Source organism: Pseudomonas sp. S1(2024) (genome assembly GCF_046557535.1).
Genome location: NZ_JBKGFP010000071.1, coordinates 56,982 through 112,909, shown reverse-complemented (window position 1 = coordinate 112,909; position 55,928 = coordinate 56,982). Strand labels below are relative to the sequence as shown.

The window sequence follows — 55,928 nt, the reverse complement described above, 5'->3', positions numbered from 1 at the left end:
CCGAGCGGGCCAGTTCGGCGTTGGTGATGCGGGCATTTTCCTGCAGGCTGTTGAGAATGCCGATATCGGTACGATCGAGTTTGCGCATGAGACAAAATCACCGGTTTTTTGTGTTTATGCGGAATGTTTATCTGCCCTGCTCGGCAAAGGCAACCAACTTGAGAGAAAAATTCTCCTGCCGGACCACTAAGATGTAGGGGACGCTGACCTACCAGTCACAAGCCGGTACTCAGCGGCGGCCGCTTCAGAGCTCACAAAAACAAATACCCGAGCGAGCGTAAAAAGCATGAACGAGTACGCCCCCCTGCGTTTGCATGTGCCCGAGCCTACCGGCCGGCCAGGCTGCCAGACCGATTTCTCCTACCTGCGCCTGAACGATGCAGGTCAAGCCCGTAAACCCCCAGTCGATGTCGACGCTGCCGACACCGCGGATTTGTCCTACAGCCTGATCCGCGTGCTCGACGAGCAAGGCGACGCGCAAGGCCCGTGGGCCGAAGACATCGACCCGCAAGTTCTCCGCCAGGGCATGCGCGCCATGCTCAAGACGCGGATTTTCGATAGCCGCATGGTGGTCGCCCAGCGCCAGAAGAAGATGTCCTTCTACATGCAGAGCCTGGGTGAAGAAGCCATCGGCAGCGGCCAGGCCTTGGCGCTGAACCGCACCGACATGTGCTTCCCCACCTACCGCCAGCAAAGCATCCTGATGGCCCGCGACGTGTCGCTGGTCGAGATGATCTGCCAGTTGCTGTCCAACGAGCGCGACCCGCTCAAGGGCCGCCAACTGCCGATCATGTATTCGGTGCGCGAGGCCGGTTTCTTCACCATCAGCGGCAACCTGGCGACCCAGTTCGTGCAGGCGGTCGGCTGGGCCATGGCCTCGGCGATCAAGGGCGATACCAAGATCGCCTCGGCGTGGATCGGTGACGGCGCAACCGCCGAGTCGGACTTCCACACCGCCCTCACCTTCGCCCACGTGTACCGCGCCCCGGTGATCCTCAACGTGGTCAACAACCAGTGGGCGATCTCCACCTTCCAGGCCATCGCCGGTGGCGAGTCGACCACCTTCGCCGGCCGTGGCGTGGGTTGCGGCATTGCCTCGCTGCGGGTTGACGGCAACGACTTCGTCGCCGTGTACGCAGCCTCGCGCTGGGCCGCAGAACGCGCTCGTCGCGGCCTGGGCCCATGCCTGATCGAGTGGGTCACCTACCGTGCCGGCCCGCACTCGACCTCGGACGACCCGTCCAAGTACCGCCCGGCCGATGACTGGAGCCACTTCCCGCTCGGCGACCCGATCGCCCGCCTGAAGCAGCACCTGATCAAGATCGGCCACTGGTCCGAGGAAGAACACCAGGCCACCACTGCCGAGCTGGAAGCCGCGGTGATAGCCGCGCAGAAGGAAGCCGAGCAGTACGGCACGCTGGCCAACGGTCACATCCCGAGTGCTGCCTCGATGTTCGAGGACGTGTACAAGGAAATGCCCGACCACCTGCGCCGTCAACGCCAGGAACTGGGGGTTTGAGATGAACGACCACAACAACAGCATCAACCCGGAAACCGCCATGGCCACCACTACCATGACCATGATCCAGGCCCTGCGCTCGGCCATGGATGTCATGCTCGAGCGCGACGACAATGTGGTGATCTACGGCCAGGACGTCGGTTACTTCGGCGGCGTGTTCCGCTGCACCGAAGGCCTGCAGAACAAGTACGGCAAGTCCCGCGTGTTCGACGCGCCGATCTCCGAGAGCGGCATCGTCGGCACCGCCGTGGGCATGGGTGCCTATGGTTTGCGCCCGGTAGTGGAAATCCAGTTCGCCGACTACTTCTACCCGGCCTCCGACCAGATCGTTTCCGAGATGGCGCGCCTGCGTTACCGCTCGGCCGGCGAGTTCATCGCCCCGTTGACCCTGCGCATGCCCTGCGGTGGCGGGATCTATGGTGGCCAGACCCACAGCCAGAGCCCGGAAGCGATGTTCACCCAGGTGTGCGGCCTGCGCACTGTCATGCCGTCCAACCCGTATGACGCCAAGGGCCTGCTGATCGCCTCGATCGAATGCGATGACCCGGTGATCTTCCTGGAGCCCAAGCGCCTGTACAACGGCCCGTTCGACGGCCACCACGACCGCCCTGTCACCCCCTGGTCGAAGCACCCGCAAAGCGCCGTACCCGATGGCTACTACAGCGTGCCGCTGGACAAGGCAGCCATTACCCGCCCCGGCAATGACGTGACCGTGCTGACCTACGGCACCACGGTGTACGTGGCCCAGGTGGCCGCCGAAGAAACCGGCGTCGACGCCGAGGTGATCGACCTGCGCAGCCTCTGGCCGCTAGACCTGGAGACCATCGTCGAGTCGGTGAAAAAGACCGGCCGCTGCGTGGTGGTACACGAAGCTACCCGCACCTGCGGCTTCGGCGCCGAACTGGTGTCGCTGGTACAGGAACACTGCTTCCACCACCTGGAGGCGCCGATCGAGCGCGTCACCGGTTGGGACACCCCCTACCCCCACGCACAGGAATGGGCTTACTTCCCAGGGCCTTCGCGGGTAGGTGCGGCATTGAAAAAGGTCATGGAGGTCTGAATGGGCACGCACGTCATCAAGATGCCGGACATTGGCGAAGGCATCGCGCAGGTCGAGTTGGTCGAGTGGTTCGTCAAGGTCGGCGACATGATCGCCGAAGACCAGGTGGTGGCCGACGTCATGACCGACAAGGCCACCGTGGAAATCCCTTCGCCGGTCAGCGGCAAGGTGCTGGCACTGGGTGGGCAGCCCGGTGAAGTGATGGCGGTCGGCAGCGAGCTGATCCGCATCGAAGTGGAAGGCAGCGGCAACCATGTGGATGTGCCCACCAAGGATGCGCCCAAGCGCGAACAGGTCGAGGCCCCCGCTGCCCTGGTAGCCGCCAAGCCAGAGCCGCAGAAGGAAGCAAGACCGGCCGCGTGCCAGGCGCCCGTCAACCACGAGGCAGCCCCGATCGTGCCGCGCCAGCCAGGCGAAAAGCCGCTGGCCTCCCCGGCGGTGCGCAAGCGCGCCCTGGATGCCGGTATCGAACTGCGTTACGTGCATGGCAGCGGCCCGGCCGGGCGTATCCTGCACGAAGACCTCGACGCCTTCATGAGCAAACCGCACAGCGCTGGCGGACAAGCGCCGAGCGGTTATGCCAAGCGCACCGACAGCGAGCAGGTGCCGGTGATCGGCCTGCGCCGCAAGATCGCCCAGCGCATGCAGGACGCCAAGCGCCGCGTCGCGCACTTCAGCTATGTGGAAGAAATCGACGTCACCGCCCTGGAAGCCTTGCGCCAGCAGCTCAACAGCAAGCACGGCGACAGCCGCGGCAAGCTGACCCTGCTGCCGTTCCTGGTGCGCGCCCTGGTCGTGGCACTGCGCGACTTCCCGCAGATCAACGCCACCTATGACGACGAAGCCCAGGTCATCACCCGCCATGGCGCGGTGCATGTGGGCATCGCCACCCAGGGTGACAACGGCCTGATGGTACCGGTACTGCGCCATGCCGAAGCTGGCAGCCTGTGGAGCAATGCCGGCGAGATCTCGCGCCTGGCCAACGCTGCTCGCAACAACAAGGCAAGCCGCGATGAGCTGTCCGGTTCGACCATCACCCTGACCAGCCTGGGCGCACTGGGAGGCATCGTCAGCACGCCGGTGGTCAACACCCCGGAAGTGGCGATCGTCGGCGTCAACCGCATGGTCGAGCGGCCTGTGGTGATCGACGGCCAGATCGTCGTGCGCAAGATGATGAACCTGTCCAGCTCGTTCGACCACCGCGTGGTCGATGGCATGGACGCCGCGCTGTTCATCCAGGCCGTGCGCGGCCTGCTCGAACAACCCGCCTGCCTGTTTCTGGAGTGAGCATGCAACAGACTATCCAGACTACCCTGTTGATCATCGGCGGCGGCCCTGGCGGCTACGTGGCTGCCATCCGCGCCGGGCAACTGGGCATCCCCACCGTGCTGGTGGAAGGCCAGGCACTGGGCGGTACCTGCCTGAACATCGGCTGCATCCCGTCCAAGGCGCTGATCCACGTGGCCGAGCAGTTCCACCAGACCTCGCGCTTTGCCGGGCCGTCGGAGCTGGGCATCAGCGTCGCCTCGCCGCGCCTGGACATCGGCCAGAGCGTGGCCTGGAAGGACGGCATCGTCGACCGCCTGACCACCGGCGTCGCCGCGCTGCTGAAAAAGCACGGGGTCAAGGTGATCCATGGCTGGGCGAAGGTGCTCGACGGCAAGCAGGTCGAGGTCGATGGCCAGCGTATCCAGTGCGAGCACCTGTTGCTGGCCACTGGCTCCAGCAGCGTCGAACTGCCAATGCTACCGCTGGGTGGGCCGATCATTTCCTCGACCGAAGCCCTGGCGCCGAAAACCCTGCCGCAGCACTTGGTAGTGGTGGGCGGCGGCTACATCGGCCTCGAGCTGGGCATCGCCTACCGCAAGCTGGGCGCCCGGGTCAGCGTGGTGGAGGCGCGCGAGCGCATCCTGCCAACCTACGACAGCGAGCTGACCGCCCCGGTGGCCGAATCGCTGAAGAAGCTGGGCATCACCCTGCACCTGGGCCATAGCGTCGAAGGTTACGAAGGCGGCTGCCTGCTGGCCCGTGATGGCCAGGGCGGCCAACTGCGCCTGGAAGCCGACCAGGTGCTGGTGGCCGTGGGCCGCCGGCCACGCACGCAAGGTTTCAACCTGGAGTGCCTGGACCTGAAGATGAACGGCGCCGCCGTCGCCATCGACGAGCGCTGCCAGACCAGCATGCGCAACGTCTGGGCCATCGGCGACGTGGCCGGCGAACCGATGCTGGCGCACCGGGCCATGGCCCAGGGCGAGATGGTCGCCGAGATCATCGCCGGCAAGGCACGCCGTTTCGAACCCAGCGCGATTGCCGCGGTGTGTTTCACCGACCCGGAAGTGGTGGTGGTCGGCAAGACCCCGGAGCAAGCAAGCCAGCAAGGGCTGGACTGCATCGTCGCGCAGTTCCCGTTTGCTGCCAATGGCCGGGCCATGAGCCTGGAATCGAAAAGCGGTTTCGTGCGGGTGGTGGCGCGCCGTGACAACCACCTGATCCTGGGTTGGCAGGCGGTTGGCGTGGCGGTTTCCGAGTTGTCGACGGCGTTTGCCCAGTCGCTGGAAATGGGCGCGTGCCTGGAGGATGTGGCCGGCACCATCCATGCCCACCCGACACTGGGTGAGGCGGTACAGGAAGCGGCGCTGCGCGCGCTGGGCCACGCCCTGCATATCTGACACTGAAGCGGCCGAGGCCGATTTGGCCCGCAGCGCCCCTGGCGTTACGGGTCTTTTTTCATTCAGGCCTTACGGCGGTCCAACACAAAACCTGAAACCACCGCGGTCTCTGTGGGAGCAGGCATGCCCGCGAAGCCCCCAACACGATGTATGGCACCGGCTCCGCCGGTGTTCGCGGGCGCGCCCGCTCCCACAATGATCGCGATCTATTGGGCTATCGCGTTCTTGCCGTTCCCCTTGGCCCGGTACAGCGCCTTGTCGGCACGCGCCAGCAGTGCATGCTGGTCCTCCCCTTCCTCCCATTGCACCACACCGTAGCTCATGGTCAGCCGGCAATCGCCCACCGGCTCTATCTGCGCCATCGCCTGGCGCAAGCGTGCAGCCACCTCCAGCGCCTCGCCCAGCGAGGCCTGCGGCAATACGATGACGAACTCGTCCCCACCCCAGCGCGCCAGCAGGTCCTGCTCCCGCAGGCAGGCACGCAGGACGTCGACCACCCGCAACAGCGCCGCATCGCCATGGGCATGGCCATAGCGGTCATTGATCGGTTTGAAGTCATCCAGGTCCATGGCTATCAGCGACAACGGCTGGCGAAAGCGCTGGGCACGCTCGCACTCCAGTTGTAACGCCTTCTCCAGCCGATAGCGATTGGCAATGCGGGTCAACGCATCACGCTCGGCCAGCTCGCGGTTTTCGTCCAGCTGCCGCTGCAACTGCTGGTTCACCCAGGACAGCTCGCGAGTGCGTTCGGCCACCTGGCTTTCCAGCGACTGGTTCCTCTGCTGCAGTTGCGCCACCAGGCGCTTGTTGGCGTCAATGTTGCGGTGGGCACCAAGCATGCGCGCCACCGAGCCGTCCTCGTTATGGGCGATGATGTAACCGCTGTCTTCTATCCACAGATAGCTGCCATCCTGGCAACGGCAGCGGTATTCGACCAGATAGTGCTCGTTACGCTGGCTGATGTACGCCTCGAAATGTGCCATCACCCGTGGGTAGTCCTCCGGGTGGATCACGCTTTCCCAGGTGAGCACCGAGTTGGCCATGGAGTGGCTGGGGTAGCCGAGCATGGCGTACCAGCCCGGGTTGCGATAGACGTAGCCGGTATTGGCATTCCAGTCCCAGATACCATCGCTGATCAGATCGAACAACGTATGCAACTGTTGCTCACTGAAGCCGGCAGGTACCGGCCGGGTTTCCTGACTCATTGACGCTCTCCCTGATGCCTGGCGCACCCGAACAGAATAGCCTCGACGCCCTGTTTTTGCGGCGCTGAGGACAGGCATGGCTTGAGGACGCTCAAGCCAGATGCAACAGCGCCTCCTCCACGGCAGCAACCACCTGGTTGCCCTTGGCACCCGGCAGCCGCCATGCGGCGATGGTCATGCCCAATGGCACCGCACGGTCGATGGGGGCGACCAGTTCGCCGCTGTCGAGGTAGCGTTGCACCAGGCTTCTGCGCCCTATCAGCACCCCCGCGGCCAGCAAGGCTTGCTGCAGGGCGATCGAGTACAGGGAAAAACCCGGCCCACGGGCAACGAACTTGTGCCCGGGCATCACCGCCCCCGTCCACACCGCCCAGTCGTTCCAGCCCACGTCAGCGATGCAACGGGCGTCGGCAAGGTCCTCGGGCTTGGTGATGCTGGTGGCCAGGGCCGGCACGCACACGGGCAGGATTTCTTCCGTGGCTATCCTGCGTTGCCAGCGCTCGGGCTTTTCGGTGTAGAACAGGCACAGGTCGAACGGGCTGCGCTTCAGGTTGGGCGGCTCATCCACCGCAGTCACCGAGATCTCGATGGGTGCCAGCAAGCGGGTCAGTTCCGGCAGGCGTGGCCCGATCCACAACTGCGCCAGAGCAGGCGATGTGACGATATGCACCCGCTGCGGTGCCGCCAGGCGGCGCAGTGCGCGCGCAGCGGCTTCCACGGCGTCGAATGCCTCGGTGAACTGGCCTTTCACGCTTTCGCCCAAGGGCGTCAGCCGTACGCCTTTGGCATGGCGCTCGAACAAGGCCGCGCCGTATTCGTTCTCCAGGGTCTTGACCAGGGCGGCGATGGCCCCCGGTGTCACCTTCAGTTCGAGTGCAGCACGGGCGAAACCGCCCAGGCGGGCTGACGCTTCGAAGGCACGCAAGGCATTGAGCTGCAGCGAGTGCCGGGTAGAAGTATCGAGGTACACGGTTTCAGGCCTATTTTTTTTAGGCCTACTATTCCAGAAATCTGGCGTTGTGGCCAACTGTCGCGCGCATTAACGTGGACGTGCCGCCCTTGTACCGCCTGCACACTTTCAAGGATTTCAAATGCCGTATCCAAGCGCGCTCCAAGCGTTCAGGCAAGGCGCCCGCAGCGCCCTGCCATTGACCTCCGGCATAGTGCCCTTCGGCCTGATCACCGGGGTCACGGCGATCGGCATGGGCCTGTCGCCAACCGATGCCATCGGCATGACCTTGCTGTTCTACTCCGGTTCGGCGCAGATGGTGGTGATGCAGTTGATGCAAAGCGCCGCCCTGCCGGTGACCATGGTAGTCACCGCGCTGGTGATCAACCTGCGCTTCCTGATGTACAGCGCCAGCCTGGCCCCGCACCTGGGCCAGTTGCCCCGCCGCTGCAAGTGGCCGATGGCGTACATGCTGTCGGACCAGTCCTTCGCCCTGTGCATGCTGAAGATGGGCACGGGCGGGCTGGGACAGTATGCCTACCCCTACTATGCCGGTACGGCAATCACCATGTTCTTCGGCTGGAACCTCTCGGTGCTGGCGGGCATGTATCTGGGAGCGAGCATTCCTGAAGACTGGTCGCTCGGCTTTGCCATCCCCCTCTCGTTCCTGGCCCTGTTGATACCTGGCATTCGCAATGCAGCCACGCTTGGCGCAGCGCTGACCGGCGGTGTGCTCGCCGTACTGGCCGTCGACCTGCCCTACAACCTCGGCCTGCTAGCTGGCGCGCTGGGCGGCATCGTCGCTGGGCTAGCCATCGAGAACTGGCAAAAACAGCAAACTGCGGCAGAAGCCACTACCGAGCAGGAAGCATCATGAGCGAAACGACCCAGTGGATGACCTTCATTCTGATCGGCCTGGGCACCTTCGCCATCCGCCTGTCGTTCATCGAGTTGCACACGGCATTGCGCATCCCCCCACTGTTTCGCCGCGCCCTGGCGTATGTGCCAGCCAGCGTGTTGGCCGCATTGGTACTGCCGGCCGTGGTATTCCCGGACCGGCAGGCAGGGTTCGACTGGATGAACCCGCAGATACCAGCGGCGATACTGGCCGCGCTGGTGGCGTGGCGTACGCGCAGCACGATGCTGACGCTGATTGTGGGCATGGGAGTGCTGTGGGCCTTGAAGCATCTGGGGATGTAGGAATACGCAGCTTCAAGGCTTCCCGATTTCGCGTCACCAACACCGGGTGAACGCGGTAAGGGAACGAAAGGAAATGGCGTCCCAGGCAGGAATTGAACCTTTATCTGGGGGAGGACTATCCTCAAGACTGCAAAAAACTCGATAACATATTGATTTTAATAGAACATTAGCGAAGCACTCATGACCCTGTCCGAGGAACCGGTCTCCCGAACAATTACACCCTTGCAACGCCCGTTTTCCAGCCTGTCGTCAAGAACCCACAATGCACCCGGCAGATCGAGGTAGGCTGCGGTTAATTACCTAAACTGATAATTACCATCGGAAGCAGGGTGAGAAAAATTCCGCACCAACTGTCAAATCATTTCGTTTCGACCTACATATTGCAGTCTACTTCCTGCGAGGAGTAGAAGGCTTAATTTCCTTCTGCTTCCACTCCAAATAGCCCTTGATAACATCCATACCAATAATTCTTCGCTGCAGAACGTTATCAAGAAACACGCCACTGGAATCAAACTTAAGAAATGATCCAAACTCTTCAATTAATGCATCAATAGCAAAATAAGCGCTAGTAACTTCATCCCTGCCTGAGTGTAAAGCAATCTTTCCACCAGTCAATTCCAACTCGATCAACTGACTATTTGCCTCGCTCAACTCCGCAGCCAACCTAGCGCATTCATTAGACAGCCTTGAGCATTGCAACCTCAGCTTGGCATCAGACCTAACATTTCTTCTTGACTTATTTATCACGCACTGAGGATTTTCCAATATAAATGTATCAACGATAGCCGAATAAAATTCTGACTTGTAAAGCCCACTCACGCTGACATGAGCGGCCTTGTCCGCTACGGCAACAAGACCATCAGGCACGCTTCCCTGAAGCGCCAATTTTTCGGCATCTTCAATACCCGCAGCAACATAGATGAGAAGACGTTTTTTTGAAAGAAACGTTAATTTTCTTTCTGCAATTTCTTCTAACACCCTCACCAAAATCGCGGCTCGAGCTTCAATCCTCTGAATGTCAGATTTTCGCTTCGGTATCGCACCTTTATGAATCAATCCCATCCTCCTTAATGCCTCTAGCATCAGCCACATGCTTGAACCACTCGACATCAGAAACTTCAAGAAGCCTCAACAACTTGCCGTAATCAAAGTCGGCTTTATTTATTTCCTCTCTCAACAAAGCAGCGAGCCGTGTTTCAGGATTAACTACTACAGGCTCTAAAAGCGCCTGGTAAATTTCGCCTTTCTGGGCAAGAATAAACCTAATCGCACGATTAACTTTGTCTCTGAAGCCGACCGACATAGTAGTAGGGAATTCAACTACCTCATCCAACCTCCGTAAGAAATCCTCCGCTGAGCCTCGTTCAACAACATGACGGGTTACTACTTTGGTCACCAGATCTTTGTCACCAACAACATGAGAATAACCTACAGCACTTTCGCGATGCTTAAAAACTAGAGAATCTAATGTTCTCTCTAAAAAATACCAAGCAACAAGCTCCTCACCAAGCGAATTTAACTCGCGCTCCAGCATTGCCAGCTCTTCGGACGAGAAAGTATCCCTGCTCTCGGCCAATCTACTTTGAATTCGTTCAAAGTCTTCAGCCAATTGATGCCTCGTCGCGGACACAGCAAAAATTGAATTGAGCGACCAAACTGCCAATGGGCACCACGGACAAATTTTCCGCCCTTTAAAACGCACCATTACATGCGCAGGGCAGACATAGCCTCTCACACAAACATGAGTAGAACTCTGCACCAAATTTGCCGACTTCTCATTGGCGATAATCTCAAATGCGCCTGGCTCTTTATTATTAGAATCATCCACATCAGAAAAATTCAGCAAACCAAATTCATTAATAACTCTACTCACATCGCCGGTACCGCGACTCAAAAGCAATGCTTCAAACTGTCCCTCAACATCAGCTCGCTTGATTAACGGATGCTTCAACGGCTCCTTAGTATTGATTACACCTGCAAAACGGCGCCGGAAGTCGTCAGCGCCAGTGTCATAATGCATGACAGTTTTTGCAGTTTGACCTGTAGTTTTCGCCACTTCCTCTGGCGTTAGTCGACTCAAAAGATGAGTGATATGCATAGCCCTCCCGCTGTGGCCGGTCAATTTCGACCGTACTCGAACAGGGCAGAAAGATAACTCTCCATATTGAGGATCAGCATATGTTGCAACCTTCACTGCATCACTCTTCACCCTAACTGCCTGCCATTGCTCCCACGTGTAATAGTCAGTTTTTCGAGATTTTGTTTCACGTGGACTACCCATGAATGCTGCACATTCTACTGTGCCATCACCATTCCTGCGCATCCAACTCTGAAAATCCAACATCGAGTGAGTAATTACCTGGGCATACATCTCATCTTTGACTGGATATCCAGAATGAGCATCATTACAAAATAGACAGTTAATCTCACCCCACTTTGAATTGACATTCCCCTCATAAAAACAGCTCTTCCCAAATCCAGGGGCTTTAGTTTCAGAAAAAATATCCGCACGCCATTTCGCCTGGCGATCTAATTGCGATATTACGGCATAGCGACAATGAACAGTGAAAGGTTCGGTTCTAATTTTATCCGTATTTATAAACAAATAGGACAACCCTACTTGCGGATCAATATCTCGATCCACATGAATGGCATATGTGTCGCAACTTAGCCACTGTAAGTTCTGCCCTCTCAGGCCACCCCTAACCAAACAATACGGGAAAATTGTAGTAGCCGGATTATAACGATATTCATTGCCTATCTTAAGAAGCACAAGGGCTCTTCGACTCACAGACAGAATAGGATGCAGGCCGTCACTCAGATATACGACTGGCACATATCCGATTTCATTAAAGTCCAAAACAGCCAACTCATTGTCACTGTACCTATACCTCATACCCTTGACATAGCCATCCAGGAATGGCTCCGCAGTCGCTATTGCCTCCAAATACTTAACATAAACATCCTCGTGCTCAGATGTAAATGTGTGTTTATTTGTCCGATAAGCCTTTTGGGTGGGAGGTAGCCACCATATAGGCTGAGACAATTTTTCACAACCTGCTGCATCAGGGCGGAAATCAATCAGATGCTGAAAAAATCGCCTCAGGCTGTTACCAACAGCATAATAAAACTCATAACCCATAACTTCAGAAAACTCCCAATATGATAAAGGGCGCATTCCATCCGATTTTAATTTCGGCTTATAAAAAATACGACCCACGAACATATTTGGGAATTTAGGATACAGAAATTCCGCACCTGGATTCTTATGAAACCACGCAGGCAGATACACAAACAGATACAAATTGAATCTTCCAAAGCATGTTAAGAGAATTTGGGAATTCTCATAAGATTGCTCCTCCGCGTATTCCGCCTGGAGCCGTAGCCAAGTATTCGCTGCAACCTCTATATCTACTCCCACCTTGGCCCATGCAACCTCAAGGTTTAATCTTTTGATACCCATCCCGTAAAAACTAGCAGCAGCGAGCTTTAAATCATCCATCATGAAAGAAACCAACTTAATTGGATCTGAATAATTACAGAACGAAGACTCAAGTAATTCTTGCTGCCCTCGACTGACCATTCTGTCAATCGCATCTTTGGTTAAATTCATAGTCGCTTCCCTCACTTGAATCGGATCAACTGAAAGCCTTACTCCAAATCTCTTTTTCAACACATCAACTATCTGATCCAAAGGCAAAGGAGAGTTCTTCTCTGACTCGTCCAAGCTAAACTCTTTCCACTTTCGAATATCCTCCAAGCCAACATCTTCAGGTTTGTACCAAGATGACGCTAGGGCAAGCTTCACCCCCATCTGAATAACAGTCCTTTCTTTTCGCTCTTGAGGATCGTATTGACGGGGCGCCTTACTCCTTGTAATTCTTATAATGTCTAACTCCCGAAACACTTTCGCGATGGATGTGTAACATGCATATCGATCCGAAACCTCATCTATCCAAGATGCCTGCGGGCGAGTGAAGCGATATGGCAGTATCAAACACTGCATCCTATGTAAATCAATTAAAAGAAATTTTATTATGTGATTCAGTTGCGTCCGTGTAGACCTGCCAACATCCGGTGTGTGACCTATACGCACCAGAACTACAATTTCTGCTTCACTTAGCAAACCCTCTCGATCCTCCAGCGCAGCCTCCAGAAGCTCAGATATATATGTAAAAATTTCATCTCGAGATGGCCGATACGAACTGAAGCGTTTAAGAAATCGTGGCTTAACACCGGAAACTTCATCTAACGCATGGATGAGCCGGACAACAGACTCCCGGAAGCACTCCATTAACTGAAGCGCTGAAACAAGGAAAATAATACCTTCGGTAATATTAATCATTCACTACTCCAGACTTTTATTGCCTGACCGCTCCCTGGCTATTTTCAGCCTCAACGCAGCAATCCTTTTTTCATGAAATCCGATAATCATTTCATCCACACCTTTATTGCCATCAGTTTTGAAAGCAGTAAAAGCGACCGAAAGCTTCTCGTTGAGTAACTGGAGACTCACAATTGCGTACCTAGCGACACTTGCAACATCGGCATGTCCTGTCAAGGCCATGACCTCGTAATCTGACAAGCCAATCCCCTCGGTATGTTCGACGAAATTCTTCATATAAAAACAATAACTGTGCCTCAGGCTATGCAGCTTTAACCTGTAGCGATCAGTCTTAAACCCCAGCACACCTTCAGCTGCACGAGTGAAAGGTTCTGCAATTACGCTCCCATAATCACAGAGGAACAATGGATATCCAAATTGTGACTGAAACACGAAATCATTATCTACATGTGCCCGATATTCGTACGTCAAGTATTTTTCAAGATTTTCAAAAAACATCTCCCCGTATGGCTCCAATAGCAACGTATATTTTGTCATCCGCCCTTTCCATGACAACATGTCAATTTGACTAGCGCTCAGGCCGGCATATGAATCTTGCATGCTGCTTCGATCTGAAGGATTGACCGCATAGACCTCACGCCTTTCGAAGTCAATATCCGCCCACAATAGTTGCAAAGCTTCAGATGCTCGCAAAGAGGTTGCTGCTATAAGAGACCACAGAGCAGCATCTCGATAAGAAGGAGCAGACCTTATTAACTCGCCAATTTTATCGAGTGGAAAGAATTTATCTTCTTCGTAGGGATCATGATTTTTCTTGGCTTTCGGCAAGTGGCCAAAAACATTCTTTTGGAGTTTCTTGAACGCTTTACCTTCCTACCATACATACCCTCTAAAACAAGAATCTCTTGCTCCGACCTAGGTTGCCCGACATTCTTCAAGCTGCCGATTAGTTGAATCTCGTCACTAACGTCAGTATCTGGTGGCCAGGCTGCGGAATCTGCGCAATGCTCATAGCACGACTCAATCAGTTGCTCTATCGCGGCATGATGAATCCCGGATGTTTTGTTACTTACCATTGGAGAGGGTCTTCGTCTAGCAATCGCCTGCACCAATGGCGACATAGATCTCAAACCTTGAGTTATATAGGAGTGATACAATCGAGCAAGCATGATGTAGCTTGACCTATCTACGGCTCCGCAAACCTCCAACCCCACAACTAGATAATCTAAAAAAGAAGCACCCTTGTAGGAGTAGGATTTCATCGTGTTGAAGCTGAACCCCAACCCAATCATCCATATAATGAAAATTTCAAAAGCCCGTGATTTCACCCATACACCCGGCGATGCTTCTGATAGACACTTAAAGGCATTACGCCCTAGACAGACATCCTTTCTCACCACATATTTTAAATTTGGCATGCTGGCACCTCCTTGATGGAATACTTTTGGCATTTATCAAAGAAACCATTGCTACCATTGATAGCCACGCGGCTTCAGGCGCACTATATGGCGCAATCAATATTGCGAGCGACGTAGATTCAAAATAGAGGTGACATATATACAGCTGTTCTTCATCTACCGCGACCATGTCAATTGCCGAGTCAGAAAATTATCAGACCCGACCAAACAGTATTGCCTATAGAGTTAAATGCCTGATTATTCAATGCAGAACTCCAAAAGCCTATTAAAGCCGCTGAGGTCGTGCCCCCCTACCGACCAAAATTGCATCAAGGGGACAGTCGAACAAACTCAACTTTATGAACCGTCAGGATCTTGCCGACCCTTTGAGGAGGGCACACAACCATTTGCCAGGTCGTGCCCGTGAGCTTCGATCCTCATATTCATACCATCCTCTTACTCACCCTGAACCGTAATCCAACAGCGCTCTAAGCACTAGCTGAGAGTAGCTCACACGGCAAGCATAGCAAGTAGGGAAGTTCCCACCCTAGATATGAATAATAATCTACCATATGTCAATTTAGAGAAAATTAAATCACCAACTACAAACAAAAAACGATATCAGACAAGCACTTACAAAAAACAATAAATCCCAAGATATTCTTATTTGTATAAAGCCATGAAACATTCGCACCCCAAAAAAATTTTCATTTGTATATCTCGGTGCTACTCATATATTTGAATTTGGAAGACCCATCTATCCACTTCTATATTGCTACAGTCGGGTTTCTAGAGGCATCGCCTTCCCATAGCTCGATCATCATCATCTGTATTGCAGCCCGAAGATCTCAAGCACAAAGCCCACCAAGGTGCGGCCCGGCAACGGTTCAGCTCCGATCCGCAGCTGGCTGCTCGAAGCTGCCCCGGTCAACCCCTACCGTATGGTCTGGCGCTTTACAGAGCCTTCGGCCAGGTATATCCGAATCCATCACAAGACTGCTGATCAGTAGGTGGTCGTTACCGCCTGCCCTTTCCTGTACGAAGCAGATCTTCGATGGGGGGGAAAGATGCCTAAAGCATAAGCGTCTATCGACGCAACGCACCAGCCCCACCGATTACGTGCATTGTCGAACCAAGCATCGTTTTGGTTGCGCAAGGGGCAAAGGAAATGGTTATCGGCGGTGACGTATTCCCATACGACACGACTCGTTTTCTGGTCACATCGCTAAACATTCCCGCCAACTCTGCGGTGACTGTGGCCAGCGAGGAAGCCCCCTGTCTTGGCTTGGTGTTCAAGCTCGATTTGCGCACACTGGCCGAATTGATCGCGCAAGATGGTCGCCCTCCTGCGAGCGGTCAGTCCTTTTACACCAGCGCTGGAGTTGGTGGACTGGGCCAGAAGCTATTGGAGAGCTTCACCCGCCTGATTGAGCTGTTGGAGGAGCCCGATGCGATCCCGGTGCTCTGGCCCTTGATTCAGCGAGAGATACATTATCGGTTGCTGCTAAGTGACCAAGCCCCTCTCCTGCGCTATATCGCCTCCGTTGGCAGCAAGGGTCATCGAATCGCAAAGGCCATCGACTGGATGAAGCTCAACTACGCCGAGCCTCTGCGGGTGGACGAGCTCGCCTCTAAGGTACAGATGGGCCTCTCCACATTCCATCAGCACTTCCGGCAGCTCACCGCAATGAGTCCACTGCAGTACCAGAAATGGTTGAGGTTGAACGAGGCAAAACGCTTGATGCTCAACGAACACCTCGATGCAGCGACTGCCGCATTCAAGGTTGGCTACGAAAGTCCATCGCAGTTCAGCCGCGAGTACGGGCGCCAGTTCGGCATGCCTCCAAAACGCGATATTGCGGAACTGCGTTTAGGTGCGGAAAGGTCAGCTTCCTCCCTCCCCATCGTACCCTGATCCTCAGCCTATAAGACGTCGCCCAACCCAGGATACAAGGAGATGCAATGAGAAGGCACACACCCCACAGGGCTTTATGTCCTATAACCGAAAAGGCCGCTGTCTATCGATGGCCTGTTCTGCAGCACCTTGGTAGGGTAAGTGGACTACTGACACTTGTTTTAGCTCACACATTTCCGGCTAGTGCATCTGATTTCCAAACGGCGAAATCTGGCGAAGCGAAAGCTCAACAGGAGATACCCTACATGCAGATGTCAGTAGGCGAGCGGCATTACAGAATCAGGTTGGCTGACACTGAGGCAGCTCGTGCCTTCTCCGCGTTGATACCCCTGACGCTTGAAATGGCCGATCTCAACAGTAACGAAAAGTATGTCGATCTCGCGGTATCACTCCCCAAGGATGCGAGCGTTCCAGGAACGATCAAGGCAGGGGACGTCATGCTGTATGGATCAAAAACCCTGGTGGTCTTCTACAAGACATTCAAAACGTCCTACTCTTACACCCGTATCGGAAACATTGAAAACCCCGACGGCCTGATGCAGATGCTTGGCAGTGACGATATCCGAGTCGAATTTTCCCAGCACTGAAAGCCGGCTGGACATATGACATCACGCAACCTCTTACTCGCTTCGGAGTGCTTCAAGAACAACCCTGAAAGCAGCGGTTTGCTGCCGGCGCGTGGGGTAGTAAAGGTGATAACCAGGGAAGAGCTCCGACCACTCAGCCAATACCTCTTCGAGGGCACCGCTGCCGATATGCTCCTGAGCGTGTACATCGGTCACCTGGGCCAAACCCACCCCTGCCAGACAGGCATCCAGTATTTGCAACGAACTGTTCATGATCAGGGGCCCTTGCACCCGGACGCGAAACTCGCTGCCATCGTGGGTGAACTCCCAAGGATAAAGGCCGCCGTGCGTAGGCAACCGCAGGTTGATGCACCTGTGGGCCATCAACTCCTCGGGGCGGCGGGGTACTCCATACCGCTTCAAGTAGGCGGGTGAGGCTACGGTAACCATCCGCATGGGCGGCCCAATGGGCACAGCCACCATATCTGCATCGATGATGCCGCCCAAACGTACACCCGCATCGAATCGCTCGGCAACGATGTCGGTCAGGCCGTAATCGGTCATCAATTCAATCGTGACATCCGGGTAGGACTCGATCACCGGCTGTAGTTTCGGCCATAGAACATGGCGGGCGGCGAACTCATCGGCTGTGATCCGCACCGTCCCTGAGGGGTGTTGCCCGAACTCGGTCAGGCCACCCAGGTGAGCATCGATCTGATCCAATAGCGGCGCGATATCTTGAAGCAGTTTCTCCCCTGCCTCCGTTCGCGTGACACTCCTGGTGGTGCGGGTGAGGAGGCGAACACCGAGGCGTTCCTCAAGACCCCTTACTGTCTGGCTAACGGCTGAAGGTGACACACCCAATCGTGCCGCTGCCCGAGTGAAATTACTCTCCCTGGCTACGGCCACAAAGACCACCAGATCGCTCAGATTGTCTGCTTTCATTGTTAAGCTCAGCTTCAAACCGATTTCTTGATTTTGCTAATACTCGAATTAAAGCGCGGTCGCTACAGTTGTCTCAATTACATTTTTGAGAGGTTAAAACAACATGGCGGCCAACAACCTTTCCAGCGTGGCCACGCAAATCCACCGTGCAGGCTCGGCCAATGCGATCCAAGGGCCTGCCGAATGGTTCACGGGGCGAGTACGCATCGACCGCGTCTTCACAGCGCCTGCCCCCGCTCGAGTTGGCGTTGCAGTGGTCAACTTCGAGCCAGGTGCTCGTACCCACTGGCACACTCATCCTTTGGGACAAGCCTTGCTAGTTACCGATGGGGTGGGCTGGACGCAGTGTGAAGATGGCCCGAAGACCGAGATCCGCGCAGGCGATCTGATCTGGTGCAACTGCGGACTCCGACATTGGCATGGCGCGACGGATACTACGGCTATGCAGCATGTCGCGATCAATGAATATATGGATGGGAGGGCCGTAGATTGGCTGGAGCCAGTGACTGACGATGTCTTCCTGAGTGGCCCGGTGGAAAAAGGCTGAGCTGAGATCACGTGCTACCCAAGATCTCTGACCATGAGGGTTTCCAACATGAATGCTCACCCCATCACAGCTGCGATATGCCTCTCTGCGTTGCAACTCGCATCGAGCGAAGCAGCTGAAAATTCCTCATCCCGCCAACAGGAAATAACCAGAGCGGGTAAACAGGCCTCTATGGTTGGCCCCTCTCAATTCTTCACCGGTGCCGTGAGGATTGATCCGGTGTGGCCTGCGGACTCGGGTATTAGCGCCTCGGGAAGCTTCGTGACATTCGAGCCGGGGGCACGTTCTGCATGGCATACCCATCCTGCTGGCCAGCGGCTGGTGGTCACTTCGGGGGTAGGCCTGACTCAACAATGGGGCGGCTTTATCCAGGAGGTTCGTCCTGGGGATGTCGTGTGGTGCCCTCCAGGCATTAAGCATTGGCATGGAGCTGCCCCCACAACGAGCATGACGCACCTTGCTGTTACAGCGACAGCTGAAGGTAAAAATGTCCACTGGATGGAGAAAGTGACCGATGAACAATACAGCGGGCCGCATGCTCAGTAAGTGGATCAATGCCGGGATAGCAACCACATTCATGATTGGACTAGGTGCTACGGAGATGGCCTCGTCTGATCCAATCGGAACGCGCAATGTCATGAGCCACCCCATTTCATCCCAATCAAATTCCAAGTTGCTGAGCGAGGAACAACAAGCGGTTGTCGTCGCAGCCGCGCTTGCTGCCATTGGTGACTTGCCCCGCTTGAATACTGCTCTGGATCAGGCCTTGGATTTGAAACTAACGGTCAGCGAACTGCGTGAGGTACTTGTACAACTCTACGCCTATGCCGGCTTCCCCCGATCTCTCAACGCGCTGACGGAGCTGATGCAGGTGCTGGAATCACGCAAACAGCGCGGCATCGTTGACGATCCAGGTCGCGAACCTAGCCGTCCAATACCTCAGGGTGACGCTCTGCTGGCCGCAGGTACCGCTAACCAGACGAAGTTGTCGGGTTCACCGGTTGAGGGGCCCCTGTTCGATTTTGCCCCGATAGCTAACCAATACCTCCGCACTCACCTGTTTGGTGACATATTCGAACGAGACACCTTGGATTGGAAGACGCGTGAGCTGGCCACAGTGGGAATGCTTTCCGCGCTTGCGGGAGTCGAGCCACAGCTTCAGGCACACATGCGAATCAGCACAAATACAGGAGTCACGATTCCGCAGCTACGCCATCTCTGTCAAACTTTGAGTGACCGTGTGGACACTCAGTCCGGTGATCGAGCCGCAAATGCTCTAGAAAAACACGTGGCAAGCACTGCCAAGGGATGATTAACCATCTCACGCTTGATGGATTGCCTGAGGTGCTCGGGCATGTTGTTGTGGACGTGGAGGTCGACCGGTACGCCCACCAATTCGGCTATCGCTACCTGGCCATCGAGCCTGCCAATGCCAACGCATCAGCGTTCGCCGAAAGGTTGGGCTTCAGTCCACGCGACAATGGCCGTCACTGGATCGGTACGGTCGACGACGTGCAGAAAGCCTTGAATAGCTGATAGGTAGGACGTGATCAGCCAACGGCTCGATGGCCTTTCTCTGCCGGCCCACCCAGGGCTCGAAGCTGATAATCAGTGACGGCTTGAAAGCGATGCTCGGCCATCAACCGCAGACGCTCCAGCTCCATCCCCACGACCCCATCAGCTTCGGCCTGATGGTAGACCTTGAGCGCCTCCACAGCCTCGGTGTACAGGTGGTGGTCGGGCATGAGCACCTTGCTCAGATCTCTTTTCACGATCTCTCCCTTTCGCCATGGCTATCCCACTCGATGCCATGCCAGCATGGCGCAATCCAAGCAACGTGAGCCAGGAAAGGATAGTCGATGAAGAACGTCAGGCTGATACCCCACGGCGAGAGCGCCGCCAACGCTGGTTAACCCACCAGGGATCACGCAAGCATACCTTGACGGCAAAAGGCCTGGAGCAGGCCCAGATGGTCGCAAATTCCCATGCGAACACTCCTGACCTAATCATTGCCTCGCCGTTCTTGCGCGCCCATGCCTGTGCGGATGCTGAATCCGAATGCGCAACACAACGACTCTGGGGCCTAAGGCTTTTCAGCGGCACGTGAGGCGTAGGTTGAGACAGTTTCCTTGATGGAGAGATCTGTCAGCCGCTGCCCAAACATTCTGCTGCAGCAAATTTCCTGCTTCGCCGGGTTGGGCTCATCGAGCTTTAGCCACGTCGTTCTTGGCTATTCATGCACCCACCTGCCCCAACGCTTCACCCTGCGCGAAAAGTTAGCCCGACTGACTAGAGGAGCAAGGCCAGACGCTCGCCCCGAAGCTCATGAAACAAACACTACCCTTCCAACCAGTACACGTAATTAAATAGAGCGTCTATCTCGGAGAAGTTTTTTAGCCCCAAATCAGTCTGCACCCTTTTAACATCGCGACAAAACTCTTCATACAGCGCTGGTGACACATTCGACTTCAACGTACTTAGTGGGTATTGATTGTAACCAGCAACCATCATTCCACTTACCGCGTTCTGATTCATAACCGCGTACCGCTTATTATCCAGAGCGTGCAATATCTCTGTTAGCACGTTGATTCCGGCACGATCTATATTCACGAAATGATTGTGTAACAATTCGAATGCTTCGCCCGGAGTTGCTTTCTTCAGCCTCAATACATCTGCAAGTGCACTGACAAAACGCCTTGCGTTTCTGGATACGATACCCTTGCCGCGATGTAACCCCCCAGAATGAAAGCACCTAAGCAAACTGTCATATGCGTCAGAGAAGTCGCCGCTCGACACCTTACCTAACTCTGCGATGCCTTTAATACGTTGCCTGGCCATGCGCCGAGCACGTGCTCGCTGCGTCCGCTGAGCTGTAAACCCATCAACAGACGCATCTGCCTTCATATCTGCTAGCCGGACTGCCAACACATCTAAACTACGTATTTCACCCCGACTGATCTGACCCGCACGCCTTTTCGCCATTTTACGCCAAGCCTCGTGAATAGCATGGAGCTTTGCGTAATGGTCAATGCCTGCCTGTGTTGCCAGAACAAGTGTCCCGTCGTTGATCAAACTATCCAAATGCTCTTGAATAGATGCCATTAAGTTACCTTGAGGGTCGCTAGCTACCACCGATGCCTCATAATTATTGCAAAGACCACCAGCAGTAAGGTTCGCCGAACCTACGATGACTCGGCATCCTTTCGGCCCACGCACTCCATACACTTTTGGATGAAAGGTGTAATCTGTATTGCTGATATAGAACTGCATGCTTTTCTTATTTTTTTTCTGTAGCTCAAGCAGTCCATTCAACATCGCCGGATCGGTCACAAACAAGCTCAGGCCAATCGCCACGCGAGCTGTCATACCACGAGCAATCGCTTGTTTGAACGGAGTCAAGAACGTGTCTTTGGCAGAGAGTTTTGCGAAGGCAACCATGCACTCTAGATGCTCAGCATCGGCCAGAAAACCGCCAATTTCATCGCTATGCCCCGAATCCTCGAGGTTCAGTAACAGCTTCAATTCCTTTGACATTTTTTCGCCCTAGAGACTATTTTTCAAAGGTGAGCTTAACAAATCGCTCGATCCGAATCTCGGCGTAATTGCATCAAACTCGCTAGGAACTTGCGCATGCGAGCCGTACTGGTCTGTTCAATGGAGATGCCGATGTCATAGTGTCGACAGGTACGTACTCACTGCCTTCGCCTAGTCCATCAAGATTGGCCGAGCTTGAGCAGAGTTTACCAAGCATTCCGCAGAGCCTTGTTTCAGCTTACACATCTTGGATTCACTCAAACGGTGGCTGATAGCCCGTCGCTTCCAATAATCTTCACGGCTTTTTCACATGCAGTATGGGAGCGTTAGCTATCCCTACGTGTGATAGATCTTGCCCGCCTAGCAGCGGGCTTTCTTTTGCGCACAGACTCTCATCGTCTTGAGGGTGTGCAATTTCTCAATTACCTCCCTCCTGCATGAATACGCCACCTTTTTCTCGCAGAAGCTCAACCAATGCGGCGGCAGCAGAAGGCAGATAGCCTTCCGCTCTCACAGACACCGCAACAGTCCGCTTCATAGTTGTTTCGATCAGCGGAACCTCTCTCAGTCGAGACATTCCTTGGCCAAACTCGAGAGTCTCACGAGCAAGAAAACTCAGGAGTTGGGTACGAGCAATCAAGCGGGGTAACAGTGAAATCGAATTGGTTTCGATTTGGACGCTTGGCGGTGGAAGCTGCCGTGAAATGAAGGCGTTGTCTATCCAGCGCCTAGCCGTAACGGTTGGCCCCGGCAGCACCCACTGGTAACGACACAGCTCATGCTGATCAAACGGCGTCGAGAAAATTGGATGGTCAGCGCTGGCGACGACCACCGCTTCATCCTGGAGCACTGGGTAGATCTTGAATTCCGGATCGTTAGTGACAAGGGGGCAGATAATTGCATCCAGACGCCCAGCCCTGAGGGACTCCCTCAAGACATCATCCTGGCCAATGGATAGCTTGAGGGTCAGCTTCGGCGCCCTATTCAACAGCTCTTCCGCCAACTGTGGCAGCAAATACTCGGCCATGCTCGCCGCACACCCCAGTCGGATGTTGCCTACCAGGCCATTGGCATAATCCCGGACTTCTCGTTCGGTTTCTGCAATGTTGATTCGCAGCTGCTTGCCCCTGGCAAGCAATAGCTCACCTACATCGGTCAGCTTGATCCTTCTGCCGTCTCGCTGAAAAAGCCGGGCACCGAGAGACTCCTCCAAGCGTTGAATGCTTTTACTCAACGCCGGCTGTGATCGGTTGAGCTTCTCAGCGGCTCGTCCGAGATGCCCCGTTTCGGCGATGGTTTCGAAATACGCCAGGTCACGAAAGTCCATGATTCATGAATTTCAGTTATAGGTTTATCGAAAGTAGAAAATAGACTTGATCAGTTCAGGCGTCGATAATTTTTGCTGCCACCTGCGGAATGTCCCTACGTGGAGCTATTGCCTGGAGATACAGCTCGTTGCAAACCTCAAAATCCGCCACAGCCCTGCGCTCCCTTACCCTCAAGTGGATCTCACTAACAGGCACCGCCGGAGCGGTTGGGCAGGGTCTTCACGCGTTAGCAGTACCAGCCGGATTGTTTCTAGGGCCGATGCTTGTCGCCATCACGTTCGGAGTGTGCGGGGCTCAGATGCGCTTGCATCGGCACATCTTCCGCTTCGGTCAAGGCTGCGTTGGTCTGCTGGTAGCTCATTCCGTGACCTGGTCAGTTCTGATCTCGTTGGCCCACTCATGGCACATCATGCTTCTCGCAACATTGATCACAGTAGTCTTAAGCGCCGTAGTGGGCCTTGGAACCGTTCGATACGGTGGCATTCCTGGAAGCACTGCTGCATGGGGAACAGCGCCAGGCGCAGCTTCTGCAATGGTTTCCATGGCTGAAGAATACGGTGCTGATTCACGAGTCGTGGCGACCATGCAGTACGTCCGTGTCGTCTGTGTCGTAATGATTGGTTCGCTGGTGAGTCATATGCTTGGCGCGGCCAGTATTCCCGTGGAAGTAGCATCATCGAATAACGCGCTGCATGGCACTGACCTTTTCAACGTCTCGCTAAGCCTGGCAGTAATTCTGTTTGGCGTTTCGGCAGGCACGAAAATGCCAGCGGGAGCCCTGCTGATGCCGCTCCTGATCGGAGGCATATTGCAACTGACGGGAGTGCTAGACATCACGATGCCAGCTTGGCTACTCGCTATCGCCTATGGCGCCATTGGCTGCTACATCGGACTTCGCTTCGACCGCGTTACCGTGCGGTACGTCTTTAAGCACTTGCCAGCGATGATTCTGGGTGCAGTCATACTGATCATGCTCTGCGCGTGCTGCGCCTGGCTTTTAGCCTATGCGACAGGCACTGATTTTCTTTCGATGTACTTGGCGACTAGCCCAGGTGGGCTGGATGCCATGGCCATTATCGCGGTAGAGACACATGCCGATGTCGGCATGGTGCTAGCGATGCAGACGCTTCGGCTCTTCGGTGTAATTCTGACCGGGGCTTTCTTCGCCAGGCAGATAATCCGCCTGACGCAGAATTGACCCTATCCAACTTACTTGCTCTCGTTTAATTCCAGTGCAATGAGAAGCTCGCGATTATTGCCACCAAGCAAACTGGTGGCTTGAGCCGCTCGCCTTAGCAAAAGCAGTCGGGCCGCTTGGAGCTGATCCTTGTTGAAACGCTCGGATGGGCCAGACAGCGTAAGTGCGCCTTTAAACTCATTGCCAATACCGAATACAGGAGCCGAGATCGATGATGTATCTGGGTCACGCTCACCAAACGAGGTGGCCCAGAACTGCTCCCGTATCTCAGCTAAAGCGCGGTCTGCTGGCGGGCCGAATGCCCTGAGGATTTTTCCAGAAGCTCCAGCATGCAGGGGGAATCGATCACCCTCGTGGATGCTGAAACGCACTGCTCGTTTGGGTTCAACTCGGAACAGCACCACCCGGATATCGTTTTCGATCACGTAGAACGAAGAGGTCTCTCCGCTCTCTTCAGTCAGTGCCTCAAGCACCGGATAGATCGTATCTCGCAGCCTGAACGAAGCCTGGTAAATCTGAGCCAACCGCAAGGGCTCGTGACCCACCGTGTACTGTCCATCAGCTAGGCGCCTGATAAAGCCAGCCCTCTCCAGGGAGCTCATGAGGCGAAGTATGGTGCTTTTGTACAGGCCAGTACGACGAGCGATTTCAGCCAAGGGAAGGCTGCTTCGGTCGGGCTCGAACGCCCCGAGAATGGCAAAGGCTCGATCAACCGCCGCCACCCCTCCGTCATTGTTCTTGGAAGCTTCGGCTACCACAGGGTCATTTTTTGGCGACATCAGACTTCTTCTCGGCACTATCGTGAAAAAGCGGCCCCTTGAAGGGGCCGTTCAGATGGCTGATACCTTACCTGTGAGTACGGTTAGCAGCTAGTCCATTGTCCAGAACACCGTTCTACTTAACCAGCATCAAGCATCACGCATGAACAGTCGCAGAGACAATGCCATAACGGCGGCGAAAAACAGGATGCATCCCATGACCATCAGCCCCGCCGTGAAGGACTGGGTGTAGTCCTTCAGGAAGCCCATCAGATAAGGCCCTACAAACCCGCCGAATGCTCCGATAGAGTTGATGAGAGCAATACCCCCAGCAGCAGCTTGCCCACTCAGGAACTTTGCCGGCAACGTGTAGAAAATCGTTTTCGCCGAAATCGTACCCACCAAGGCCAGGGTGATCCCTGCCAGTGCTGGAATCAGAGCGTTCATGTTCAGCGCGAAGATCAATGCAAGACCGGCCAATACCAGCGCAATGATCAGGTTCAGGATCCCACGTCCGCTCCGGTCGACATGCTTGGCCCAGAACAACAGACCAATAGTGGAGAAGAAGTAAGGTACTGCAGCGACCCATCCGATCAGGCTTATTTCAACGCCCTGCGCTTTCAGCATCTGAGGCAGCCAGATACCGATACCGTAAGTGCCGATAGTGAAGCTGAAGGTGATGGAGCTGAGAATCCAGACTCGAGGGTCTTTGAGGGCTGCAGCGAAGCCGTGGCTTTTTTGGGTGCTCGACTTTTCCTTGTCCAACATGCCGGTAAGAGCGTCCTTCTCTTCTTGAGTGAGCCACTTGGCCTCACTAGGACGGTTGGCAAGCACCTTCAGGGTAATGAGTCCAAGGACGCAAGCTGGTAAGCCTTCAATGATGAACATCCACTGCCAACCCGCGAGCCCCCATGCACCATGCATTTGCAACAGGTAGATAGAAAGCGGGCCACCCACAAGGAATGAGATCGGCGTTGCAACCGTGAACCAAGCCAGCACCCGAGTGCGGTACTGGGCAGGGAACCACAGCGTGAGGAAGAAAATTACCCCTGGGAAGAAGCCGGCCTCTGCAACCCCAAGAAGGAAGCGAACAACATAGAAACTATAAGGGCCAATCACCAATGCTGTGGCTGCCGCTGCAAGCCCCCAGGTGATCATGATACGGGCCATCCAGAGCCGAGCACCGTAGCGATACATGGCCAGGTTGCTCGGGACTTCGCAAAGACAGTAGCCCACGAACATGATCCCCGCGCCCAGGCCAAACTGAGCTGCAGTAAGTCCGAGCTGGTCGGTCATCTGCAGGGCGGCGTAACCGACGCTGGTGCGATCCAGGTAGTTGAAGAAATAAGCCAGCGCGAGCAATGGAATTAAACGCCAGGCTGCTTTCTTCATCGCACGCTGCTGCAATGAGGTTGTGGCATCAGGTTGCGGCATGGACAAGTGGGTATCCGGGGTCGTGACATTAGCCATGACTGTATCCTCGGTTTTGTTGTTATGAATACCGTGGCTGGATGGGCCATCGGCGAGCGCAGGCCTTTGGTACGTCCCGTACCTGTATCGCTGCTGATTACGCCCGAAAGTCATTTCGAGCTGGACATCTGAAACTCATCGAAAGCGAGCCTCTCAAGGAGACTCGCTACACCTGTTATCAGGCTGATTTGACCGTGCCACTGGCTTCAAGCTGGGCGATCTCGTCGTTGCCGTAGCCAAGTTCAGCCAGCAGCTCTTTTGAGTGACTGCCCAGATCGGGGACGTTGAGTCGGGCGCCGAAACGCTGCCCGTCCATCTCAAATGGCAGCATTGGAACCTTGACTTGTTCACCATCAGGGAGAGTCAATTTCGCCATTCCGCCAGATTGATTCAGGTGTTCGTCCTCAAACATGTCCTCAGGACGCTGGATAGGGGAGAACGGCAGGCCTGCTTTCTCACAGAGATCCATCACAGTCTGCTTGGCCATTCCAGACAAGCGCTCCCGCACCAAAGGAATGATTCGGTCGCGAGCCTGAACACGTTGATTGTTTCGAATCAGTTCGGCGTCCCCACCAAGCTCTGGGAAGTCGAATGCCTGGCAGAACGATACCCACTGTGAGTCGCTGACGACGCCCATGAATACCTGCTCACCTTCCTCGGCAGTTTCGAAGACGTCGTAGATTGCCCATGCCGAAATTCGGCTTGGCATAGGCGCCGCTGCTTTCCCGGTCACGACTTTCTGCATCATGTGCTGAGCGACCAGGAAGGCCGAGTTTTCAAACAGACCTGTCTGGACGAACTGGCCACGGCCTGTCTCTTTACGCTGCAGCAGGGCCGCCAGAATCGACACAGTGCTGAACATGCCGCCCATCACGTCATTGACGGAGGCGCCGGCACGCAGTGGGCGTCCCACAGGCCCTGTCATGTAGGCCAAGCCGGTCATCATCTGGACAACCTCGTCCAGCGCCGTGCGCTTTTCATAAGGGCCTGGCAAAAAGCCCTTCATCGAGCTGTAGATGATGTCGGACTTGATTGCCTTCACTTGCTCGTAGCCGAGGCCCAGTTTCTCCATAGCACCTGGCCGGAAGTTCTCGGTCACAACATCAGCCGTAGCAATCAACTTTTTGACTGCGGCCATGCCTTCTTCAGACTTGATGTCTACAGCAAAGCTCTTTTTGTTGCGGTTGTAGGTCATCCAGTAGCCGGCACCGGAGCCCATCAGTCGGCGAGTGTTATCTCCTTCTGGTACAGGCTCCACCTTGATGACTTCAGCGCCAAGATCAGCGAGAAGAAGACCAGAGGTCGGGCCCATCACCATGTGGACAAACTCGACGACTCGGATACCAGCCAGTGGCAGAGACTTTTCTTCGTGCTGGCTCATACGGCCTCCTTCGCATAGGTGAAATTCTTGCCAACGCCGGCATCAGGGATGAAGCCGTATACAGGCTCTCCAGGGAGACCACGGAGAAGCACTTCACGAGCGGCAACCAAGCGATCAATGTCGACGCCGGTTTTCAGCCCCATGGACTCAAGGAGATACACCAGGTCTTCTGTGACGATGTTGCCCGATGCACCTGGCGCGTATGGGCAGCCGCCCAGACCACCTTGAGAACCATCGAACGTCTTCACACCCGCTTCTAGCGCAGCGACTACGTTGGCTAGGCCTTGGCCACGGGTGTTATGGAAGTGAGCACTGCCAGCGAGGGCGCCGAGTTCCTGGAACAGTCGAGTGAAGAGTCGACGTACCTGGGTTGGATTGGCGTAACCAACGGTGTCGGACAAACCGACCTCATCGACGCCCAACTCCGCCATCTTCAGGGCAATTGCAATTGTCTCGTCATCAGTAACGACACCTTGGAGGGTGCATCCGAACGCCGTCGACAAGCCTGCCTCGATCTGCACACGCGGGAATCGCTCATTGCGCAGGGCAACGACCGCTTGAACTTCATCGAAGACCTGAGCATGTGTCTTGCGGATATTCGAGATGGAGTGCTGCTCGCTCACGGAGATGGGCAGAGTGATCTTATGGATACCTGCGTTGAAGGCTGCCTCCGCGCCCTTCAAATTCGGCACTAGCGCAGTGACGAAAAGATTCGGCAGGGTCAAGGCATGGGCAACGACCTGTGCAGTATCGGCCATCTGCGGCAGCAGCTTCGGGGATACAAACGAGCCTACTTCGATTTCTTTCAAGCCAGCGTTTGCCAGAGCCGAAATCCACTCCAGTTTCAGCTCAGTAGGCATGGTGGCCTTGACGCTCTGCAAGCCGTCCCTAGGCCCGACCTCGCTGACGAGGATGTCGATTTCTGTCGGTTCTTTCACGGAGGTTCTCCTGTTGCTGGGGAGAGCCTGCCCGAACATTCATGCATTGCAGCTGCAGGGTGAAGCGCTGTTTTTTATGATTGTTCTGTCAGGCAGAATTACGTTCTGTTTTAGTATCTACCCACAATTTCGCACCTGTCAATGAGAGCGACGATGAACGGTGGGAGAGCGCCTGGGCTTGATGCAAGAGAACGGAGTCGCTTGTCTTAGGACACTTGACAGGATGGGAATTAGCTTAGAAAGTGTTCTACCAAGAGCACCGACGTTCTGCTAGATAGAACATAGCTCGAGAAAATAAGATCCTGCTGGCGACATACACTGACGGTACTAACTCAAACACCTGCCGTTTGAGCGTTTTCGTTGGTGCGCCTGTTTTCACATGGAGATTTGCCATGAGCCTGTATGCCCCACCAGAAGAACGGCCAACAGAGGTCTTCAGCAAATTGCCGAAAGAGTTTTGGCGAGACGGCGATTCCGACTGGGTCAGAGCCAACAAACCAGGCCAGCAAGTTGCTAGCTTCCTGGAAGGGCCGTCCTTCGATCAGGCGGGCAATCTCTATGTCACGGACATTCCGTATGGCCGGATTTTCCGCGTCTCTCCAGAGGGCGACTGGGAGCTGGTGGTCGAGTATGACGGCTGGCCTAACGGCTTGAAGATTCATCGGGATGGTCGGATTTTCATTGCGGATTACAAGAACGGAATCCTCGTTCTCGACCCAATCAGCAAGCGAATCGAACCCTTTCTGACGCATCGTCGGAGTGAGAGCTTCAAGGGTGTAAATGATCTTTTCTTTGACCAACAAGGGCACCTCTACTTCACCGACCAAGGTCAGACAGGCATGCACGATCCAACGGGACGCGTATTCCGCTACGACCTGGAGCAGCAACGCCTGGATTGCTTGCTGGATAACGGCCCTAGTCCTAATGGTCTGGTGATGGATCTACATGAGAAAGCTCTTCTTGTGGCCATGACCCGTGGCAATGCGGTCTGGCGACTTCCTCTTCAAGCCGACGGCACTACCTCCAAGGTAGGCGTCTTTACCTCCATGGCCGGGGGCGTAAGTGGCGCAGACGGTATGGCGCTGGACGACTCAGGAAACCTGTACGTCTGCGATGCTGGCAATGGATGCGTTTGGGCATTCGACTCCCACGCTGTACCGCTCTATCGATTCAAGTCATGCACAGAAGGGCGCACGCTGACCAACCTCGCTTTTGGCGGTGAGGGGAATCGCGGCTTGTACATCACCGACTCATCAACAGGACACATCTTGAGGGCTGATCCCGGCCACAAAGGGAAGTGCATGTTCTCGCACGCTCCAGCCTAACGAATACGTGCTGAAGCCCTGTGCAAATGGCGCACGGGTTTCGCTCGGCCCCAAAAAGGCCCAGCGAACCCTCCAACTCATACAAAACAGATAATAAGAGGGCAAAATGCTCACACTCTTGAGCTACACAATGATCGTCTGCTTCATGTACCTCGTCATGAGCAAACGCCTGTCACCACTGGTTGCCCTCATCTTGGTGCCGGTCGCATTTGCCAGCCTGGGTGGCTTCGCAACCCAGCTCGGCCCGATGATGTTCGATGGCGTGAAGATGCTGGCCCCGACCGGCATCATGCTGACGTTCGCGATTCTCTACTTCTGCATGATGACCGATGCAGGCTTGTTCAATCCTTTGATCAAGCTGATTTTGAAATGTGTGAAAGGCGATCCGCTGAAGATTGTCATCGGTACAGCAGTGCTCGGCATCTGCGTAGGGCTGGATGGCGATGGCGCAACAACGTACATCATCACCACTGCTGCGCTACTCCCTCTGTACCGACGCACTGGGATGAGCCTTCAAGTGCTGGCGACGGTTCTGTTGCTGACCAATGGGGTGATGAACATTCTCCCATGGGCAGGGCCTTTCTCTCGTGCAGCGAGTGCCATGCACGTAGATATCACTGAACTCTTCCTTGAAATGCTGCCGCTCATGATCGCGGGCGCCGGCTGGGTGATTTTCTCTGCATTCTACTTGGGCACCAGAGAGCGCCGTCGCCTGGGCGTTGTAGAGCTCGATCACGATGAGGTCATGAGCCACTTCACCGAATTCAAGCTGACTGACTGGCGCTTCCTGTTTAACAGTGTGCTCACAATTACGCTGATCACCATGATGATGCTCAGCATCATGCCTCTCCCGATTCTGTTCATGCTTGCCTTCGGCCTGGGCGTATTGGTGAACTTCCCGAGCGTCAAAGACCAAAAAGAAGTGATCGGTAAATACGCCGATAACGTCATGGCGGTAACCCTGCTGATCTTCGCAGCGGGCATCTTTGTCGGGATCATGTCTGGCACCGGAATGATCAAAGCGATCTCGGAGAGCTTGATCCATGTGATCCCTGAATCCGCCGGCCATTTCATGTCGGTCATCACAGCATTTCTCAGCATGCCTTTCACCTACGTGCTGACCAATGACGCTTTCTACTTTGGGATTCTCCCTATATTGGCCGAGACCGCTAGCCATTACGGCATTGGCGCGAAAGAGATGGCCATCGCCGGCCTTATCGGGCAGCCAGTCCATCTGCTCAGCCCCCTGGTTGCCTCGACCTACCTGCTCTGTGGACTGCTCGACCTAGACTACGGCGACAACCAGCGAGCGTCCATCGGCTGGAGCATCGGTACATGTCTGGTGATGTTCGTGGCGGCTATCGCCATTGGAACCATCGACGTCCTCAACTGAGGATCTTCCTCAGCCGCGCAACGCACAGGGGGGCCAGCTCACCTGTGCTTGAAGCAATTGGCTTCACTCATGAAGCCATATTGCGACTACGGCCTTCCACAAGAAGGTCGGTAGCTATAACGGTCGTTTGACCTTTCTGGTGAGCTGCTCGGAGCCACGAACGCCGGGCGCAAGTGAACCTTGGTGACGGGGGGCAACCCCCGGCCACCTCACTATTTTGGAGAGAGATGTGCAGTGGCTTTTTGAATCGATCACCTGGTCGGCACTGATGCAGATCGTTGCAATCGACATCCTCCTCGGGGGCGACAACGCTGTCATCATTGCTCTGGCGTGTCGAAACCTACCAATTCAACTGCGTAACAAAGCCATTCTGGCTGGTGTTGCCGGCGCAATACTTTTGCGGATTGCATTGCTGTTCTTCGCAATCCAACTGCTGTCCCTACCTGGACTGAAGATCGTCGGCGCAATCTTGCTGATCTGGATTGGCATCAAGTTGCTCAAGCCGGAAGACGATGATCATGGCGCAATTAACGGTGGTGTCAGCCTGGTCACCGCGATCAAGACCATCATCGTCGCCGACGTGGTGATGTCGCTGGACAACGTCCTGGCTCTGGCTGGGGCTGCTGGTGGGGATCTATTGCTCGTCTCGCTCGGCGTCTTGATCAGCATCCCCATCATCGTCTGGGGTAGCCGCCTGGTTCTTGCCCTGATGGATAAATTCCCTCAAGTCATCATCCTTGGTGCAGGGCTGCTCGGCTGGATATCGGGTGGCATGTTGGTGAGTGATATTTGGCTCCAGCCAAGAATCCCATTCCCTGCCGAGGTCACGCATTACGCAGCCAGCGCCGCTGGAGCACTGATCGTGATCGCGGTCGGAGTACTGATCAAAAAATCCAAGTCTGCTGCAACCGAAACACACACAACACAGTAGTAATACCGCGTAACTCCAACCAACAAAAACAATTTGGCTGTTTCTGCGTGCTCATCTCTTGTGCGCGCAGACAACGCCTGGAGTAATCATGAAGGCACATAATGCAATCCCGGTCTGCACCTTGCTAGGTCTCAGCAATCTTGCCACTCCCGTACTGGCGGAGGGCTTCATAGAGGATTCCAAGGTCTCTCTGCAAACGAAGAATTTCTATTTGAATCGAGACTTTCGAGATGGAGCAGGCCAGAACAAGCGCGATGAATGGGCCCAAGGTTTCAATTTCGATGCCAAGTCAGGTTTCACGCCTGGCCCTGTAGGCTTCGGAATTGATGCCATTGGGATGCTCGGCCTGAAGCTGGACTCCAGCCCCGACCGGACAGGCACTGGGCTTCTGCCAGTGCATGATGATGGAAGAGCTCCAGACGAATACTCCAAGCTTGGATTGACAGCGAAAGCACGTTTCTCTGAAAGCCTACTTGAGGTAGGGACACTGATCCCGGACATGCCTACCGTTAAAGCCAACAATGGGCGCATCTTCCCGCAGACCTTCAGAGGTGGATTGTTGAGCATTGGAGACATCGAGTCCTTTGATGTCGTGGCGGGTCGTCTCACAAAAGTCACTGATCGCGACCAGACGGCCGCTCAAGACCTAGTGCTGAACAACAAGAACCGCCGCTTTCAGGCCGGCATTTCAGCTGATCATTTCGACGTGGCAGGTTTTGATTACACCTTCTCCAAAAACCTTGTCGGCTCGTATCAGTTCGGTTCACTCGAAGATATTTACACCCAGCACTTCTTCGGGCTTGTTGGATCTGTTCCCTTGCCTGCGGGCCAGTTGAAGGCAGACCTTCGACTTGCCATCAGTAGAGACAGCGGCAGCTCAGCAGCAGGAAAAGTCGACAACAGATCAGCCAACGGCATGGTCACGTACAATCTCAAAGGCCACGGCTTTGGCGTCGGCTATCAGCAGATGTCTGGAGACACCGCCTTCCCTTACATTGACGGCACCGACCCCTACTTGATTAACTTCGTCCAAATCAACGACTTCGCCGGCGCTAAAGAGAAGTCTTGGCAGCTTCGGTACGACTTCAATTTCGCCACAGTGGGAGTGCCAGGCCTAACCTTCATGTCTCGTTACGTGAAAGGTCGTGATGTCGAGCTCGTTGGTAATACCACCGGCAACGAGTGGGAGCGAAATACCGAAATCCAGTATGTATTCCAGAGTGGCGCGCTGAAGAACCTGGGGATCCGTTGGAGGAATGCGAGCTATCGCTCTGACTTCGCCCGAGGCACTGACGAAAATCGTCTCATCATCAGCTACAGCATTCCTTTACTGTAGCTGCTTCCCCCGTATACGGTGCTTGGGGTCGTGCTCGTGGGCGCGATGGCTACTGCGTTCGTATGCTTCTTGAATGCCGAATAACTACCAGGGCAGAACGGCTGAACAAACCGCACCTGGACTAAACTGCAGCCATAAAAAAGGGGAGCTTTCGCTCCCCTTTGTGCTTCACGTACCGAGTCCTAAGAAAGGGTGCGATCCGCTTCTGGCTTGGGCTGACGCCACCCTGAGGGCTCCTGGTCGCTTCACTCACTTCATCTGGACAACAACCTTGCCTCTCGCTCGCCCCTGCGCCAGATACGCGAGCGCCTCCTTAGCGTCTTCGAACGAGAATACCTTATCGATGACCGGCTTGATTGAGCCGGCGCTGATAATATCAGCGATTTCTTGAAGTTGAGCACCATCGGGGCGAACAAACAAAAACGAATAACTTACCCCGTGCCTTTTGGCAAGGCTTTTGATCTTCCTGCTCATTAGAGAAAAGACTACTTTGAAGATAAAATTCATCCCACGCTTTTCAGCGAATGCCTTGTCTAACGGGCCGATAAGAGAGACGATTTTACCACCAGATTTAAGAACACTTACAGACCGTTCAACTTCATCGCCTCTGACAGTACCCAGAACCAAATCATAGGAAGTCAAAACATTCTCAAATTTCTGCGCTTTGTAGTCGATTACCTCATCAGCCCCCAAGCTACGTACTAGGTAAGAGTTTGCAGCACTGGTAGTTGTTGCGACTTTAGCGCCGATGTATTTTGCAAGCTGAATAGCGAAAGTACCAATACCACCCGACCCTGCAGGAATGAATATCTTCTGACCGGACTCCAGATTGCCGCGCTCTCTCAGCGCTTGCCATGACGTCAGGCCGACCATAGGGACAGAAGCTGCTTGAACATAGCTCAGGCTCTCTGGCTTATGGGCAGCTGCAAACTCCGGCACAGCTACAAATTCAGCAAGGGTGCCCACGCCGAGGTCGAATACGCTGGCAAACACTTGGTCGCCAACCTTGAATTTCGTGACGGCACTGCCCACACCTACAACGACACCCGCAACGTCGCTGCCCATGGTGCCGGGCATCTCAAACTTCAGAACTTCCTTGAAAATCCCAGTAGGAATCATGTTATCAACAGGATTTAGCCCTACCGCATAAACATCAACCAGAAGCTCGTCCGGCTTTACCGAAGGCTTAGCGACTTCCATAAATCCGATATCAGGAGATTTTCCGTAGCGCTTAAAAGTCAAAGCTCTCATATCAATAAAACTCCAATTACTCTTTGATATTTGTCATCGAGCCGGAAAACGCCTTCTAAGTCGCTCTACGGTCTGGACATAAACATAAAACAAGAATTACCAGCTTTCTTTGAACGGCCTGAGGTCGAGTTCTTGAGTCCAGGCGGATCGTGGCTGGCGATGCAACGTCCAGTAGTTCTCAGCAATCGCCTCGTATCCCAACAGCCCTTCTTCCCCGATGCTCTCCACCCTGGCCGGGGCGGCATTTCGCAGTCGGTCACCCAGGATGCCGCCATCGATCACGACGTGAGCAACATGAATGCCCTTAGGCCCATACTCGCGTGCCATGCTCTGGGAAATCATTCGCAATCCCGCCTTGGCGGCGGCAAAGTGGGCAAAGCCAGGCTTGCCCCTCAAGCTTCCAGAAGCACCGGTAAAAATCACGGTGCCTCGGCCAAGAGGAACCAGCCGCCTGGCTGCTTCTCTGCCAACGAGGAAGCCGGCGTAGCAGCCTACTCGCCAAAAGTCCTCGAACTGGCTGGCCGTGAGCTGAGTGAAATCGATCAAGGCGTTATTGCCCGCGTTGAAGACCACGACGTCAGCAGGGGCTCGGCCCGCGCCTGGAGACATCGCAAGGTCAAACGCTGCGATGACTTGCCCTTCGACGGTGACATCAGTCTGCAACGCTTCGGCGCTCCCGATGCCGGAACGCCGAATATCTGCAACGACTTCCTCGATCTTTTCCAAGGTTCGGCCTGTGACAATGACGTGATACCCCTCTTGGGCAAAACGCTTACAGACCGCTCCACCGACACCTCGGGTAGTGCCAACACCGAACACGATTGCAGTAGGCTGACTCATTTGTCCGACTCCTGTCAGCGGTTGTCTTAGTCACGAAGAAATGCCAGAGCTTTCGCAGAAAAGTCAGCATGGTTCTGGAAAATTCCGCCGTGACCAGCATCCTCGTAGATAACCAGCGTAGAGCCAGAAATGCGCTCTGCCATATCGCTGCTAAGTGCGGACGGAACCATGATGTCTTGGTCGCCGTTGGCGATAAGCACCGGAATATCCAGGCTAGACAAGTCCTGTGGAGCTTGCTGCCCCCAAGCCTGAATGGCTTGAAGCTGGCGACCGAAGACTTCCTGAGTGACAGGAACATCGCGGTCGCTCTGGCGTTCAAGCATGGCATTCAGAAAAGCACTAGCAGCCTGCTGGCTCGCCTCGCTCGACGTGAAGAAGAGATAGGTCTTCGGATCAATTCCTTCGGACATCGCCTTCTGGATCAGCGGCATGGAAACCACGGCGACTTGGTCAATGTCCTTGCCCCCGGCAGGGCCGGTGCCGGTCAGGATCAGTTTGCGCACGAGGCCCGGCTGGGTGATCGCGATCTCCTGAGCAACGAAGCCACCCAACGAGAAGCCGAAGAGGTCGACCTTGTCGAAGCCCAGTGCCTTGATCAGCGCCACGGAATCGCGCGCCATTTCTGCGACGGTGAGCGGCGCGACACCACCAGACAAACCAATGCCGCGATAGTCCGTAGCGATTACATGGTGATGCTTAGCCAGCTCGTCGACGATGCGTGGATCGAAGTTGTCGAGAACGGCTCCCCAATGATTTAGGAGGATGAGGGGAACGCCACCTTTGCGCCCGAGCTCACGGTAAGCGAAGGCAACACCATCGATCTCGAGGGTCTGGTTGGGTGCGGCGATGTACTGGGTCATATCAATGATCTCGAATTGAAGATGGACGCGCTGGGCTTAAGCGTTTTCCAATGCGGGATAATCGATGTAACCCGCTGCACCGCCGCCGTAGAGTGTCGCGGGGTCGAAGCTTGCCAACGCAGCACCGGAGTTCAATCGCTCGACCAAGTCAGGGTTTGCGATAAAGGGCCGACCAATCGCAAACAGATCTGCTTGCCCTGCTGCCAATTGAGAGGAAGCCAGCTCCACGTCATAGCCGTTGTTGACCATCACTGTGTTGGTGAATCGCTTGCGTAGGCTGGCGTAATCGAACGGAGCAATATCACGTGGGCCACCCGCTACGCCTTCAATAACGTGGAGGTACACAAGGCCAAGCTCATTGAGCTTGTCGACTAAGTAGTCGTACTGTTCTTGAGCGTTGGTGCTGGAAACATCATTGAACGGGGAGACAGGCGAAATGCGGATGCCCGTCCGCTCAGCTCCAATTTCTGATGCCACCGCCAGGGCAATTTCCAGAACGAGCCGTGCCCGGTTGGCGACCGAACCACCATAAGCGTCGGTACGTTTGTTCGCGCTATCTTTCAGGAACTGATCCAGCAGGTAGCCGTTGGCTGCATGGATCTCGACCCCATCGAAGCCGGCCTTGATGGCGTTAGCTGCAGACTTTCGGAAGTCTTCGACAATGCCTGGGAGTTCTTCGATACGAAGCGCACGAGGCTCGGAGACATCCACGAGTTCGTTGTTCACGGAGACCTTGGTAGCAGCTCGAATTGCAGAAGGTGCTACAGGCGGTTGACCGTCCTGGTAAACGACGTGTGATACCCGGCCAACGTGCCAGATCTGAAGGAAGATACGACCACCCTCAGCATGGACGGCATCGGTCACTTCGCGCCAAGCGTTCACCTGTTCTTGGGTGAAGATGCCGGGCGTGTTCTGGTAGCCCTGAGCTTGCTTTGAAACTTGGGTAGCTTCAGTAATCAACAACCCTGCAGAAGCGCGCTGGCTGTAGTAGGTAGCGGCGAACTGGCTCGGCAGCAGGCCCTCCTCCGCTCGGTTGCGCGTCAGCGGCGCCATCACGATACGGTTGGAAAGGGTGATTGCCCCAAGGGTGTAGGGCTCAAATACGGATTTCTCAGTCATTCTCAACATTCCGATATCACAAATTAGGTTTCAAACACACGGCTGTTGAAGACGCTTACGCGCCCCCAGCAGCCCAGGTGGGAGTGGCCTTACTCTTCCAAGAATTGGAGAGCGTGTTTCAGGAAGCGCTCGGGGTACTGGAAATGAGCGGCGTGACCGGAGTCCGGATAGATCAGCAGCTGGGCATTCGGGATGTTCTGCACCAGGCTCCACGAATTGATCGAAGGGATCATGACGTCGTCGACGCCATTGACTACCAAGGTGGGCTGCTTGAGCTCGTTGAGGTAAGAGAAGCGGTTCTCGCCCTGTGCCGATTGGACATAGGCTGCAAAAGCAGCGCCTTGAGCCATGGCGACATCAATCGAGCTAGGGGTGTCTTGATCGGCGCGCTGGTTGCGGCGCTCCCAGAACGCCAGGCCCGCCTTCTTGGCTGCTTCCGAACGACCGAAGAAGAGGAACAGGAAGTTTTCGATGGTCGGAACGGGGTTCGAAGCGGCTTCCCTCACACCCTCAGCCATGGTTGGATCACCACCGCGCAGACCGGTGCCGAGCAGCAAAAGCTTGCGTACCAACTCAGGGTGACGAAGAGCCACCTCCTGAACCTGCAGACCACCTATGGAGAAGCCCAGCAGGTCGACCTTGCTCAGCCCCAGGGCCTTAATGGCTGCTGCAATGTCATCCGCCATTTGCTCAATGGTCGTGGCCGGAGTACCCGACGACGACGCTACACCCCTACCGTTCAGCAGGATCACTTCTCGTCCCGCAGCCAGACCATCAGTGATGATCGGATCCCAGTGATCGAGCCCGCCACGGAAGTGGGCGATGAAGACCAGGGGAACACCAGAAGGATTGCCCCAGCGACGGTAGGTGAAGGTGTCGCCGCCTACTTCTACTGTGCGGGTCGGAACGGTGAGATGGGTATAGCTCATGATGTTTTGCTCTCTCAGTGGAAGCCATGAGCTAATGATGATGATCATCATCATTTCAGTCAACAACTTTGATTATGAACGTCATCAATGTATGATATTGGTTGGCTTGATAGCGAAGAGAGCAGAGAGATGAAGGTCACTAAGGCCCAGGCACAAGCTAACCGGGCCCATATCGTGGAAACGTCCTCCACGATATTCCGTGAGCGCGGCTACGACGGCGTAGGTGTTGCAGACCTCATGGGAGCTGCCGGCTTCACTCACGGCGGGTTTTACAAGCACTTCAAATCCAAGGCGGATTTGATAGGTGAATCCGCGATTTGCGGAATCAACATGACGGTCGAGCAAATGCAGGGCATCGAGCTCGCCGACATCGTCAAGTTCTACCTGTCCCGCGAGCACCGCGATGAGAGAGGGAAAGGTTGCACGCTAGCAGCACTGGGCGGAGACGCAGCTCGACAGTCTGTTGAGATCAAAGCAGCTTACGAGGCTGGGATTGAAAAGTTGCTGGAGGTTTTACAGGGCAAGGATGACGGGCCGAAAGCAAGCCGTGCGGAAATCATCGATACCTTCGCACACGCCCTCGGCGCCTTGATCCTGTCTCGCGCTTGTCCGGACGACTCACCACTTGCTGATGAAGTGCTCAGCGTGTGCCGTGAGCAGATCCTGGACAAATTGACGCCCTGAGGCAGGGCATCCATTTCCCACGAGCGTCACTGCTCGAGCATGAGTCCTTTCCATTTGAAAGGTGGGTGTCCTCGTATGGAGATCAGGCCGCCCGCGCCTGCGGCGTCCTCGGCCACGTCCCTGGGGGTAACCTTCTCCCCGGCCTCAACACATGACTGACCAGCAGGCAGTTCAGTCGAATCGGGGGCATCTACACATTCGGCAGTCCCAGGTACAGGCCTTTGCATCGAGCGTCCTTAGAGTCAGAAACCACAAGCACAATGATTATGGTCGTCATCATTAAAGTCAACACTTTGATGTCAACCATAATCATTGGATGCGTAGCAGTTGTTCCTGATGAGGTGGCTGGCATGGCCAGACCGCTCGAGCCGAATGCGACCTAGCTGAATTCCAGGCGAAAAAAAAACCGCCAACTCGGGCGGTTCACAAGCTACTACTCGGGGTCTCCGGCTCTCCACGACGAGATTTAGGTTGTCGTTAAAGAGGTCTTTTCCTCAGAGAGGTTTTGTCGCCGGACACTTAGGCTGCGGATCGCAGCCATTCCGCTAAAGGTGCGGAGATTACTGACGCCACGACTCCACGGTCTCGGCGCCATGCTCGGCTTTCCAAGTCTTGAGGATGGCATGGTTGCCGCCCTTGGTCTGGATCACTTCGCCGTTGTGCGGATTCTTGTAGGTCTTCACTTCACGTGGCTTACGAGTCGCTTTCTCCTGAGAAACTGGAGCAGCAGCACGACCGCGAGCTTGAGGGTCAAGAATGCTGATCACCTCGCGAAGGCTGAAACCGTACTCACCAAGCAGGGCACGGAGTTTGTTTTCAAACTCCATTTCAGCCTGGATAGCACCGTCATTTTTCATGGCTTCCAATTCTGCGAGCTGCTGAGCAAGCTGGAGTTCAAGGCGGCGGAATTCTGCAAGACGAGACATAGGGAGGTGTTCCTTGGAGAGCTATGATCGGGCCAGATTACCGAAATTGCCGAAGAATGTCTTAACCATCTCAGATCAAGCTTGCCCAAAAAATCTTTGACGAGGTGAAGCGACTCGACCTCTAAGACAATTGCTGTAACGCATTTCCTGGAATGTAACAACGCCAATGTTACATTCCCAAAACTACGTTACAAGCCCTATAAACAAGGGGTTTGACACCAAACGGCAAGCGGAGCGCGCAGGCCACGGATGGCTGAAGGCGTGAGGATGGAAGCCCGCAGGGCAAGGCCACACGAATGTGGGGCCTGGTTCACGACAGCCGTCCGCGAATGCGGCACGTCCTGAAGTCAGCGGTGCAGCTTGCTGAAACGCTCTACTAAAAGGGCGGGTGCAATCGACTTCCACGTATCGAGAACTGAGGTTTTGTGAAATAGGTAAATACCGCAACCCACAAAGAATCCCCCTGTCAGCAGTCCTACGACTGAGGCGCCCGAGTTGATAAAAGACCACTGCAGCGACATCGAGCGGCTGCCCATCAAAAAATCTGCTCCGAAGACCAGGGCAATCCAACTCAAAACAAATGCCACAGCAGCCCAGATCGCAGCAATTACCCAGAAATGCAGCTGCACTTTATAACGCATGCTCGGCACGCGCAGGAGCCTTCCGCTGGCAGTCTTGGCTGCAAGAACAATTGCGGTATTTTTGACCTTATTTTTTGAGTTCTGCACGAGAGCATAGAACTCAACATGAGACCCTTTTTCCAGATCTTCATAGATCTGAATCGGAACTTTGACATTGGGAATTAATATCCCATCAACTTTCATGATGACCTGCACGAAACCCGTGAGATGCTCGAAAACTCGAATATCCTCTAGGCAGCCAGCAAATTTCAGGTATTCAAACTTTATAAACACTTACAGCTCCTTGCTCGGGCCCAAATTTCAGGCAGGGGGAGGCCTTGGGCACACCTTGGCGTGCTCAGGCTCGATCTAAATCAGTGCAGTTGAGTATTGGGGAAGCGGTCGCCCACCAAGCGGCAAAAATCCCTCAGGCTACGGCGCCCACCATCACGGCGAAAAGTAGCCACGACGTACTTCGAGTTCATGGTCGTGATCACCCAAAACTTGCCTTCCTTCTTGATACTCACGATGTCGGATGTCTGGATCAAGTGCCCATCGGCGAATCGACCATGAGGCCCTTGCCGGACGTGCCCAAAGACGACGCCAACGGCGCTCAGTCGATGAATGTGGACATTCACCAGAAACGCGGTGATCTCGTCGTCGTACCCTTGGCCTACAGCTCGAGCGATACGCAACAGGTCGAAGTCCGAGTAGCGCTTCACGTGATAGTCCACCTTCACCGTGTTGTCCTTCGCCATGCCTACGCCCTCCTAGGCTGAGCTGCAGCACTGGCCTGAGCCATACCGCGTCGATACAGCTCTTTGACGTCGTTCAGGGAGTCGGCACCGAGCCCAGGCTCATGCGTATCGACGTACACAGCACCACCCTCTACTTCCAGAATACAGACGGCCACACCAGCCTGGTTGTGTCCCATCGAAAGCGACGTGAGCTTCTCCATCTTCCAACTGCCATCCTTGTTCATCCAGGATGGGGTGACGGCTTGGACTTCCTGCACAACCAGGCTCTCGTCCTGCGCTACCAGCAGCTCTACGAGGCGCATCTCATCGTTGAGCATCTCCTCGTAGGCAACGAACCGATCCTCATGCCGGCGCTTGAGGCTGACGTGATACCAGTGAGTGGCCAAAGATCGGGTGACTGCATGGAAATGAGCCAGACCGTCTCCAAACATGCCTACCGGGCCAGCTTGGTCTTGTGTGCTAATGCGGAACATCGTGAATCTCATCAGGGCAAGCCCGCCAGGCGGAACCTGCGATTAACATAGAGCGAAAATTGCCTTCAGCGTCGCAGTGATCTCGCGTCCTTGCCCCATGAGCACGTAAACCGTGTTACGCGTTTCAAACATGCATACGCCGTCGAACGTCTTGCACAACGTCGAACGCACCCACCCTCCTGGCGGAAATCGACCCTGCTCGTCATAGATGACGCAGTGGGCGTACATGAAGATCGGCTCAAGGCCTAAAGATCGCACCCTGGCCAACGACTCAGGTGGCTCGTCCACATGGAAGAGGATCCAGTCCTCAACCAGGCAGTAGGCCTTCCTGGGAAACCGCTCAGCGACCATCGCCTCGATCTCTGCCCTCGGCAGCAACGTGCCAGCAGACGAGACCTCACCTTCCGGGAGCTCTTCACGCTCCGGAGAATTACCCATCAATTGAGGCTCCTCAGGGCTGCCCAAAAATATCCACAGATGCCCACGCACGGGCGCTCTGCCCCCTGGGCCAGAGGCCTAATTCCCATTTCCATGACTATATACATTTGAATGGGAACGATCAAACCCGGCATACCGTCTCCTTTTAGGGGAGGGCTGCCTGGATGTCCTTGCGGAAGGCATACGCAGCAACGTTGCAGTGGCTTAGAATTCGGAGGGGGCTATCGCAGTCCGACCTTCAAAAACAGGCTGATCAGGCTCACATCAGCCGCCTGGAGGCATCGACGACCTCGGCCACGGTCGACCTCACCTCCGAACTGGCAGATGCCCTAGGCGTCACGCCGCTGTCGTTCTTTACGCTGCTCGCCGCAGCGAATGAAGGTAAAACGCCGCGCACGGCCTTGATCGAGACCCTCGCCGAGTTGCAGATCCAGGGTCTCCTGGATGAGAAGCTGCCCGCCGAGCCGCAGAAGCTCCCTCCCCCACGCCAGGCAGCTGCGGCAGAGAAGATCAGGGCGATACGAGAGTTGAAGGAAGCCGGCCTCAGTCAGGCCGAGGTCTGCAAGAAGCTGGGCTTGCCGAGTAGCACGGTTGGGCGCATGTGGCATGCTAGGGATAGTCATTAGGCGGTACTGCTCAGCGAACCCTTCTAGGACGCAGACAGACACCCAACATCAGGGCTGCTCAGTTTTGGTCAGGGAAAATGCATGAATAAGGCGTTGAAAGATCTGGCTCTCGCCAGCGAAAAGCTGCGCATCGAACGTGCACGCGTTTGGGATGGCCTCAAGGCTTTCGAAAAAATCCTTATCGAGCAGGCCGGTGAACTCGGCTTCGCCGCCCATAGTGACAGGATCATCTTGGAAGAATTCCTTGATCAGGAAGATGAGCCGGTAGGGCACATCGAGGGCAAGCTGCACTTCAACGGTAAGCGCCTGGTTTTATACACGAATTACGTGCCTGAGATTTACGAAAAAGGCTCTGACAAGCACTTCCTGGGAGACATCTCTACAGAATGGCTCAAGCGTATCAGTGCCCCAGAGATCCTTCACTCCATCGCGGCCAACCTAGCCAGCTACATGCAGAGTGACCTTGAAGATACGAAGAGGGTTGCAGAAGGACTCTCAAGGTATCTTAGCGAACAGAAAGCCAGAACTGACGATGACATCCAGTCCGATCTGACTGATGACCTCGCGTTATTGGATCTATGGACGCAGTGCCATAACACTGTCAGAACAAAGCCAGAAAATTCAATTGGACATGGCGCCGTACTGCTCGAGTCTACATTCAAACGGTGCCTTACAAAACTTGGGCACACGGGACACGAAGACTTTTCGATGGCCGACTCAATCGGCGCTTTGAATAAAATATTTTATGAGAAAGACCTCATCAAATCTTATTCAGGACAATTACTCGCAGGCGCCGTCAAAATGTGCAGTTCTATCGGCACCACACGAAATAAGGTTGCGGGTGTTCACGGGAAAGTCGAAGGCTACGTGGCGCCCTCCGAGGATCTGGCCCAACTCATGAGTCACCTAAGCGGCGCCGTTTCCGTCTTCGTGCGCAAGCAGGTAGAGCTTGCTCTGGAGTCACAAGAAAACAGAACAGGCGTCCCTGGCCTAGCCGACCCCAACTGAACTGTGTTGGTCATGACTTGCGAACGAAGTGCTTCAGCCGCTCCCGCGATTCGATGACCTGCTCACGAATTTCCTCGGGATCAATAGCCATGCCACCCTCCGGCGTCACCCTGAGCGTCTTCAGGCTATTCACCGCCTCGATGAACTCACGCTCACGCTGTTTCTCCCACTCAGAGCGGCGGTCGGGAAACAGCCACGTAACAAGGCGATTGAGGTTGATCATGTGGTGCTCCGGTGTCACGGATGATAGTTAACGCACCTCAACAGGCTATCACCCAAGCTCCCAAGCCGAAACTGTGGGCACCTCTATCCCTCTGCCCTCTCACGACACAAAGCTGATCATTTGACTTACTCCCTCACTAGAGGCGAATCTGGAAGCGATCAGAAGCATCCAAGGAAATGGTGGTCATGAAGTCGAACCGAACTGAGCTCGCCTTTATTGCACGCGGCATAAACAGTGACTTGGCAAAACAGCTCCGTCTTCAGGGCCTGCGCCTGAAGTCGCTCAAGCTGATGAGCGCAGAGGAACTGAAGCGTGTCGGACTCAGCGAGGCCAATATTTCCTCACTCCAGGAAGGTGCACGCCCTGCCATTCCCAAGCCTGATTTGATCAAGGTTCTCTTCGCCAACCGTTGGCTGTGCTGCGTCTGTCGCGATCCCGAGATGCCCATTGTGGTTCACCACATTCGCCCCTGGGCGCAGAGTCGAGATCATTCCCCGAGCAATCTCGCAGTGCTGTGCAGTTATCACCACGGCGAGGCTCACACCACGCGCGACCTCAATACGTCGCTGTCAGGTGATCGCCTCACAGACCTTAAGGCAATGTGGGAGAACGAGGTTCAGCAAATGGATCGTCACGCCTTGCACAAGGCAACGCAAAGCCAGGGGTGCCACTGGTGGTACTTCAACCACTTGAGACTCTATGAACTGGCAACAGAAGGCGGAGTAACGTTTTCCCGACTTCCAGGTTTTACCAAAACCCTTGAAGCGGGCTCCTGCAACAAGGATGGTAAGCCCATTAGGAAAGCGAATGGTGAACTGTTACACGAGAGTGCCGGGGCTCAGTATCTTTACCTATACATGCTCCAAATGCTCAACTGTGTCCTTGATGGGAGCGTTGTGCGAAATATCTCGGACGATCTCGATCGCGGCAATCTATCGGCCTGGATCGTCGAAAATGACCTGATTTTTGTTCAGGGACGTCACAGCTTCAGCAACCTTGGCATACCAACCCTCAGCAGCGATCCAGTGCGGGGAAAGCGCTCAGTGAATAATGTCGAAATTAGCTTCACCTTCGACCGTAACGAAGGTACCTCCGTATCTGCACGATCTGAGTGGCTGAGCGGCACGCTGGATGTGGCCAGCTTGATTCAGGTCAAGCGCATCGAGCGGGCCAATCAAAAGATCATCATCACAGGCACTGTTTTGGCCATCAGGAACTCCCATCCTGACATCAAAAAGCGTGGCTACCATGCCAACCTCTACAAATCAGGTCTCGCGGGAGTCATCTGGAACGATGATGAGGAAACTGATGAGGTCTCCGATGATCCCACTCAGCCGGATGTGTTCACGTAACCCTGAGCTAACAATCCAACACTGAATTATGAATGCGTCCGGCCAAGTCACTTTCCGAACTTCAGCCTGTAATTGAGACCGTTAATGGCGACCTCCCATTCGAACGCACCTTAGACGGAGCGTTGGTTCATTCTAGCCGATAGAGCTTCCGCGCTTTCTTAATCCAGAAATAGGCTCATGTCCCTGAGTCAATCCTTGTGCTGAGCAGAGTCCTCCCCTTGAGAAGGCCTGGCGGCTCGCTAATCAGACACTCGAGCAGCATCACCAGCCTGCGTAATAAGTTACGAGCAATCCCCACTCCCTTATCGCATTTCCATCTGCTCGCAAAACCTCAAGTGCTTCGGCTGCAGAAATCTTGGTCGGACAGCCACCTATCAGGTAGAAGTCATCCTTTCCTGGGGAATATAGGTGAAGCAGCGTAAGTACCATCACACGCTGTAAATCGGTCATTTTTCTGTACGCACGTCGCATCGCTTTTAACCCCTCAGGGTCAGGCTCTGACCGATCATGATCGAAGCCGCAAGGGCGCATGCTGTAATGACTAATGGCCACAACCGCGATTGATTACGCACCAAGGACCAAGATTCGCTTGGGCGGTTTCTTGGGCAAGAAGTACGGCAAACACCACCACTTCCTGCTGGAACGCGGTGATGCGAAAGAGACCGCTAAAGCGCTGGATGCAAACTATCCAGGCTTCGCCCGTGACCTGGCGGATGCAGAGAGTCGCGGCCTGCGCTTCGCCGTCTTCAAGAACGGCAAGAATATTGGCGACGGTGAGCTAGACCTGGGCGGTGCTCGAGAGCTGTGGTTTGTGCCGGTAGTGCATGGCAGCAAGCGTGCCGGCCTGCTGCAGACGATCGTTGGAGTCGCCTTAATCATTGCAGGACCGTTCACTGGAGGCGCCACGTACGGGGCTGGCATCGCGTTGTTCGCTGGCGGTGTTATTCAGATGCTCAGTCCCCAGGCTGCAGGCCTGTCGCAGAGCGGCGCGCCTGAGAACCTGCCGAGCTATGCATTTGGTAGCGCCAAAAACACTACCGCGAGCGGTCTACCGGTACCGATCTGCATCGGTGAACGGCGCTGGGGCGGGGCGATCATCTCGGCTTCAATCGTAGCGCAAGACAAGGCTTGATGTGAGCGTGAGTCACATGTAAATACCCCGAATCCGGGGTATTTCGAGGTGCTCTAAGTTCTGAGCCCCCTAAGCCCGGGGCTCATCGTTGATGCCATTAGGCTTCCTACTTTTTCGCAGCATTTTTTGCTTAGCGATTTTTTTTGGCACTCGACCCTCACAGTCGCCTATGCTGGCGATCCGATAGCAAACACAAGGAGAAGTCAGTGTACCTATACGAATCGAGCGGTCAGTTTGAGTTTGAAGAACGGGACATCCTAGAGGAGCTGTGCTCGAAATACGATGTTTCGCTCGTCAATGATGGTCTCATCCGGGGTGGATATGAGCAAATGCTAGTAGTGGGTAAAGAGGGTATCGCCTCGCTTACGCTGTTCCTTTCCCATAGCTTTGAGACAGAGTTTTCCGGAGTGGCTCTACTGCAATTAGGCGAAGGCTTGGAGCAATACGGTTTCAAGGAAACACACGCGGCGATGGTGTTTGTGAAAGAATTTTCGCCAATGATCTCGGCGGTCCTGCAAGCGAATAGCCTGGCCAAATCAGCCTAAGCTGGATCACCAAGAGCGAGAAGGCCCGCATTGCGCGGGCTTTTTCCGTAGGTGTAGCTGGGTAATGCTGAAGCGCTGGCCGGGGAGACGGAATTCTCCTTGAACATGGGTATATGAAGCTATGGGTGCCTATGACTGATACCAGGTCGAGGCTATCGTTCAACCATTGCGGCAAGTAAACCCTTGGGACCAGGCCAAGGCTCTGGAGCCTGGCGGCGATTTTCGTCAAAGATCTTGACGAAATATTAGGCTTGTGCAAATTGTTTTTTTCTTTAGAGATAAGCGGATGACTGACCCTCTCTCCCCGTTGGCCAAAGCAATTTTCAAGATCATTCATGTCGTACCGTGGATTTTTCCCAAGCGACACAGATGGCTGGCCAATCACTATCTATTCGAGCATGTAGATCGCATTCGAGATTCTGATAGTAACCTGATCAAAGGCTCGCTACTAGCAGGTGATTTCACTTGGAAGGGCATAAGTGTGTTAATTCCTTTTGATCACAAGCAGCTTTCAACTGTTACCAAATGGATGGAAAAAAGGCGAACGGCAATGGCAAGCAGTGTTCCATATTCGCCGCCGCATAGGGCTTCATCGATTCTCGGATTCCAGTGCTATCATTTAGGTTTTATTCCTTTCAATACTTTTAGCGATTTCTATGGAGCCCCCCTGTTTCTTAGGTCAGTGTACCCAAAATTTTGCGATGTCAATACGATGTACCTACCAAATGGTGCCGCTTACCTTTCGCTTTACATTCGCCTTGACGATGTGGCAACTGAAATTGTAAAGGATGTGAATGTTACCCATATTCGGGGAGAAAAACGATTCTTGTCTCTAAATCCATTCAATAAGTCATTTGGAATTTTGTCAAATGGAATTAAAGAGTCCGCAATAGAAAAACTTATTAGTAAAAAAGCGACACAAGTCATGAGGGAGTCACTCGAGGTTGTGGATGTTTTACTCCGACTCTGGGGCAAAAGGCTAAAATCAGGGACGTACAATGTTGTCGCTGATTTTGTCTCCCATTCATGGGAAACTACCGGCTATTTTTCCCCGGATCGCCCACACTTCGAAAAAGGTGATACGCAGGTAGTAATCGATCCACGACGACAGTACCTAATCACTGGTAGATCCTCTGATCTTACCGGTGTGATGATGGAGCGAGATGCCGCTGAGGCGTTTGGGGCCGATGCCATATTTATCAAGGGTGAGGCAAGATTATCTGAGCCCGACTACGGCTTCGGGTATCTTAGCGGACTACATTACGGCATAGAAGAATATGCCGGGCTTCAATATGTATTAGATGTGGAGAAAAGGCTAATTACGAGCGCTGCAGAAGTTAGCGAAGTTTTTACGAAGGCAAAAATGTCTAGCCGCAAAAGCCTCTCTCTTCTTGTATCCCAGAGCCTGTCACTGAACTTGATTGACGAGCGGATAGATGCTCTTAAAAATAGTGATCGCTGGTTTGATGGCGCCTATAAGGAAGTGTTTGAGAAGCGCGTGTCTAATTTGGAGGAGAAGTTTTCCAGCTTGCGGAGAAAAATCCAAAAGCGTCGAGATCAAGCGCACGATGAGGTCCAGCTTGCTCAATTGGATTGGACAAAGAGAAACGCATGGTTACTCGTTGCACTAGCCTTGATTCAGATTGGAATCGCATTAGTTGTAGTTGATTGGACTGAGTCAGGCATAGACAAAAACAACATTTTTCTAAACTGGAATTCGCTCGCCTCTTATTTAACTGAATGGCGAGAATAGCGTTGGCGGTTGCGCTTTGCTCCCGCGGGTACCGCAGCGCAACGTAAAAGAAACGGGCATAAAGATGAAATTTCGGCAAAAATTAAATAATGGCCTACGCTTTTAGCATGTAAGCAATTGAGTTGATGAACTACTCCAGGTGGGAATAGGCATTCGTGCAACCGCTAGATACACAAGCTGTTCAACAACCCCTGCTTTAGGTACTAAACATTCGATGCAGAGTTAGGTTTTTCTTCGCCTGGCGAAACTATTACCTGAGCAGAATTTGCCGCAACATTTTCGGGCCTTGATTTGAGCTTGCCCAGCGCATCGCTGGCAAAGTCCTTCATCTGGCTCGCGAAATTGGGAATAGACTTCATCGCATCCTTCACAACCTCAGATGCAAGTAACTCGTGCCAAGGGCTTCCGTAGCTTGCCCCCTCCACGAGCCGCAGAGGCTGCTCGTCTAGGCGAGAGAGTGCCGAATGTAGCAGCTTAGCTTCGAGCTGAGGGTCTATTCTACCCGCTTCCCGGCTGTAGCCATCGTATGCTCTAGAAATTGAGGCCTTGAATGCATAATCCTCAGATAATCTGAAGCGCTGGCCAACCTGTTTCGTCGCAAGCCATGCAAACCAAACTGGTGCTCCTACCGAAAGAACTGCCAAGGTGATGTTAAGGATGATCAAAGCCCCAGACGCTCCGCCAGGCTGAGTAAGCAGCTGAGTCAATGTCTGCAATTGGCCGGTCCCAACATACCCCCCCACAGCGAGCGCACTGATGAGCCCTACCAACCAGAGCCACATCGACTTATCGAGGGACGCAGAGCGCTCAGTAAAAGCCGCCGCTAAGCCCACACTTGTTGCTGATGAGTAAACCGATTCACACTTAGTCAAGACCTCTCCAGCTTGAGCGCTCACGGCATCAAGATTCGCTTTCAAGGACATGATTTCGTCACGTACCGTCAGAATCTGAGCCCTATCTTTTTCCGCGTCGACAGAAATAGATTCAACCTTATGCCGGGCTTCACTTAACAGCTCAAGATCAGCGGGTAGTTGATCAGCCGCTTCGTAAGCACGTTCAATACCTTCCACCATAGTCTGAATCGCGGTGGTTTTAGGTGAGAGGTCTCTCAGTCGACTCTCCATACCTCTAATCTGAGCGGCAGCCCTTCGAAGCGCTTTACTATTTTCTAAAGCTTGTTTGTGGTTTGGCTCAACGTATGGAAGCAACACCCGCTCCAAAGCTTGGAGCGTAATAGAAAAAGCCGGAAGCGACGCTGTTGCATTTTGGGACACCAGCTGAGGCAAGGTGTTTCCTCTTGCCCACTGGAGCGCGGCGATCGCCTCAGTAAGCTCAGGAAGATCGTTACCTGGTTCGTCTGGATCAGCTAATGACAGCTTGTGAGAGATGGATGCGACCCATCCGACAAGATTTGACCGACTCACAGCCGCTACGCCCCAATGGCCAACAGCTTGACCTAAAGGAACATTGGCGGGCATAGCTGATTCAAGATAGTCCTCAATCGCCTTGAGCTCGAGAAGGATATCGTTGAAAACCTTGTGCATGTTTCTTCCTTGAGTCTGCTAGAGATCGGTGAAAACCAACAACTGCACCCACAATGCACCCATGTCACTTAGGGTCACGATCCAACCTGGAGCTCAAAACCTTGAATTAGATGGCGTCCCAGGCAGGAATTGAACCTGCAACCTTCCCCTTAGGAGGGGGATGCTCTATCCAATTGAGCTACTGAGACGCAAGTGCCGGCAGCGAACGCTGCACAGCAGGACGGCCAGCATGTTAACCAGCATGCTGGCGTTTGTCATGCCTCAAGCGGGCTTTTTCGCGTAATCCTTTTCTGCCAATGCTACACCTGCGGCAGCACACCTTCATCATGCAGCAGCGTGAACAATGCCGCGACTGCGGTTTCCAGAGTTGTGGAGTTGTCCAGCACATGCAGCGACGGATCAGCCAGCGCCTGCAAGCGTGCATTACGTGCCAGGCGCTGCTCGATTTCCTCTGCGCTTTCCCGGCCGCGGGCCAACAGGCGCTCGCGCAGCACTCCGTGCCTGACCTCCACCAGCACTGCCAACAAGTTCGGGTAGCGCCGGCGCGCCTCGGCGAGATAAGCCCGCGAACCATTCACCAGCACCGACCTGCCCGCCGCCAGCCACTGATCCACCTGCAGTGGAATGCCGTAATCCAGGCCATTGGCGCGCCAATGCATGGCGAACGCGCCCTGTGCTCGCATTGCTTCGAACTGTTCGGCCGTTACGCCATGGGCGGCTTCGCCCTTGGCTTCAGCCGAACGGGTAATGACGCGACGAGCGATTTCCACCCCGGCGGCTGAAAGCCGCTGACGGGAAGCGTCAATCAGGGAATCTTTCCCGGAACCCGACGGTCCTACCAGATATATCAACCGGCCTGTGCCTGATTGGCGGTCGCTTGCGTCATGTTGCATAGCCACTATGCTCTATGGAGGGAACCGGCACATTCTATGGACTTTCCCGGGCTTTTGCTGCGTTTTACCAGTTTTTGACGGCAAAAGTCTGACGATTGGGCAAGCCGGTGCATGTAAAACTTTTCAAACCAGTACTCATTTCTGATAATTGGTACTGGCACAAAGCCTTTATCCGGCTCACTATTTGTCACAGAATTGACGCCAAGGAAACGGCGACCATGAGGCAAGATGAGCATCCATTTTTCACAGACGGTTGAACATTTCGTCGTCGCCACGGTCGTACTACCACCCCGTGCGGCCAATTTGAGAACCGCTTCCCCTGAACCAAAATCTGGTCAATTTATATGCGCCCAATGAAACAGGCTATTTATTCGAGCCGCACCGCTGACAAGTTCGTCGTCCGCCTGCCCGACGGGATGCGTGAGCGCATTGCCGAGGTAGCGCGCAACCATCACCGCAGCATGAACTCCGAAATCATCGCGCGCCTGGAACAGAGCCTTATCCAGGAAGGTGCGCTGGGTGACGATTTGAGCATGCGCCTGGACAGCCCCGAACTGTCCCTGCATGAACGCGAATTGCTGCAACGCTTCCGCCAACTGTCGCACCGCCAGCAGAACGCGCTGGTGGCCCTGATCGCTCACGATGTGGAAATGGCTGCCGACGCCTCCTGAGGTTTGCAGCCGAACACAAAAAAGCCAGCGTAAGCTGGCTTTTTTGTAGGTGGCGTCCCTGCAAGAGACGCGATCCGTTTGTTTGTAGGAGCGGCCCATCGCGACACAAGGCCGCTCCTACAGGGGACCGTGGGCTACAGCAGGAACAGCGTGGCCAGCCCGAGGAAGATGAAGAACCCACCACTATCGGTCACCGCGGTAATCATCACGCTGGAGCCCATCGCCGGGTCGCGCCCCAGGCGTGTCAGGGTCATCGGGATCAACACCCCCATCAAGGCCGCCAACAGCAGGTTCAAGGTCATCGCCGCAGTCATCACCAGGCCCAACGACCAGCTGCCATACAGCCAGAACGCCACCGCACCGATCACCCCGCCCCAGATCAGGCCGTTGAGCAGCGATACCGCCAGCTCCTTGCGCATCAGGCGGCTGGTGTTGCCCGGCGACACCTGGTCCAGCGCCATGGCGCGCACGATCATGGTGATGGTCTGGTTACCGGAGTTGCCACCAATACCCGCCACGATCGGCATCAGCGCAGCCAGGGCCACCAGTTTCTCGATCGAACCTTCGAACAGGCCGATCACTCGCGAGGCAACGAAAGCGGTAATCAGGTTGATGGCCAACCAGGCCCAGCGGTTGCGCAGCGAACGCCAGACCGAGGCGAAGATGTCTTCTTCCTCGCGCAAACCGGCCATGTTCAGCACTTCGCTTTCGCTTTCCTCACGAATCAGGTCGACCATTTCGTCGATGGTCAAGCGGCCGATCAGGCGTTCGTTCTTGTCCACAACTGGCGCAGATACCAGGTCATAACGCTCGAAGGCCTGCGCCGCATCATAGGCATCTTCCTCGGGGTGGAAGGAGACCGGATCGGTCGCCATGACCTCCGCCACCTTCTTCTCCGGGTCGTTGACAAGCAGGCGCTTGATCGGCAATACGCCCTTGAGAATGCCGTCATAGTCGACCACGAAGAGTTTGTCGGTGTGGTTCGGCAGCTCTTTCAGGCGGCGAAGGTAGCGCAACACCACTTCCAGGCTGACGTCTTCGCGGATGGTGACCATCTCGAAGTCCATCAGCGCACCAACCTGCTCCTCGTCGTAGCTAAGCGCCGAACGCACGCGCTCGCGTTGCTGGGCATCGAGGGTTTCCATCAGCTCGTGAACAACATCACGCGGCAGCTCTGGAGCCAGGTCGGCCAGCTCGTCGGCGTCCATTTCCTTGGCGGCGGCGAGCAGCTCGTGATCGTCCATGTCGGCGATCAGCGATTGCCGCACGGCGTCGGACACTTCCAGCAGGATGTCGCCATCGCGATCCGAGCGCACCAGCTGCCAGACCGTCAGGCGGTCTTCCAGGGGCAAGGCTTCGAGGATGTAGGCGATGTCGGCGGGGTGCAGGTCGTCGAGTTTGCGCTGCAGCTCGACGAGGTTCTGGCGGTGGACCAGGTTTTCCACCAGGTCGTGGTGGGCACCTTCCTGACGGTGGGTCAGGTCTTCTACCACGCGCTGGCGCTGCAGCAGTTCGACCACCTGGGCCAGGCGGTCCTGCAGGCTTTCCTGCGCTTTTTTTACTTCTACTTCAGTCATAGGCGAACTCCACTCCCAGCAGCGGAGCACGCCGGGAGAATCAATCGGTCAGATCTTTCTGTATGAATCTTGTTAGCGAGTAACTACTGGGTAAGTCCATGGTGGTTTTCCACAAGCCCCGGCGGGGCTGACGGGCGCAATCATACACTGCTAAAGCTGTCAGATCGCTTAAAATTTTTGGCCAGAACAATCGTTTGCGTGATAAAGCTGGGACAACGCTCGAAGCTATCAGTGCGACGGTGGGTCTGGCGGTTAAAGCACATTTGTTGTGTGCCTGGATGTGTATGCGATACCTGATCGAATTCGGGGCTGCTTTGCAGCCCTTTCGCCGGCAAGCCAGCTCCCACAGGTATCGCGCTGCTCTCTGGACTGTGTTGTCCCTGTGGGAGCTGGCTTGCCGGCGATGGGCCGCATGGCGACCCCAAGCTACACCACAGTCATTACAGAAGAGCGTAGATCGACATCAGCAACAATTCATTGGCGTAGAAAAACAAAAAGCCCGCTCAATTGAGCGGGCTTCTTGATATGGTGTGGCGGACTCAGGAGGATTCGAACCTCCGACCGCTCGGTTCGTAGCCGAGTACTCTATCCAGCTGAGCTATGAGTCCGTGGTGGTATTTTTAGACCAGATTACCACTGGTTGGTTGAAGTGCCTTTGCAAGCAGAGCCACTTCAAAAAGTGGCGGACTCAGCAGGATTCGAACCTGCGACCGCTCGGTTCGTAGCCGAGTACTCTATCCAGCTGAGCTATGAGTCCGCGATGGTAGTTTTAGACCAGATTACCACTGGTTGATTGAAGCAGCCTTGCAACCAAAGCCACTTCAAAAGTGGCGGACTCAGGAGGATTCGAACCTCCGACCGCTCGGTTCGTAGCCGAGTACTCTATCCAGCTGAGCTATGAGTCCGTGTCTTGCCGCGCATTATAGGTCGCTGAAACATTTTTGCAAGAACTTTTTCGTTTAAAATCAACTACTTAGCGTTCTTACCGTTTACAGCGCCCTAAGCGAATAATGGCGGTGAAGGGGGGATTCGAACCCCCGATACCCTTATGAGGTATACTCCCTTAGCAGGGGAGCGCCTTCGGCCACTCGGCCACCTCACCGCAACACGAGGCGAATATTAAACAGGCTCTTCCTCGTTTGCAACCCTTTTTTTGAAAAAAACTTCAAAAAAATTAAAGGCTTGGCTCCTCGTCCTTCTCTTTCTTGATCCGCAGGTAGATTTCCTCGCGGTGCACAGCCACTTCTTTCGGGGCGCTGACGCCAATACGCACCTGGTTGCCTTTTACGCCGAGCACCGTCACGGTGATCTCGCCGTCTCCAATGATCAGGCTCTCGGCGCACCGACGAGTCAGAATCAACATAGCTTTCTCCTTACGCAAAACATTCAGGGGTAACAGTCTTGGGTGTCGCGGCCTGGTCGTGGACGACGACCTGGGCCTGGTTGATCGCCACACAGGGCAGGACGGGCCTGCGTGGCGAGCAGAAACGCGAAGGGCGCGGCAAGCCGCGCCCTTCCAGGCAGCGTATTACTCGCTCTGTCGTGCCGGGGCGTCGAGCTCGAACGCGGTGTGCAGCGCGCGTACGGCCAGCTCCAGGTACTTCTCTTCGATCACGACCGAAACCTTGATCTCGGAGGTGGAGATCATCTGGATGTTGATGCTCTCCTTGGCCAGGGCTTCGAACATGCGGCTGGCAACACCGGCGTGCGAACGCATGCCGACGCCGACGATCGAGACCTTGGCGATCTTGGTGTCGCCGATCACTTCACGGGCACCGATTTCGCGGGCAGTGTTTT

55 protein-coding genes, 5 tRNA genes and 3 pseudogenes (2 of these 63 cut by a window edge) are annotated in these 55,928 nt (G+C 54.8%); 27 read left to right on the top strand and 36 right to left on the bottom strand.

Translation table 11 applies throughout. The annotated features are described in order from the left end of the window. A protein-coding gene (gene bkdR / locus ACLCGK_RS19995; protein ID WP_012273540.1) for a Bkd operon transcriptional regulator BkdR crosses the window boundary here: on the bottom strand, window positions 1-88 show its beginning. The gene continues 398 nt to the left of window position 1, outside the view; 88 of the gene's 486 nt are visible here — the first part of the coding sequence; it begins with the start codon at window positions 86-88; its stop codon lies beyond the left edge, outside the window. A 198-nt stretch (window positions 89-286) separates the two neighbouring features. Between bkdR and ACLCGK_RS19990 the strand changes: the two genes are divergently transcribed. Genes ACLCGK_RS19990 through lpdA form a run of 4 tightly spaced genes read left to right on the top strand, consistent with a single transcriptional unit; the run spans window position 287 to window position 5,248 of the window. Further along, on the top strand, window positions 287-1,519 hold the full coding sequence (locus ACLCGK_RS19990) for a 3-methyl-2-oxobutanoate dehydrogenase (2-methylpropanoyl-transferring) subunit alpha (RefSeq protein WP_410952744.1): 1,233 nt from the start codon (window positions 287-289) through the stop codon (window positions 1,517-1,519). Window position 1,520: 1 nt separating this feature from the next. Further along, window positions 1,521-2,579 carry an alpha-ketoacid dehydrogenase subunit beta gene (locus ACLCGK_RS19985; protein WP_015271253.1) on the top strand — a complete coding sequence of 353 codons (1,059 nt, stop codon included), beginning with the start codon at window positions 1,521-1,523 and terminating at the stop codon, window positions 2,577-2,579. Next, window positions 2,580-3,866, top strand: a complete 1,287-nt coding sequence (locus ACLCGK_RS19980; RefSeq protein ID WP_410952743.1) for a dihydrolipoamide acetyltransferase family protein — start codon at window positions 2,580-2,582, stop codon at window positions 3,864-3,866. A gap of 2 nt (window positions 3,867-3,868) precedes the next feature. Next, complete coding sequence (gene lpdA, locus ACLCGK_RS19975) at window positions 3,869-5,248, top strand: dihydrolipoyl dehydrogenase (protein WP_038410063.1); 1,380 nt, start codon at window positions 3,869-3,871, stop codon at window positions 5,246-5,248. Window positions 5,249-5,454: 206 nt separating this feature from the next. Here the strand turns inward: lpdA and ACLCGK_RS19970 are convergent, their stop codons facing one another. Then, entirely contained in the window at window positions 5,455-6,453 is a 999-nt protein-coding gene (locus ACLCGK_RS19970) for a diguanylate cyclase (protein WP_410952742.1), read from the bottom strand. A 91-nt stretch (window positions 6,454-6,544) separates the two neighbouring features. Continuing rightward, window positions 6,545-7,423, bottom strand: coding sequence for a LysR family transcriptional regulator (locus ACLCGK_RS19965; RefSeq protein ID WP_410952741.1), 879 nt, complete (start codon window positions 7,421-7,423; stop codon window positions 6,545-6,547). Window positions 7,424-7,544: 121 nt separating this feature from the next. On the opposite strand from ACLCGK_RS19965, the gene ACLCGK_RS19960 reads away from it, so the two are divergent. Together ACLCGK_RS19960 and ACLCGK_RS19955 are read left to right on the top strand one after the other, a co-directional pair. Next, window positions 7,545-8,279, top strand: a complete 735-nt coding sequence (locus ACLCGK_RS19960; RefSeq protein ID WP_410952740.1) for an AzlC family ABC transporter permease — start codon at window positions 7,545-7,547, stop codon at window positions 8,277-8,279. After that, window positions 8,276-8,602, top strand: a complete 327-nt coding sequence (locus tag ACLCGK_RS19955; RefSeq protein WP_003257245.1) for an AzlD domain-containing protein — start codon at window positions 8,276-8,278, stop codon at window positions 8,600-8,602. Before ACLCGK_RS19960 ends, ACLCGK_RS19955 begins: the two co-directional genes overlap by 4 nt. 387 nt (window positions 8,603-8,989) lie before the next feature. Here ACLCGK_RS19955 and ACLCGK_RS19950 read toward each other — a convergent pair whose 3' ends face one another. From ACLCGK_RS19950 to ACLCGK_RS19940, 3 genes are read right to left on the bottom strand one after another with little or no spacing between them, the layout of a single operon-like run. Continuing rightward, window positions 8,990-9,658 (bottom strand): hypothetical protein, encoded by a 669-nt coding sequence (locus tag ACLCGK_RS19950; protein ID WP_039612673.1) that lies wholly within the window; start codon window positions 9,656-9,658, stop codon window positions 8,990-8,992. Then, the gene (locus tag ACLCGK_RS19945) at window positions 9,648-12,947 is read right to left on the bottom strand and encodes a hypothetical protein (protein WP_410952739.1); all 3,300 of its coding nucleotides are present in this window, start codon (window positions 12,945-12,947) and stop codon (window positions 9,648-9,650) included. The genes ACLCGK_RS19950 and ACLCGK_RS19945 overlap by 11 nt, the downstream gene beginning before the upstream one ends. Before the next feature lie 3 nt (window positions 12,948-12,950). Further along, window positions 12,951-13,775 (bottom strand): tyrosine-type recombinase/integrase, encoded by an 825-nt coding sequence (locus tag ACLCGK_RS19940; RefSeq protein WP_410952738.1) that lies wholly within the window; start codon window positions 13,773-13,775, stop codon window positions 12,951-12,953. 435 nt (window positions 13,776-14,210) lie between these two features. On the opposite strand from ACLCGK_RS19940, the gene ACLCGK_RS19935 reads away from it, so the two are divergent. From ACLCGK_RS19935 to ACLCGK_RS19925, 3 genes and pseudogenes are all read left to right on the top strand, one after another. Then, the gene (locus ACLCGK_RS19935; protein WP_410952737.1) at window positions 14,211-14,381 is read left to right on the top strand and encodes a hypothetical protein; all 171 of its coding nucleotides are present in this window, start codon (window positions 14,211-14,213) and stop codon (window positions 14,379-14,381) included. 1,041 nt (window positions 14,382-15,422) lie between these two features. Further along, a pseudogene (locus ACLCGK_RS19930) lies at window positions 15,423-16,259 on the top strand (AraC family transcriptional regulator N-terminal domain-containing protein); the annotation flags it as partial. 245 nt (window positions 16,260-16,504) lie between these two features. Then, a complete protein-coding gene (locus ACLCGK_RS19925) occupies window positions 16,505-16,846 on the top strand; it encodes a cyclophilin-like fold protein (RefSeq protein WP_027615256.1) in 342 nt (113 codons plus the stop codon). Window positions 16,847-16,879: 33 nt separating this feature from the next. Here ACLCGK_RS19925 and ACLCGK_RS19920 read toward each other — a convergent pair whose 3' ends face one another. Beyond that, window positions 16,880-17,770, bottom strand: coding sequence for a LysR family transcriptional regulator (locus ACLCGK_RS19920; protein ID WP_027615257.1), 891 nt, complete (start codon window positions 17,768-17,770; stop codon window positions 16,880-16,882). 103 nt (window positions 17,771-17,873) lie between these two features. Between ACLCGK_RS19920 and ACLCGK_RS19915 the strand changes: the two genes are divergently transcribed. From ACLCGK_RS19915 to ACLCGK_RS19900, 4 genes are read left to right on the top strand one after another with little or no spacing between them, the layout of a single operon-like run. Beyond that, window positions 17,874-18,317 (top strand): cupin domain-containing protein, encoded by a 444-nt coding sequence (locus tag ACLCGK_RS19915; protein WP_027615258.1) that lies wholly within the window; start codon window positions 17,874-17,876, stop codon window positions 18,315-18,317. A gap of 33 nt (window positions 18,318-18,350) precedes the next feature. Then, a complete protein-coding gene (locus ACLCGK_RS19910; RefSeq protein ID WP_410952736.1) occupies window positions 18,351-18,863 on the top strand; it encodes a cupin domain-containing protein in 513 nt (170 codons plus the stop codon). Further along, window positions 18,832-19,629 carry a carboxymuconolactone decarboxylase family protein gene (locus ACLCGK_RS19905; RefSeq protein WP_027615259.1) on the top strand — a complete coding sequence of 266 codons (798 nt, stop codon included), beginning with the start codon at window positions 18,832-18,834 and terminating at the stop codon, window positions 19,627-19,629. Before ACLCGK_RS19910 ends, ACLCGK_RS19905 begins: the two co-directional genes overlap by 32 nt. After that, window positions 19,626-19,853: a hypothetical protein gene (locus tag ACLCGK_RS19900; RefSeq protein ID WP_155953453.1), complete on the top strand. Its 228-nt coding sequence runs from the start codon at window positions 19,626-19,628 to the stop codon at window positions 19,851-19,853. Before ACLCGK_RS19905 ends, ACLCGK_RS19900 begins: the two co-directional genes overlap by 4 nt. Window positions 19,854-19,867: 14 nt before the next feature. Here ACLCGK_RS19900 and ACLCGK_RS19895 read toward each other — a convergent pair whose 3' ends face one another. Then, window positions 19,868-20,089: a hypothetical protein gene (locus tag ACLCGK_RS19895; RefSeq protein WP_410952735.1), complete on the bottom strand. Its 222-nt coding sequence runs from the start codon at window positions 20,087-20,089 to the stop codon at window positions 19,868-19,870. 87 nt (window positions 20,090-20,176) lie between these two features. Here ACLCGK_RS19895 and ACLCGK_RS19890 point away from each other — a divergent pair. Next, a pseudogene (locus ACLCGK_RS19890) lies at window positions 20,177-20,367 on the top strand (phosphoglycerate mutase family protein); the annotation flags it as partial. 36 nt (window positions 20,368-20,403) lie between these two features. Here the strand turns inward: ACLCGK_RS19890 and ACLCGK_RS19885 are convergent. The 3 genes and pseudogenes from ACLCGK_RS19885 to ACLCGK_RS19875 form a co-directional block, all read right to left on the bottom strand. Further along, window positions 20,404-20,541 (bottom strand): annotated as a pseudogene (locus ACLCGK_RS19885) (DNA polymerase V subunit UmuC); the annotation flags it as partial. Between the two features lie 113 nt (window positions 20,542-20,654). Continuing rightward, window positions 20,655-21,851: a phospholipase D-like domain-containing protein gene (locus ACLCGK_RS19880; RefSeq protein WP_196173082.1), complete on the bottom strand. Its 1,197-nt coding sequence runs from the start codon at window positions 21,849-21,851 to the stop codon at window positions 20,655-20,657. A gap of 418 nt (window positions 21,852-22,269) precedes the next feature. Then, the gene (locus ACLCGK_RS19875) at window positions 22,270-23,178 is read right to left on the bottom strand and encodes a LysR family transcriptional regulator (protein ID WP_343598550.1); all 909 of its coding nucleotides are present in this window, start codon (window positions 23,176-23,178) and stop codon (window positions 22,270-22,272) included. An 89-nt stretch (window positions 23,179-23,267) separates the two neighbouring features. Between ACLCGK_RS19875 and ACLCGK_RS19870 the strand changes: the two genes are divergently transcribed. After that, window positions 23,268-24,377, top strand: coding sequence for an AbrB family transcriptional regulator (locus ACLCGK_RS19870; protein WP_410952734.1), 1,110 nt, complete (start codon window positions 23,268-23,270; stop codon window positions 24,375-24,377). An 11-nt stretch (window positions 24,378-24,388) separates the two neighbouring features. Here ACLCGK_RS19870 and ACLCGK_RS19865 read toward each other — a convergent pair whose 3' ends face one another. The 4 genes from ACLCGK_RS19865 to ACLCGK_RS19850 form a co-directional block, all read right to left on the bottom strand. After that, complete coding sequence (locus tag ACLCGK_RS19865) at window positions 24,389-25,156, bottom strand: IclR family transcriptional regulator (RefSeq protein ID WP_281869288.1); 768 nt, start codon at window positions 25,154-25,156, stop codon at window positions 24,389-24,391. 129 nt (window positions 25,157-25,285) lie between these two features. Continuing rightward, window positions 25,286-26,605 (bottom strand): MFS transporter, encoded by a 1,320-nt coding sequence (locus ACLCGK_RS19860; protein WP_230380524.1) that lies wholly within the window; start codon window positions 26,603-26,605, stop codon window positions 25,286-25,288. 178 nt (window positions 26,606-26,783) lie between these two features. Next, on the bottom strand, window positions 26,784-27,986 hold the full coding sequence (locus ACLCGK_RS19855) for a CaiB/BaiF CoA-transferase family protein (RefSeq protein ID WP_343598552.1): 1,203 nt from the start codon (window positions 27,984-27,986) through the stop codon (window positions 26,784-26,786). Beyond that, window positions 27,983-28,924 (bottom strand): hydroxymethylglutaryl-CoA lyase, encoded by a 942-nt coding sequence (locus ACLCGK_RS19850; RefSeq protein WP_329603055.1) that lies wholly within the window; start codon window positions 28,922-28,924, stop codon window positions 27,983-27,985. Before ACLCGK_RS19850 ends, ACLCGK_RS19855 begins: the two co-directional genes overlap by 4 nt. A gap of 392 nt (window positions 28,925-29,316) precedes the next feature. Here ACLCGK_RS19850 and ACLCGK_RS19845 point away from each other — a divergent pair, with 392 nt between their 5' ends. The 4 genes from ACLCGK_RS19845 to ACLCGK_RS19830 all read left to right on the top strand — a co-directional run bounded on the left by ACLCGK_RS19845 (window position 29,317) and on the right by ACLCGK_RS19830 (window position 33,909). Next, entirely contained in the window at window positions 29,317-30,249 is a 933-nt protein-coding gene (locus ACLCGK_RS19845) for an SMP-30/gluconolactonase/LRE family protein (RefSeq protein ID WP_343598554.1), read from the top strand. Window positions 30,250-30,355: 106 nt separating this feature from the next. Next, window positions 30,356-31,642: a citrate:proton symporter gene (locus ACLCGK_RS19840; protein WP_343598555.1), complete on the top strand. Its 1,287-nt coding sequence runs from the start codon at window positions 30,356-30,358 to the stop codon at window positions 31,640-31,642. A 268-nt stretch (window positions 31,643-31,910) separates the two neighbouring features. Further along, a complete protein-coding gene (locus ACLCGK_RS19835) occupies window positions 31,911-32,573 on the top strand; it encodes a TerC family protein (RefSeq protein WP_343598587.1) in 663 nt (220 codons plus the stop codon). 88 nt (window positions 32,574-32,661) lie between these two features. Continuing rightward, a complete protein-coding gene (locus tag ACLCGK_RS19830; RefSeq protein ID WP_343598556.1) occupies window positions 32,662-33,909 on the top strand; it encodes an OprD family porin in 1,248 nt (415 codons plus the stop codon). 249 nt (window positions 33,910-34,158) lie between these two features. Here the strand turns inward: ACLCGK_RS19830 and ACLCGK_RS19825 are convergent, their stop codons facing one another. The 5 genes from ACLCGK_RS19825 to ACLCGK_RS19805 all read right to left on the bottom strand — a co-directional run bounded on the left by ACLCGK_RS19825 (window position 34,159) and on the right by ACLCGK_RS19805 (window position 38,962). Next, window positions 34,159-35,160, bottom strand: a complete 1,002-nt coding sequence (locus tag ACLCGK_RS19825; protein ID WP_343598557.1) for an NADP-dependent oxidoreductase — start codon at window positions 35,158-35,160, stop codon at window positions 34,159-34,161. Between the two features lie 96 nt (window positions 35,161-35,256). After that, entirely contained in the window at window positions 35,257-36,000 is a 744-nt protein-coding gene (locus ACLCGK_RS19820) for an SDR family NAD(P)-dependent oxidoreductase (RefSeq protein ID WP_343598558.1), read from the bottom strand. A gap of 26 nt (window positions 36,001-36,026) precedes the next feature. Further along, a complete protein-coding gene (locus tag ACLCGK_RS19815) occupies window positions 36,027-36,860 on the bottom strand; it encodes an alpha/beta fold hydrolase (RefSeq protein ID WP_410952733.1) in 834 nt (277 codons plus the stop codon). 36 nt (window positions 36,861-36,896) lie between these two features. Continuing rightward, complete coding sequence (locus ACLCGK_RS19810; protein WP_343598560.1) at window positions 36,897-37,979, bottom strand: alkene reductase; 1,083 nt, start codon at window positions 37,977-37,979, stop codon at window positions 36,897-36,899. A gap of 89 nt (window positions 37,980-38,068) precedes the next feature. Further along, window positions 38,069-38,962: an alpha/beta fold hydrolase gene (locus ACLCGK_RS19805; RefSeq protein WP_410952732.1), complete on the bottom strand. Its 894-nt coding sequence runs from the start codon at window positions 38,960-38,962 to the stop codon at window positions 38,069-38,071. A gap of 75 nt (window positions 38,963-39,037) precedes the next feature. Between ACLCGK_RS19805 and ACLCGK_RS19800 the strand changes: the two genes are divergently transcribed. After that, entirely contained in the window at window positions 39,038-39,592 is a 555-nt protein-coding gene (locus tag ACLCGK_RS19800) for a TetR/AcrR family transcriptional regulator (protein ID WP_343598588.1), read from the top strand. Window positions 39,593-40,152: 560 nt separating this feature from the next. Here ACLCGK_RS19800 and ACLCGK_RS19795 read toward each other — a convergent pair. The 5 genes from ACLCGK_RS19795 to ACLCGK_RS19775 all read right to left on the bottom strand — a co-directional run bounded on the left by ACLCGK_RS19795 (window position 40,153) and on the right by ACLCGK_RS19775 (window position 42,807). Further along, the gene (locus tag ACLCGK_RS19795) at window positions 40,153-40,518 is read right to left on the bottom strand and encodes a histone-like nucleoid-structuring protein, MvaT/MvaU family (protein ID WP_343598562.1); all 366 of its coding nucleotides are present in this window, start codon (window positions 40,516-40,518) and stop codon (window positions 40,153-40,155) included. A gap of 347 nt (window positions 40,519-40,865) precedes the next feature. Further along, on the bottom strand, window positions 40,866-41,432 hold the full coding sequence (locus ACLCGK_RS19790; RefSeq protein WP_183673928.1) for a hypothetical protein: 567 nt from the start codon (window positions 41,430-41,432) through the stop codon (window positions 40,866-40,868). Between the two features lie 80 nt (window positions 41,433-41,512). After that, complete coding sequence (locus tag ACLCGK_RS19785) at window positions 41,513-41,896, bottom strand: hypothetical protein (RefSeq protein ID WP_367069822.1); 384 nt, start codon at window positions 41,894-41,896, stop codon at window positions 41,513-41,515. A gap of 2 nt (window positions 41,897-41,898) precedes the next feature. Further along, window positions 41,899-42,369, bottom strand: a complete 471-nt coding sequence (locus ACLCGK_RS19780) for a hypothetical protein (RefSeq protein WP_367069823.1) — start codon at window positions 42,367-42,369, stop codon at window positions 41,899-41,901. A 42-nt stretch (window positions 42,370-42,411) separates the two neighbouring features. Next, window positions 42,412-42,807: a DUF6957 family protein gene (locus ACLCGK_RS19775; RefSeq protein ID WP_023128603.1), complete on the bottom strand. Its 396-nt coding sequence runs from the start codon at window positions 42,805-42,807 to the stop codon at window positions 42,412-42,414. Window positions 42,808-42,971: 164 nt separating this feature from the next. Between ACLCGK_RS19775 and ACLCGK_RS19770 the strand changes: the two genes are divergently transcribed. Then, on the top strand, window positions 42,972-43,433 hold the full coding sequence (locus ACLCGK_RS19770; protein ID WP_410952731.1) for a helix-turn-helix transcriptional regulator: 462 nt from the start codon (window positions 42,972-42,974) through the stop codon (window positions 43,431-43,433). Between the two features lie 81 nt (window positions 43,434-43,514). Continuing rightward, window positions 43,515-44,441 (top strand): hypothetical protein, encoded by a 927-nt coding sequence (locus ACLCGK_RS19765; RefSeq protein ID WP_410952730.1) that lies wholly within the window; start codon window positions 43,515-43,517, stop codon window positions 44,439-44,441. Window positions 44,442-44,451: 10 nt separating this feature from the next. Here ACLCGK_RS19765 and ACLCGK_RS19760 read toward each other — a convergent pair whose 3' ends face one another. Next, on the bottom strand, window positions 44,452-44,664 hold the full coding sequence (locus tag ACLCGK_RS19760) for a hypothetical protein (protein WP_410952729.1): 213 nt from the start codon (window positions 44,662-44,664) through the stop codon (window positions 44,452-44,454). Window positions 44,665-44,849: 185 nt separating this feature from the next. Between ACLCGK_RS19760 and ACLCGK_RS19755 the strand changes: the two genes are divergently transcribed. The 4 genes from ACLCGK_RS19755 (at window position 44,850) to ACLCGK_RS19740 (ending at window position 49,446) form a co-directional block, all read left to right on the top strand. Next, window positions 44,850-46,016, top strand: a complete 1,167-nt coding sequence (locus tag ACLCGK_RS19755) for an HNH endonuclease (protein ID WP_410952728.1) — start codon at window positions 44,850-44,852, stop codon at window positions 46,014-46,016. A 544-nt stretch (window positions 46,017-46,560) separates the two neighbouring features. Beyond that, complete coding sequence (locus ACLCGK_RS19750) at window positions 46,561-47,148, top strand: tail assembly protein (RefSeq protein ID WP_410952727.1); 588 nt, start codon at window positions 46,561-46,563, stop codon at window positions 47,146-47,148. Window positions 47,149-47,354: 206 nt separating this feature from the next. Further along, complete coding sequence (locus ACLCGK_RS19745; RefSeq protein ID WP_410952726.1) at window positions 47,355-47,693, top strand: hypothetical protein; 339 nt, start codon at window positions 47,355-47,357, stop codon at window positions 47,691-47,693. Window positions 47,694-47,979: 286 nt separating this feature from the next. Further along, complete coding sequence (locus ACLCGK_RS19740) at window positions 47,980-49,446, top strand: hypothetical protein (protein WP_410952725.1); 1,467 nt, start codon at window positions 47,980-47,982, stop codon at window positions 49,444-49,446. A gap of 203 nt (window positions 49,447-49,649) precedes the next feature. Here ACLCGK_RS19740 and ACLCGK_RS19735 read toward each other — a convergent pair whose 3' ends face one another. The 3 genes from ACLCGK_RS19735 to phnN form a co-directional block, all read right to left on the bottom strand. Then, window positions 49,650-50,990: a hypothetical protein gene (locus ACLCGK_RS19735; protein WP_410952724.1), complete on the bottom strand. Its 1,341-nt coding sequence runs from the start codon at window positions 50,988-50,990 to the stop codon at window positions 49,650-49,652. Between the two features lie 111 nt (window positions 50,991-51,101). Then, window positions 51,102-51,178 (bottom strand) — tRNA-Arg (locus ACLCGK_RS19730). 111 nt (window positions 51,179-51,289) lie between these two features. Beyond that, on the bottom strand, window positions 51,290-51,883 hold the full coding sequence (gene phnN, locus ACLCGK_RS19725; protein ID WP_054573231.1) for a phosphonate metabolism protein/1,5-bisphosphokinase (PRPP-forming) PhnN: 594 nt from the start codon (window positions 51,881-51,883) through the stop codon (window positions 51,290-51,292). Between the two features lie 344 nt (window positions 51,884-52,227). On the opposite strand from phnN, the gene ACLCGK_RS19720 reads away from it, so the two are divergent. Then, entirely contained in the window at window positions 52,228-52,554 is a 327-nt protein-coding gene (locus ACLCGK_RS19720) for an Arc family DNA-binding protein (RefSeq protein WP_015271261.1), read from the top strand. A gap of 134 nt (window positions 52,555-52,688) precedes the next feature. Here the strand turns inward: ACLCGK_RS19720 and mgtE are convergent, their stop codons facing one another. The 7 genes from mgtE to ACLCGK_RS19685 all read right to left on the bottom strand — a co-directional run. Further along, on the bottom strand, window positions 52,689-54,131 hold the full coding sequence (mgtE, locus tag ACLCGK_RS19715) for a magnesium transporter (RefSeq protein WP_039612614.1): 1,443 nt from the start codon (window positions 54,129-54,131) through the stop codon (window positions 52,689-52,691). Window positions 54,132-54,662: 531 nt separating this feature from the next. Further along, window positions 54,663-54,739 (bottom strand) — tRNA-Arg (locus ACLCGK_RS19710). 72 nt (window positions 54,740-54,811) lie between these two features. Further along, window positions 54,812-54,888, bottom strand: a tRNA-Arg gene (locus tag ACLCGK_RS19705). Window positions 54,889-54,959: 71 nt separating this feature from the next. Then, a tRNA-Arg gene (locus ACLCGK_RS19700) sits at window positions 54,960-55,036 on the bottom strand. Between the two features lie 106 nt (window positions 55,037-55,142). Further along, a tRNA-Ser gene (locus ACLCGK_RS19695) sits at window positions 55,143-55,233 on the bottom strand. Between the two features lie 72 nt (window positions 55,234-55,305). Continuing rightward, window positions 55,306-55,494, bottom strand: coding sequence for a carbon storage regulator CsrA (csrA, locus tag ACLCGK_RS19690; RefSeq protein WP_003254503.1), 189 nt, complete (start codon window positions 55,492-55,494; stop codon window positions 55,306-55,308). A 165-nt stretch (window positions 55,495-55,659) separates the two neighbouring features. Beyond that, window positions 55,660-55,928: the end of an aspartate kinase gene (locus ACLCGK_RS19685; RefSeq protein ID WP_013973645.1), read on the bottom strand. Its footprint extends 967 nt past the window's final position; the window shows 269 of its 1,236 coding nt (coding positions 968-1,236); its start codon lies beyond the right edge, outside the window; its stop codon occupies window positions 55,660-55,662.

Bases quoted from the DNA above. Each gene is read 5' to 3' on its own strand.
- ACLCGK_RS19735 (WP_410952724.1), bottom strand. From the start codon at position 50,990: ATGCACAAGGTTTTCAACGATATCCTTCTCGAGCTCAAGGCGATTGAG.
- ACLCGK_RS19770 (WP_410952731.1), top strand. From the start codon at position 42,972: ATGTCCTTGCGGAAGGCATACGCAGCAACGTTGCAGTGGCTTAGAATT.
- ACLCGK_RS19900 (WP_155953453.1), top strand. From the start codon at position 19,626: ATGATTAACCATCTCACGCTTGATGGATTGCCTGAGGTGCTCGGGCAT.
- ACLCGK_RS19825 (WP_343598557.1), bottom strand. From the start codon at position 35,160: ATGAGAGCTTTGACTTTTAAGCGCTACGGAAAATCTCCTGATATCGGA.
- phnN (WP_054573231.1), bottom strand. From the start codon at position 51,883: ATGCAACATGACGCAAGCGACCGCCAATCAGGCACAGGCCGGTTGATA.
- ACLCGK_RS19960 (WP_410952740.1), top strand. From the start codon at position 7,545: ATGCCGTATCCAAGCGCGCTCCAAGCGTTCAGGCAAGGCGCCCGCAGC.
- ACLCGK_RS19875 (WP_343598550.1), bottom strand. From the start codon at position 23,178: ATGGACTTTCGTGACCTGGCGTATTTCGAAACCATCGCCGAAACGGGG.
- ACLCGK_RS19830 (WP_343598556.1), top strand. From the start codon at position 32,662: ATGAAGGCACATAATGCAATCCCGGTCTGCACCTTGCTAGGTCTCAGC.
- ACLCGK_RS19720 (WP_015271261.1), top strand. From the start codon at position 52,228: ATGCGCCCAATGAAACAGGCTATTTATTCGAGCCGCACCGCTGACAAG.
- ACLCGK_RS19820 (WP_343598558.1), bottom strand. From the start codon at position 36,000: ATGAGTCAGCCTACTGCAATCGTGTTCGGTGTTGGCACTACCCGAGGT.
- ACLCGK_RS19865 (WP_281869288.1), bottom strand. From the start codon at position 25,156: ATGTCGCCAAAAAATGACCCTGTGGTAGCCGAAGCTTCCAAGAACAAT.
- ACLCGK_RS19985 (WP_015271253.1), top strand. From the start codon at position 1,521: ATGAACGACCACAACAACAGCATCAACCCGGAAACCGCCATGGCCACC.
- ACLCGK_RS19800 (WP_343598588.1), top strand. From the start codon at position 39,038: ATGAAGGTCACTAAGGCCCAGGCACAAGCTAACCGGGCCCATATCGTG.
- ACLCGK_RS19755 (WP_410952728.1), top strand. From the start codon at position 44,850: ATGAAGTCGAACCGAACTGAGCTCGCCTTTATTGCACGCGGCATAAAC.
- ACLCGK_RS19750 (WP_410952727.1), top strand. From the start codon at position 46,561: ATGGCCACAACCGCGATTGATTACGCACCAAGGACCAAGATTCGCTTG.
- ACLCGK_RS19815 (WP_410952733.1), bottom strand. From the start codon at position 36,860: ATGACCCAGTACATCGCCGCACCCAACCAGACCCTCGAGATCGATGGT.
- ACLCGK_RS19845 (WP_343598554.1), top strand. From the start codon at position 29,317: ATGAGCCTGTATGCCCCACCAGAAGAACGGCCAACAGAGGTCTTCAGC.
- ACLCGK_RS19860 (WP_230380524.1), bottom strand. From the start codon at position 26,605: ATGGCTAATGTCACGACCCCGGATACCCACTTGTCCATGCCGCAACCT.
- ACLCGK_RS19880 (WP_196173082.1), bottom strand. From the start codon at position 21,851: ATGTCAAAGGAATTGAAGCTGTTACTGAACCTCGAGGATTCGGGGCAT.
- ACLCGK_RS19945 (WP_410952739.1), bottom strand. From the start codon at position 12,947: ATGATTAATATTACCGAAGGTATTATTTTCCTTGTTTCAGCGCTTCAG.
- ACLCGK_RS19980 (WP_410952743.1), top strand. From the start codon at position 2,580: ATGGGCACGCACGTCATCAAGATGCCGGACATTGGCGAAGGCATCGCG.
- mgtE (WP_039612614.1), bottom strand. From the start codon at position 54,131: ATGACTGAAGTAGAAGTAAAAAAAGCGCAGGAAAGCCTGCAGGACCGC.
- ACLCGK_RS19920 (WP_027615257.1), bottom strand. From the start codon at position 17,770: ATGAAAGCAGACAATCTGAGCGATCTGGTGGTCTTTGTGGCCGTAGCC.
- ACLCGK_RS19795 (WP_343598562.1), bottom strand. From the start codon at position 40,518: ATGTCTCGTCTTGCAGAATTCCGCCGCCTTGAACTCCAGCTTGCTCAG.
- ACLCGK_RS19785 (WP_367069822.1), bottom strand. From the start codon at position 41,896: ATGGCGAAGGACAACACGGTGAAGGTGGACTATCACGTGAAGCGCTAC.
- ACLCGK_RS19740 (WP_410952725.1), top strand. From the start codon at position 47,980: ATGACTGACCCTCTCTCCCCGTTGGCCAAAGCAATTTTCAAGATCATT.
- ACLCGK_RS19760 (WP_410952729.1), bottom strand. From the start codon at position 44,664: ATGATCAACCTCAATCGCCTTGTTACGTGGCTGTTTCCCGACCGCCGC.
- ACLCGK_RS19855 (WP_343598552.1), bottom strand. From the start codon at position 27,986: ATGAGCCAGCACGAAGAAAAGTCTCTGCCACTGGCTGGTATCCGAGTC.
- ACLCGK_RS19870 (WP_410952734.1), top strand. From the start codon at position 23,268: ATGTCCCTACGTGGAGCTATTGCCTGGAGATACAGCTCGTTGCAAACC.
- ACLCGK_RS19970 (WP_410952742.1), bottom strand. From the start codon at position 6,453: ATGAGTCAGGAAACCCGGCCGGTACCTGCCGGCTTCAGTGAGCAACAG.
- ACLCGK_RS19955 (WP_003257245.1), top strand. From the start codon at position 8,276: ATGAGCGAAACGACCCAGTGGATGACCTTCATTCTGATCGGCCTGGGC.
- ACLCGK_RS19810 (WP_343598560.1), bottom strand. From the start codon at position 37,979: ATGACTGAGAAATCCGTATTTGAGCCCTACACCCTTGGGGCAATCACC.
- ACLCGK_RS19840 (WP_343598555.1), top strand. From the start codon at position 30,356: ATGCTCACACTCTTGAGCTACACAATGATCGTCTGCTTCATGTACCTC.
- ACLCGK_RS19905 (WP_027615259.1), top strand. From the start codon at position 18,832: ATGAACAATACAGCGGGCCGCATGCTCAGTAAGTGGATCAATGCCGGG.
- ACLCGK_RS19910 (WP_410952736.1), top strand. From the start codon at position 18,351: ATGAGGGTTTCCAACATGAATGCTCACCCCATCACAGCTGCGATATGC.
- ACLCGK_RS19990 (WP_410952744.1), top strand. From the start codon at position 287: ATGAACGAGTACGCCCCCCTGCGTTTGCATGTGCCCGAGCCTACCGGC.
- ACLCGK_RS19915 (WP_027615258.1), top strand. From the start codon at position 17,874: ATGGCGGCCAACAACCTTTCCAGCGTGGCCACGCAAATCCACCGTGCA.
- ACLCGK_RS19765 (WP_410952730.1), top strand. From the start codon at position 43,515: ATGAATAAGGCGTTGAAAGATCTGGCTCTCGCCAGCGAAAAGCTGCGC.
- ACLCGK_RS19805 (WP_410952732.1), bottom strand. From the start codon at position 38,962: ATGATGATGATCATCATCATTAGCTCATGGCTTCCACTGAGAGAGCAA.
- ACLCGK_RS19925 (WP_027615256.1), top strand. From the start codon at position 16,505: ATGCAGATGTCAGTAGGCGAGCGGCATTACAGAATCAGGTTGGCTGAC.
- csrA (WP_003254503.1), bottom strand. From the start codon at position 55,494: ATGTTGATTCTGACTCGTCGGTGCGCCGAGAGCCTGATCATTGGAGAC.
- ACLCGK_RS19775 (WP_023128603.1), bottom strand. From the start codon at position 42,807: ATGGGTAATTCTCCGGAGCGTGAAGAGCTCCCGGAAGGTGAGGTCTCG.
- ACLCGK_RS19780 (WP_367069823.1), bottom strand. From the start codon at position 42,369: ATGTTCCGCATTAGCACACAAGACCAAGCTGGCCCGGTAGGCATGTTT.
- lpdA (WP_038410063.1), top strand. From the start codon at position 3,869: ATGCAACAGACTATCCAGACTACCCTGTTGATCATCGGCGGCGGCCCT.
- ACLCGK_RS19835 (WP_343598587.1), top strand. From the start codon at position 31,911: ATGCAGATCGTTGCAATCGACATCCTCCTCGGGGGCGACAACGCTGTC.